The 53,813-nt window shown below is 74.0% G+C and carries 57 protein-coding genes (1 of these 57 running past the window's edge); 27 read left to right on the top strand and 30 right to left on the bottom strand.

Going from position 1 to position 53,813, the window contains the following annotated elements; translation table 11 throughout:
• Positions 1-463, top strand: the 3' end of a protein-coding gene (gene radA, locus ACWERV_RS26300; protein ID WP_452937396.1) for a DNA repair protein RadA. Its footprint begins 941 nt before the window's first position; only the last 463 of its 1,404 coding nucleotides appear in the window; its start codon lies off the left edge, out of view; it ends in the stop codon at positions 461-463.
• Between the two features lie 142 nt (positions 464-605).
• Complete coding sequence (gene disA, locus ACWERV_RS26295; RefSeq protein WP_398192303.1) at positions 606-1,760, top strand: DNA integrity scanning diadenylate cyclase DisA; 1,155 nt, start codon at positions 606-608, stop codon at positions 1,758-1,760.
• A gap of 133 nt (positions 1,761-1,893) precedes the next feature.
• Here the strand turns inward: disA and ACWERV_RS26290 are convergent, their stop codons facing one another.
• Positions 1,894-2,697, bottom strand: coding sequence for a hypothetical protein (locus tag ACWERV_RS26290; protein ID WP_452937394.1), 804 nt, complete (start codon positions 2,695-2,697; stop codon positions 1,894-1,896).
• 196 nt (positions 2,698-2,893) lie between these two features.
• Here ACWERV_RS26290 and ACWERV_RS26285 point away from each other — a divergent pair, with 196 nt between their 5' ends.
• The 5 genes from ACWERV_RS26285 (at position 2,894) to ACWERV_RS26265 (ending at position 7,664) form a co-directional block, all read left to right on the top strand.
• Entirely contained in the window at positions 2,894-3,871 is a 978-nt protein-coding gene (locus ACWERV_RS26285; protein WP_398192299.1) for an HhH-GPD family protein, read from the top strand.
• A 178-nt stretch (positions 3,872-4,049) separates the two neighbouring features.
• Positions 4,050-4,634 carry a SigE family RNA polymerase sigma factor gene (locus ACWERV_RS26280; protein ID WP_398192297.1) on the top strand — a complete coding sequence of 195 codons (585 nt, stop codon included), beginning with the start codon at positions 4,050-4,052 and terminating at the stop codon, positions 4,632-4,634.
• Positions 4,631-5,650, top strand: a complete 1,020-nt coding sequence (locus tag ACWERV_RS26275; protein ID WP_452937392.1) for a hypothetical protein — start codon at positions 4,631-4,633, stop codon at positions 5,648-5,650. The genes ACWERV_RS26280 and ACWERV_RS26275 overlap by 4 nt, the downstream gene beginning before the upstream one ends.
• A gap of 4 nt (positions 5,651-5,654) precedes the next feature.
• Complete coding sequence (gene cseB, locus ACWERV_RS26270) at positions 5,655-6,350, top strand: two-component system response regulator CseB (protein ID WP_452937391.1); 696 nt, start codon at positions 5,655-5,657, stop codon at positions 6,348-6,350.
• A 96-nt stretch (positions 6,351-6,446) separates the two neighbouring features.
• Positions 6,447-7,664, top strand: coding sequence for a sensor histidine kinase (locus ACWERV_RS26265; protein ID WP_452937426.1), 1,218 nt, complete (start codon positions 6,447-6,449; stop codon positions 7,662-7,664).
• Between the two features lie 58 nt (positions 7,665-7,722).
• Here the strand turns inward: ACWERV_RS26265 and ACWERV_RS26260 are convergent, their stop codons facing one another.
• Entirely contained in the window at positions 7,723-8,649 is a 927-nt protein-coding gene (locus ACWERV_RS26260; protein ID WP_398192291.1) for a zinc-binding dehydrogenase, read from the bottom strand.
• Positions 8,650-8,839: 190 nt separating this feature from the next.
• Here ACWERV_RS26260 and ACWERV_RS26255 point away from each other — a divergent pair, with 190 nt between their 5' ends.
• Complete coding sequence (locus ACWERV_RS26255; protein ID WP_452937424.1) at positions 8,840-9,286, top strand: NUDIX domain-containing protein; 447 nt, start codon at positions 8,840-8,842, stop codon at positions 9,284-9,286.
• Here the strand turns inward: ACWERV_RS26255 and ACWERV_RS26250 are convergent.
• Both ACWERV_RS26250 and ACWERV_RS26245 read right to left on the bottom strand, forming a co-directional pair.
• Positions 9,238-9,636: a hypothetical protein gene (locus tag ACWERV_RS26250; RefSeq protein WP_452937389.1), complete on the bottom strand. Its 399-nt coding sequence runs from the start codon at positions 9,634-9,636 to the stop codon at positions 9,238-9,240. The two genes, ACWERV_RS26255 and ACWERV_RS26250, sit on opposite strands and share 49 nt — an antisense overlap.
• 32 nt (positions 9,637-9,668) lie before the next feature.
• Positions 9,669-10,418 (bottom strand): ATP-binding protein, encoded by a 750-nt coding sequence (locus tag ACWERV_RS26245; protein WP_452937388.1) that lies wholly within the window; start codon positions 10,416-10,418, stop codon positions 9,669-9,671.
• Between the two features lie 194 nt (positions 10,419-10,612).
• Between ACWERV_RS26245 and ACWERV_RS26240 the strand changes: the two genes are divergently transcribed.
• From ACWERV_RS26240 to ACWERV_RS26230, 3 genes are all read left to right on the top strand, one after another.
• Positions 10,613-11,368, top strand: coding sequence for a helix-turn-helix domain-containing protein (locus tag ACWERV_RS26240; RefSeq protein ID WP_452937385.1), 756 nt, complete (start codon positions 10,613-10,615; stop codon positions 11,366-11,368).
• Positions 11,369-11,454: 86 nt separating this feature from the next.
• Positions 11,455-11,814, top strand: coding sequence for a hypothetical protein (locus ACWERV_RS26235; protein WP_452937382.1), 360 nt, complete (start codon positions 11,455-11,457; stop codon positions 11,812-11,814).
• Complete coding sequence (locus ACWERV_RS26230; protein WP_452937379.1) at positions 11,811-12,338, top strand: GNAT family N-acetyltransferase; 528 nt, start codon at positions 11,811-11,813, stop codon at positions 12,336-12,338. The genes ACWERV_RS26235 and ACWERV_RS26230 overlap by 4 nt, the downstream gene beginning before the upstream one ends.
• On the opposite strand, the gene ACWERV_RS26225 is transcribed toward ACWERV_RS26230, so the two are convergent.
• Positions 12,310-13,518 (bottom strand): MFS transporter, encoded by a 1,209-nt coding sequence (locus ACWERV_RS26225; protein WP_452937377.1) that lies wholly within the window; start codon positions 13,516-13,518, stop codon positions 12,310-12,312. The genes ACWERV_RS26230 and ACWERV_RS26225 overlap by 29 nt on opposite strands.
• An 88-nt stretch (positions 13,519-13,606) precedes the next feature.
• On the opposite strand from ACWERV_RS26225, the gene ACWERV_RS26220 reads away from it, so the two are divergent.
• Positions 13,607-14,101: a winged helix-turn-helix transcriptional regulator gene (locus ACWERV_RS26220; RefSeq protein WP_452937375.1), complete on the top strand. Its 495-nt coding sequence runs from the start codon at positions 13,607-13,609 to the stop codon at positions 14,099-14,101.
• Between the two features lie 12 nt (positions 14,102-14,113).
• Here ACWERV_RS26220 and ACWERV_RS26215 read toward each other — a convergent pair whose 3' ends face one another.
• Positions 14,114-14,452: a hypothetical protein gene (locus tag ACWERV_RS26215; protein ID WP_452937372.1), complete on the bottom strand. Its 339-nt coding sequence runs from the start codon at positions 14,450-14,452 to the stop codon at positions 14,114-14,116.
• A gap of 67 nt (positions 14,453-14,519) precedes the next feature.
• A complete protein-coding gene (locus tag ACWERV_RS26210; protein WP_452937370.1) occupies positions 14,520-15,056 on the bottom strand; it encodes a PadR family transcriptional regulator in 537 nt (178 codons plus the stop codon).
• Between the two features lie 98 nt (positions 15,057-15,154).
• Between ACWERV_RS26210 and ACWERV_RS26205 the strand changes: the two genes are divergently transcribed.
• The gene (locus tag ACWERV_RS26205) at positions 15,155-15,934 is read left to right on the top strand and encodes an alpha/beta fold hydrolase (protein WP_452937367.1); all 780 of its coding nucleotides are present in this window, start codon (positions 15,155-15,157) and stop codon (positions 15,932-15,934) included.
• A gap of 12 nt (positions 15,935-15,946) precedes the next feature.
• On the opposite strand, the gene ACWERV_RS26200 is transcribed toward ACWERV_RS26205, so the two are convergent.
• Entirely contained in the window at positions 15,947-16,579 is a 633-nt protein-coding gene (locus tag ACWERV_RS26200) for a MarR family winged helix-turn-helix transcriptional regulator (RefSeq protein WP_452937365.1), read from the bottom strand.
• A 64-nt stretch (positions 16,580-16,643) separates the two neighbouring features.
• Between ACWERV_RS26200 and ACWERV_RS26195 the strand changes: the two genes are divergently transcribed.
• Positions 16,644-17,366, top strand: coding sequence for an SDR family NAD(P)-dependent oxidoreductase (locus ACWERV_RS26195; RefSeq protein WP_452937363.1), 723 nt, complete (start codon positions 16,644-16,646; stop codon positions 17,364-17,366).
• 57 nt (positions 17,367-17,423) lie between these two features.
• Here the strand turns inward: ACWERV_RS26195 and ACWERV_RS26190 are convergent, their stop codons facing one another.
• On the bottom strand, positions 17,424-19,040 hold the full coding sequence (locus ACWERV_RS26190) for an MDR family MFS transporter (protein ID WP_452937360.1): 1,617 nt from the start codon (positions 19,038-19,040) through the stop codon (positions 17,424-17,426).
• Between the two features lie 208 nt (positions 19,041-19,248).
• On the opposite strand from ACWERV_RS26190, the gene ACWERV_RS26185 reads away from it, so the two are divergent.
• Positions 19,249-19,932 carry a TetR/AcrR family transcriptional regulator gene (locus tag ACWERV_RS26185; protein ID WP_452937358.1) on the top strand — a complete coding sequence of 228 codons (684 nt, stop codon included), beginning with the start codon at positions 19,249-19,251 and terminating at the stop codon, positions 19,930-19,932.
• Between the two features lie 54 nt (positions 19,933-19,986).
• On the opposite strand, the gene ACWERV_RS26180 is transcribed toward ACWERV_RS26185, so the two are convergent.
• A complete protein-coding gene (locus ACWERV_RS26180; protein WP_452937355.1) occupies positions 19,987-20,697 on the bottom strand; it encodes a M23 family metallopeptidase in 711 nt (236 codons plus the stop codon).
• A 327-nt stretch (positions 20,698-21,024) separates the two neighbouring features.
• Positions 21,025-23,535, bottom strand: coding sequence for an ATP-dependent Clp protease ATP-binding subunit (locus ACWERV_RS26175; RefSeq protein WP_398192257.1), 2,511 nt, complete (start codon positions 23,533-23,535; stop codon positions 21,025-21,027).
• Between the two features lie 440 nt (positions 23,536-23,975).
• On the opposite strand from ACWERV_RS26175, the gene ACWERV_RS26170 reads away from it, so the two are divergent.
• Complete coding sequence (locus ACWERV_RS26170; RefSeq protein ID WP_452937351.1) at positions 23,976-24,590, top strand: SCO3374 family protein; 615 nt, start codon at positions 23,976-23,978, stop codon at positions 24,588-24,590.
• On the opposite strand, the gene ACWERV_RS26165 is transcribed toward ACWERV_RS26170, so the two are convergent.
• From ACWERV_RS26165 to ACWERV_RS26120, 10 genes are all read right to left on the bottom strand, one after another.
• Positions 24,521-24,859 (bottom strand): histone-like nucleoid-structuring protein Lsr2, encoded by a 339-nt coding sequence (locus ACWERV_RS26165; protein ID WP_031524250.1) that lies wholly within the window; start codon positions 24,857-24,859, stop codon positions 24,521-24,523. The two genes, ACWERV_RS26170 and ACWERV_RS26165, sit on opposite strands and share 70 nt — an antisense overlap.
• Positions 24,860-24,979: 120 nt before the next feature.
• Entirely contained in the window at positions 24,980-25,498 is a 519-nt protein-coding gene (locus ACWERV_RS26160; protein ID WP_398192252.1) for an amino-acid N-acetyltransferase, read from the bottom strand.
• A 9-nt stretch (positions 25,499-25,507) separates the two neighbouring features.
• Positions 25,508-25,903, bottom strand: a complete 396-nt coding sequence (locus ACWERV_RS26155) for a BlaI/MecI/CopY family transcriptional regulator (RefSeq protein ID WP_398192249.1) — start codon at positions 25,901-25,903, stop codon at positions 25,508-25,510.
• 72 nt (positions 25,904-25,975) lie between these two features.
• Positions 25,976-26,149, bottom strand: a complete 174-nt coding sequence (locus ACWERV_RS26150; RefSeq protein WP_398192247.1) for a hypothetical protein — start codon at positions 26,147-26,149, stop codon at positions 25,976-25,978.
• 159 nt (positions 26,150-26,308) lie between these two features.
• Complete coding sequence (locus ACWERV_RS26145; protein ID WP_398192245.1) at positions 26,309-26,557, bottom strand: hypothetical protein; 249 nt, start codon at positions 26,555-26,557, stop codon at positions 26,309-26,311.
• A 107-nt stretch (positions 26,558-26,664) separates the two neighbouring features.
• The gene (locus ACWERV_RS26140) at positions 26,665-27,459 is read right to left on the bottom strand and encodes a type III pantothenate kinase (RefSeq protein ID WP_398192243.1); all 795 of its coding nucleotides are present in this window, start codon (positions 27,457-27,459) and stop codon (positions 26,665-26,667) included.
• A gap of 6 nt (positions 27,460-27,465) precedes the next feature.
• Positions 27,466-28,494: a carboxylating nicotinate-nucleotide diphosphorylase gene (gene nadC / locus ACWERV_RS26135; RefSeq protein WP_398192242.1), complete on the bottom strand. Its 1,029-nt coding sequence runs from the start codon at positions 28,492-28,494 to the stop codon at positions 27,466-27,468.
• 130 nt (positions 28,495-28,624) lie between these two features.
• Positions 28,625-30,361: an L-aspartate oxidase gene (locus tag ACWERV_RS26130; RefSeq protein WP_452937346.1), complete on the bottom strand. Its 1,737-nt coding sequence runs from the start codon at positions 30,359-30,361 to the stop codon at positions 28,625-28,627.
• On the bottom strand, positions 30,358-31,203 hold the full coding sequence (gene panC, locus ACWERV_RS26125) for a pantoate--beta-alanine ligase (protein ID WP_452937343.1): 846 nt from the start codon (positions 31,201-31,203) through the stop codon (positions 30,358-30,360). Before panC ends, ACWERV_RS26130 begins: the two co-directional genes overlap by 4 nt.
• Complete coding sequence (locus ACWERV_RS26120) at positions 31,200-32,108, bottom strand: Rossmann-like and DUF2520 domain-containing protein (protein WP_452937340.1); 909 nt, start codon at positions 32,106-32,108, stop codon at positions 31,200-31,202. The genes panC and ACWERV_RS26120 overlap by 4 nt, the downstream gene beginning before the upstream one ends.
• Before the next feature lie 277 nt (positions 32,109-32,385).
• Here ACWERV_RS26120 and ACWERV_RS26115 point away from each other — a divergent pair, with 277 nt between their 5' ends.
• The 3 genes from ACWERV_RS26115 to ACWERV_RS26105 all read left to right on the top strand — a co-directional run bounded on the left by ACWERV_RS26115 (position 32,386) and on the right by ACWERV_RS26105 (position 35,425).
• Positions 32,386-33,591, top strand: coding sequence for a sensor histidine kinase (locus ACWERV_RS26115; protein WP_398192234.1), 1,206 nt, complete (start codon positions 32,386-32,388; stop codon positions 33,589-33,591).
• Between the two features lie 31 nt (positions 33,592-33,622).
• Positions 33,623-34,309 (top strand): response regulator, encoded by a 687-nt coding sequence (locus tag ACWERV_RS26110; protein ID WP_398192334.1) that lies wholly within the window; start codon positions 33,623-33,625, stop codon positions 34,307-34,309.
• Positions 34,310-34,453: 144 nt separating this feature from the next.
• Positions 34,454-35,425: a quinone oxidoreductase family protein gene (locus tag ACWERV_RS26105; RefSeq protein ID WP_452937336.1), complete on the top strand. Its 972-nt coding sequence runs from the start codon at positions 34,454-34,456 to the stop codon at positions 35,423-35,425.
• A 42-nt stretch (positions 35,426-35,467) separates the two neighbouring features.
• Here the strand turns inward: ACWERV_RS26105 and ACWERV_RS26100 are convergent, their stop codons facing one another.
• Both ACWERV_RS26100 and cdgB read right to left on the bottom strand, forming a co-directional pair.
• The gene (locus tag ACWERV_RS26100; protein WP_452937334.1) at positions 35,468-36,607 is read right to left on the bottom strand and encodes a threonine aldolase family protein; all 1,140 of its coding nucleotides are present in this window, start codon (positions 36,605-36,607) and stop codon (positions 35,468-35,470) included.
• 64 nt (positions 36,608-36,671) lie between these two features.
• Positions 36,672-38,333: a diguanylate cyclase CdgB gene (gene cdgB, locus ACWERV_RS26095; protein ID WP_398192228.1), complete on the bottom strand. Its 1,662-nt coding sequence runs from the start codon at positions 38,331-38,333 to the stop codon at positions 36,672-36,674.
• 321 nt (positions 38,334-38,654) lie between these two features.
• Between cdgB and ACWERV_RS26090 the strand changes: the two genes are divergently transcribed.
• Entirely contained in the window at positions 38,655-39,167 is a 513-nt protein-coding gene (locus tag ACWERV_RS26090) for a flavin reductase family protein (RefSeq protein WP_031525224.1), read from the top strand.
• Positions 39,168-39,207: 40 nt separating this feature from the next.
• Here the strand turns inward: ACWERV_RS26090 and arfB are convergent, their stop codons facing one another.
• Complete coding sequence (gene arfB, locus ACWERV_RS26085; RefSeq protein WP_452937331.1) at positions 39,208-39,645, bottom strand: alternative ribosome rescue aminoacyl-tRNA hydrolase ArfB; 438 nt, start codon at positions 39,643-39,645, stop codon at positions 39,208-39,210.
• 132 nt (positions 39,646-39,777) lie between these two features.
• Here arfB and ACWERV_RS26080 point away from each other — a divergent pair, with 132 nt between their 5' ends.
• From ACWERV_RS26080 to ACWERV_RS26060, 5 genes are all read left to right on the top strand, one after another.
• The gene (locus tag ACWERV_RS26080; RefSeq protein WP_398192224.1) at positions 39,778-40,353 is read left to right on the top strand and encodes a TerD family protein; all 576 of its coding nucleotides are present in this window, start codon (positions 39,778-39,780) and stop codon (positions 40,351-40,353) included.
• Between the two features lie 148 nt (positions 40,354-40,501).
• A complete protein-coding gene (locus tag ACWERV_RS26075; RefSeq protein WP_452937330.1) occupies positions 40,502-40,990 on the top strand; it encodes a hypothetical protein in 489 nt (162 codons plus the stop codon).
• A gap of 363 nt (positions 40,991-41,353) precedes the next feature.
• The gene (locus ACWERV_RS26070) at positions 41,354-42,325 is read left to right on the top strand and encodes a zinc-binding dehydrogenase (RefSeq protein ID WP_452937329.1); all 972 of its coding nucleotides are present in this window, start codon (positions 41,354-41,356) and stop codon (positions 42,323-42,325) included.
• Between the two features lie 104 nt (positions 42,326-42,429).
• Positions 42,430-42,885 (top strand): tellurite resistance TerB family protein, encoded by a 456-nt coding sequence (locus ACWERV_RS26065; RefSeq protein WP_398192216.1) that lies wholly within the window; start codon positions 42,430-42,432, stop codon positions 42,883-42,885.
• A gap of 308 nt (positions 42,886-43,193) precedes the next feature.
• Positions 43,194-44,291, top strand: a complete 1,098-nt coding sequence (locus ACWERV_RS26060; RefSeq protein WP_398192215.1) for a helix-turn-helix transcriptional regulator — start codon at positions 43,194-43,196, stop codon at positions 44,289-44,291.
• Positions 44,292-44,315: 24 nt separating this feature from the next.
• Here ACWERV_RS26060 and ACWERV_RS26055 read toward each other — a convergent pair whose 3' ends face one another.
• Together ACWERV_RS26055 and ACWERV_RS26050 are read right to left on the bottom strand one after the other, a co-directional pair.
• Positions 44,316-45,212: a hypothetical protein gene (locus ACWERV_RS26055; protein ID WP_398192213.1), complete on the bottom strand. Its 897-nt coding sequence runs from the start codon at positions 45,210-45,212 to the stop codon at positions 44,316-44,318.
• Between the two features lie 189 nt (positions 45,213-45,401).
• Positions 45,402-46,766 carry a hypothetical protein gene (locus tag ACWERV_RS26050; protein WP_452937326.1) on the bottom strand — a complete coding sequence of 455 codons (1,365 nt, stop codon included), beginning with the start codon at positions 46,764-46,766 and terminating at the stop codon, positions 45,402-45,404.
• A 715-nt stretch (positions 46,767-47,481) separates the two neighbouring features.
• On the opposite strand from ACWERV_RS26050, the gene ACWERV_RS26045 reads away from it, so the two are divergent.
• A complete protein-coding gene (locus ACWERV_RS26045; protein ID WP_452937323.1) occupies positions 47,482-48,267 on the top strand; it encodes an MmyB family transcriptional regulator in 786 nt (261 codons plus the stop codon).
• 69 nt (positions 48,268-48,336) lie between these two features.
• Here the strand turns inward: ACWERV_RS26045 and ACWERV_RS26040 are convergent, their stop codons facing one another.
• The 4 genes from ACWERV_RS26040 to ACWERV_RS26025 form a co-directional block, all read right to left on the bottom strand.
• Complete coding sequence (locus tag ACWERV_RS26040) at positions 48,337-49,242, bottom strand: MauE/DoxX family redox-associated membrane protein (RefSeq protein WP_452937320.1); 906 nt, start codon at positions 49,240-49,242, stop codon at positions 48,337-48,339.
• Between the two features lie 11 nt (positions 49,243-49,253).
• Positions 49,254-49,874 (bottom strand): twin-arginine translocation signal domain-containing protein, encoded by a 621-nt coding sequence (locus tag ACWERV_RS26035; RefSeq protein ID WP_452937317.1) that lies wholly within the window; start codon positions 49,872-49,874, stop codon positions 49,254-49,256.
• Between the two features lie 36 nt (positions 49,875-49,910).
• Positions 49,911-50,333 carry an RlpA-like double-psi beta-barrel domain-containing protein gene (locus tag ACWERV_RS26030; RefSeq protein WP_398192203.1) on the bottom strand — a complete coding sequence of 141 codons (423 nt, stop codon included), beginning with the start codon at positions 50,331-50,333 and terminating at the stop codon, positions 49,911-49,913.
• 549 nt (positions 50,334-50,882) lie between these two features.
• On the bottom strand, positions 50,883-51,335 hold the full coding sequence (locus ACWERV_RS26025; RefSeq protein ID WP_452937314.1) for a hypothetical protein: 453 nt from the start codon (positions 51,333-51,335) through the stop codon (positions 50,883-50,885).
• A 678-nt stretch (positions 51,336-52,013) separates the two neighbouring features.
• On the opposite strand from ACWERV_RS26025, the gene ACWERV_RS26020 reads away from it, so the two are divergent.
• On the top strand, positions 52,014-53,624 hold the full coding sequence (locus tag ACWERV_RS26020; RefSeq protein WP_452937311.1) for a TROVE domain-containing protein: 1,611 nt from the start codon (positions 52,014-52,016) through the stop codon (positions 53,622-53,624).
• The last annotated feature ends 189 nt before the right edge of the window (positions 53,625-53,813 follow it).

The following is a 53,813-nucleotide window of genomic DNA, read 5'->3' as shown; positions in this document are numbered from 1 at the left end:
GCTCACCGTGGACACGCAGATCCCCTCGCCGCGCCGTACGACCTCGGGTCTGGAGAACTCGCGGGTGTCGATGATGCTCGCGGTGCTCGAACAGCGCGGCAGGATCAAGGCGATCGGCAAGCAGGACATCTACACCGCGACGGTCGGCGGGGTGAAGCTCACCGAGCCGGCCGCCGACCTAGCGGTGGCGCTCGCACTGGCCAGCGCGGCGATCGACACCCCGCTGCCGAAGAACGTGGTCGCGATCGGCGAGGTGGGCCTCGCGGGCGAGGTGCGCCGCGTCACCGGGGTGCAGCGGCGGCTCGCGGAGGCCGCGCGGCTGGGCTTCACGCACGCGCTGGTGCCGGCCGATCCGGGCAAGGTGCCTGCGGGGATGCGCGTCATCGAGGTCTCCGACATAGGCGAGGCCCTGCGCGCGCTGCCTGCCCGCAGGCCCCGCGGCGGCGACCGCCCCCCGTCCTGACGGGGCCGCCCCGCGGGCGTGCCGGGGCGGTGCGGGCGGCAGGGGACGGGGTACGGCCCCCGCGGGGCGCGGGCCGGTGATCGGCGGTGCCCGGCGCGGACGACGTAAACTCAGTCCAAACCGCACCGACCGGAGGAACGCAGTGGCAGCCAACGACCGGGCAGGCTCCGCCCCGGCCCGCAAGGCAGCGGCGGAATCCGCCGGCAGGTCCGGCGGCGGAGCGGACGGCGTCGCGCTCATGCGCGCCTCGCTGAGCGCCGTCGCCCCGGGCACGGCGCTGCGCGACGGCCTGGAGCGCATCGTGCGCGGCAACACCGGCGGCCTGATCGTGCTGGGCATGGACAAGACGGTGGATTCGCTGTGCACGGGCGGCTTCGTGCTGGACGTGGAGTTCACCGCGACGCGGCTGCGTGAACTGTGCAAGCTGGACGGCGCGCTGATCCTCGACAAGGACATCACCAAGATCCTGCGCGCGGGCGTGCAGCTCGTGCCGGATCCGACGATCCCGACCGAGGAGACCGGCACCCGGCACCGCACCGCCGACCGGGTCAGCAAGCAGGTCAACTTCCCCGTGGTGTCGGTGAGTCAGTCGATGCGGCTGATCGCGCTGTACGTCGACGGCCAGCGCCGGGTGCTGGAGGACTCCGCGGCGATCCTGTCCCGCGCGAACCAGGCGCTGGCGACGCTGGAGCGCTACAAGCTGCGGCTGGACGAGGTCGCGGGCACGCTGTCGGCGCTGGAGATCGAGGACCTGGTCACGGTCCGGGACGTCACGTCGGTGGCGCAGCGGCTGGAGATGGTCCGCCGGATCGCCACCGAGATCGCCGAGTACGTGGTGGAGCTGGGCACCGACGGCCGCCTGCTGGCCCTCCAGCTCGACGAGCTGATCGCGGGCGTGGAGCCCGAACGCGAGCTGGTCGCCCGCGACTACGTGCCCGAGCCGACCGCCAAGCGCAGCCGCACGGTGGCCGAGGCCCTCGCCGAACTCGACGGCCTCCCGCAGAACGAGCTGATCGAACTCACTTCCGTGGCCCGCGCGTTGGGCTACACCGGCTCCCCCGAGTCGCTGGACTCCGCGGTCTCCCCCCGCGGTTACCGCCTCCTGGCGAAGGTCCCCCGCCTCCCGAACGCCGTGATAGAGCGCCTGGTCGACCACTTCGGCGGCCTCCAGAAGCTGCTGGCCGCCAGCGTCGACGACCTCCAGGCCGTCGAGGGCGTCGGCGAGGCCCGCGCCCGCTCGGTCCGCGAGGGCCTGTCCCGCCTGGCGGAGTCCTCGATCCTGGAGCGGTACGTCTGACGCCCCGGCCGCCGCGCGGGGCGGTCCACCCGCGCGGCCGGTAGGCGGCGAGGAAGGCCCGTACCCCGTCGTCGGCGGTCCGCCTCAGCGCGGCGGGTGAGGGCAGTTCGCCCTAAGGGGCCGCCGCGCGGGCCTAGTTCGCCGACAGTGAGAACGACCGCTGCTTGACGCCGAAGCCCGGGACGGTGACCTGGGCCAGGTAGTTGCCCGGGGCGGCCGCGGTGCCCTTGGGGGACTTGCAGGCGGGGGAGCTGGTCTTGCCGGTCCAGCGGACGGTGTAGGCGGCGGAGCTGTGGGCGGGGACCTTGATCAGGTAGGGGGACTTGCCCGGCGGGCAGTCGGCGGAGGACCAGACGTGGGTGTTGTCGGGGTCCTTCGTGACGTCGAGGACGGCGGAGACCGCGCTGACGTCCAGTTTGCAGTCGGCGGCGCCGCTGTTGGCCGCGCGCAGGGTGAACGCCGGGTACTGGCCCACCGGGTACTGGTTCTGGTCGGTGGTGAGGGACAACGCCACCGTGCCGGACGTGCAGTTGGGGAGGGAGGAGCCGGCCGGGACCTGGACGGCCGTGCCGCCCGGACCGCCGTTGCCGCCGCCGCTGTCGGTGGTGCCGCTGCCCGGGTCCGTACCGGCGGACGACGCGCCTGCGTCCGTACCGTCGCCGGAGCCCGCCGTGTCGCCCGCGGTGTCACCGGCCGTGTCGCCCGAACCGGCGGTGTCGCCCGCGGAGTTGCCGCCGTCGGTGTCGGACGGGGCGGTGTCGCGGCCGCCGGGGCGGCCGCCGATGTGGGTGCCGGACGGGGTGGGGCCCGCGGTGATCGTGCCGACCGGGGTGTGCGAACCGGTGGGCGCGGACGTGCCCTTGCCGTCGCCGCCACCACCACCGCGTGTCACGGCCCAGAGCACGAGCGCGGCGATCACCACCACCGCGGCGGACATGGCGACTCGCCGCCGCCAGTAGATGGACGACGGAAGAGGTCCCACGGGATTGCGCAACGAGCCCACACCCGAACTCTAGGGGAGATCACCCGTGTGCCGTCGCAACACCCGCCGCTCGGTGGCCGCTCTTTGCGGATGATCACGTTTACGTTCCCGGGCGGTCGCTGTCAGTGGCATGTGCGAGGATCGCCATGCCATGAGCACAGACCTGCACGACACCCCCGAGTCCGCCGCAACCCCCACATCCCCGGCAGCGCCGCAGCACCGCCCGAGACCGGAGGTGCCGGGCCTCACGCCCGCCGCTGTCGCGTCGCTGCACGAGCTGGTCGTGGACTGGTTCGACGACAACGCCCGCGACCTGCCCTGGCGCCGTCCCGACGCGGGCGCCTGGTCGGTCATGGTCAGCGAGTTCATGCTCCAGCAGACCCCGGTCGCGCGCGTCCTGCCCGTCCACGCCGAATGGCTCGCCCGCTGGCCGCGCCCCGCCGATCTGGCCGCCGAGTCCCCCGGCGAGGCCGTCCGCGCGTGGGGCCGTCTCGGCTATCCCCGCCGGGCGCTGCGTCTGCACGGCGCCGCCGCCGCCATAGCACACCGGCACGGCGGGGAGGTCCCGCGCCTGCACGCGGAGTTGCTCGCCCTGCCGGGCGTCGGGGAGTACACCGCGGCCGCCGTCGCCTCCTTCGCGTACGGCCAGCGGCACATCGTCCTCGACACCAACGTCCGGCGGGTGTTCGCCCGCGTCGTCACCGGCGTCGAGCACCCGCCCAACGCCACGACGGCCGCGGAGCGGCGCACGGCCGCCGCGCTGCTGCCCTCCGACGAGGCCACCGCCGCGCGGTGGGCGGCCGCGACGATGGAGCTGGGCGCCCTCGTCTGCACGGCCCGCTCCCCGCAGTGCGGGCGCTGCCCCGTCGCCGCCCTGTGCGCCTGGCGGCTCGCCGGGAGCCCGCCGCACGAGGGGCCGCCGCGCCGCGGCCAGACGTACGCGGGCACGGACCGCCAGGTCCGCGGCCGTCTGCTCGCCGTCCTGCGGGCGTCGCCCGGCCCCGTCCCGCAGGCCGCCCTGGACGCGGTCTGGCACGAGCCCGTGCAGCGCGCCCGCGCGCTCGACGGCCTGGTCGCCGACGGCCTCGTCGAACCGCTCGCGAACGGCGTCTACCGCCTCCCGTCCTGACGCCGGGCCGCCCCGGGGGGCGTCCGGCGGCAGGAGCGAACCCGTAACGTCCCCTTTCCTCCCCGCTGTTACACAACCGATGGGTCGCCGTGCGCCCGCCGTGCGCTCACGGTCGCGGAAGCCTGACATCCGCTGCCTACGTTCGTCCGCAAGGACAAGCAAGGGGCGGGAGAACACGATGGCGGCGACCGGCGCGGGCTCAGGCGCGGTACTGGACTTCGAGGAGTACGTCAGGACGCGGCAGGACGCCCTGCTGCGCAGCGCCCGCCGCCTCGTCCCGGACCCGATAGACGCGCAGGACCTGGTGCAGACCGCGCTGGTGCGCACCTTCCCCCGCTGGGACACGATCGCCGACAAGACGCTCGCCGACGCGTACATGCGCCGCGTCATGATCAACACCCGCACGGAGTGGTGGCGCAGCCGCAAGCTGGAGGAAGTGCCCACCGGGGAGCTGCCGGAATCCGTCGTCGACGACGGGACCGAGCAGCGCGCGGACCGTGAGATGCTGCTCGACGCCATCGCCGGGCTCGCGCCCAAGCAGCGCCAGGTCGTCATGCTGCGGCACTACGGGCAGCTCACGACCGAGGAGACCGCCCGCGCGCTCGGCCTGTCGATCGGTACGGTCAAGAGCACGCTGCACCGGGCGCTGGCCCGGCTGCGGGACCACCTGGAGGACGGCGGCTACGGCTACCGCCACCGGCCGCGCCCGGGGGCGGGCACGAAGGCGGCGGAGGAGTTGACGGAGGCGATGTGCGTCGCGTGAGACACGCGAGTGCCGTGACGGCCGCGATGACCGCGCTGAGCAGCGCGTGCGTCGTGGTGTCCGGCTGCGGTGCGGCGGGGACGGGGGCCCGGAACGAGGGCCCGGCGCCCTCGCCGAGCACCCGCGCCGTCTCCACGCAGAGCGCGCCGCCCCTCGCGCTGGACAAGCACGCGCTGGCCACGATGGTCCGGCGGGACGACAGCGTGAGCCGGGACGTACGGGAGGACCTGGTGCCGTGCGGCCCGGCGCTGTCGGCCCGCAGGTCGGCGGCGGCGGACGCGGCGTCCGGCGGCGGAACGGACGACGGCACGGACGACGGCACGGGTGACGACCCCGGGGAGGACACCGGGGACGGCTCGGACGCGGGCGGGAGTGCGGGCGGAAGCGCGGGCGGGGACTCCGACCGCACTCCCCCCACCACACCCCCCTCCGAGTCCCGCACCGGCCGCACCTTCCGCTCCACCGCCCCCTCCGACCCGTCCGGCCGGGCCGACCCGTCCGACCCGTCCGACCCGGCCGACGCGGACAGCTACCCCGTGACCGTCGACTCCGGCAACCTCACCGCCGGGGACGGCCCCGACCTCGTGGTCAACGTCACGACCTGCGGGAACGGCCTGGGAGTGGCCGCGTACGTCTACCGTATGGTGAAGGGGAAATACCAGAACGTCTTCGCCGACGAGCGGCCGCCGGTCTACGGCAGCGTCGAGGACGGGCAGCTGGAGATCACGCACGAGGTGTACGAGATGAACGACCCGCTGTCGTCGCCGGTCGGGCAGGAGTCGGTGACGTACGTGTGGCGCGGCGGCCGCTTCGTCCAGGTCTCGCGCGAGTACGCGGACTTCGGGTCGAAGACGCCGACCGTCGTGCCCGAGCCGACCTCGACCGACCCCGCGCCGCGCCCCGACTCCGACCCGCTCGACCCGGGCCTGCCCACCGCGGCCGCCACGCAGTCCGTGCCGCCCGCGCAGCCCGACGGCACCGGGGCGTCCCCCGCGCCCACCGCGGCGGGCCGGTAGCCGCATGCTGTACCCCAACGGCCCGCACGTCCTGTTCGTCGAGGACGACGACGTGATCCGCGAGGCCACCACGCTCTCCCTGGAACGCGACGGCTTCCAGGTCACCGCCGCGCCCGACGGCGTCACCGGCCTGGACGCCTTCCGCGCCCGGCGGCCCGACCTCGCGCTGCTCGACGTCATGCTGCCGGGGCTGGACGGCGTCAGCCTGTGCCGGCAGATCCGCGACGAGTCGACCGTGCCGATCATCATGGTGTCCGCGCGGGCCGAGGCGATCGACGTCGTGCTCGGCCTGGAGGCGGGCGCCGACGACTACGTGACCAAGCCCTTCGACGGCGCCGTGCTCGTCGCCCGGATCCGCGCGGTGCTGCGCCGCTTCCGCGCCGCCCGGTCGGACGACCCGCCGCCCGACCCGGGCGCGCTGCTGTCCTTCGGCGACATCGCCATCGACCCGGAGGGCCTGGAGGTCACCCGGGACGGCGAACGCATCGCCCTCACCCCGACCGAGCTGCGGCTGCTGCTGGAGTTCGCGGCCGCGCCCGGCACCGTACTGTCGCGCGACCGGCTGCTCGCGCGGGTGTGGGACTACGAGTGGGGCGGCGACACCCGCGTCGTGGACGTGCACGTGCAGCGGCTGCGCGCGAAGGTCGGGCAGGACCGGATCGAGACCGTGCGCGGCTTCGGCTACAAGCTGCGGGCCTGAGGCGCGCCCGCCGTGCCCCCGCGCCGCCTCTCCTCCGCCCGCCTGGTGCGCCGCTGCCGCGTGCTGGCCCGGCGGGTGCGCCGCCGGCTGCCCGGGATGACGCTGCGGTGGAAGCTGAGCGCGGCCATCGCACTGGTGTCGGCGCTCGTCGTGGTCGCGCTGAGCCTGGTCGTGCACAACGCGGCGCGGGCCAGCATGATCAACGGCGCCCGGGACGTACAGGACGAGCGCGTGCAGTCCGCGCTGCGGATCTACGAGACGACGGGCCGGCTCGTCTTCTACGCCACGATCGACGACCCCCACCTGCCCGCGGAGCTGCGCACCTACGCGGACGACGGCCAGCGCGCCACGTACGTCCAGCGGACCCGGCACGGCCTGCGGGTGTGGGCCGCGACACCCGTGGGGAACGGCCGGGTGCTCTCGCTCAGGACCGGGATCACCGACCGCTACTCCGTCCTCACCGACCTCGACCGCACCCTCGTCATCGGCTCGGTGGCGGTGGTGCTGTGCGGTACGGCGCTCGGCGTGTTCGTCGGCGGCCGCATGTCGCGGCGGCTGCGGCGGGCGGCGCTCGCGGCCCGCAAGGCCGCCGACGGCGACACCAACGTGCGGGTGCGGGAGGCCATCGGCGGCGGCGGGCGGGACGAGACCGACGAACTCGCCCGCGCGGTCGACGCGATGGCCGACGCCCTGCAACGGCGGCTGGAGGCCGAACGCCGGGTGACCGCGGACATCGCCCACGAACTGCGCACCCCCCTCACGGGGTTGGTCACCGCCGCCGAACTCCTCCCGGCCGGGCGCCCGTCGGAGCTGGTACGCGACCGGGTGCACGCGCTGCGCACGCTCGTCGAGGACGTCCTGGAGGTCGCCCGGCTGGACGGCGCCGCCGAACGGGCCGACCTCCAGGAGGTCGTGCTGGGCGAGTTCGTCCGCCGCCGGGTGCCGGTGCTCGCGCCCGGGGCGCGCGTCACGGTGGTGGCGGACGCGGTGGTCCAGACCGACCCGCGACGGCTCGACCGCGTCCTCGGCAACCTGCTCGCGAACGCCGCCCGGCACGGCGCCGGGCCCGTCGACGTCCTGGTCGACGGCCCCTTCGTCCGCGTCCGCGACCACGGACCCGGCTTCCCCGCCGACCTGCTCCGCGACGGCCCCAGCCGCTTCCGCACCGGCTCCACCGACCGCTCCGGCGGCCACGGCCTGGGCCTGACGATAGCCACCGGCCAGGCCCGCGTCCTCGGTGCCCGCCTCACCTTCCGCAACGCGCCGCCCTCGGCGGGCGGCGGAGCGGTGGCGCAACTGCTGCTGCCGCGCTGAGGGGTGGGGGTGGCGCCGCCTCGCCGGTCACACCCCCGCCGTGGGGCCGCCCCACCCGTCACGCGCCCGGCGTCACCTCCAGCACCGCCTTGCCCGCGACGCGGCGGTCGAGCAGGGCCGCGGCCGCCTCCCGGACGCGCTCCCAGGGGCCGCGCCAGCCGATCTGCGGGTCGAGGCGGCCCTCCCCCAGCAGGGCGGCGAGGTGGGCGAGATCGGGGCCGAAGGGGGCGTCCGGGGTGCCCACCATGAAGACCTCCAGGCGTTTGGCGCCGCCCGCGCGCCGCGCCGTCTCCAGGTCCAGGGTGGAGGGCAGGCCCGAGGCCGAGCCGATGCTCTGGAGGCTGCCGCCCGGCTCCAGCAGGGCGAAGGCCTCGCCGAGGAGCGGCCCGCCGACGTTCTCCAGCACGCCGAAGACGGGCGCGGAGACGTCCGCGAGGCCCGTGACGACCTCCCGCGCGCCCAACTCCCGCAGACCCGCCCCGCGTTCCGGGCTGCCCACGGCGGCGACCACGTACGCGCCCGCGAGCGCGGCCAGTTGGACGGCGAAGCGCCCGACGCCGCCCGAGGCCCCCGTCACCAGCACCCGGCGCCCCACCACGGGCCCCAGCTGCCGCAGCGCGCGCAGCGCGGTGACCCCGGCGGCGGGCAGCGCCGCGGCCTCCGCGAAGCCGACGCCGTCCGGGAGGACGGCGAGATGCTCGGTGTCGGCGGCCCGCACCTGCGCCCAGGCGGCGCGCCCCCACCCGAACGTCACGACGCGGGCGCCGACGCCCGGCCCCGAACCGTCGGCCGCGGCCCGCCGCACCACCCCCGCGGCGTCCAGCCCCAGCACCGTGCCGGGCGGCGTGGCGGGGTCCAGGTGGGCGACGTCCGTGAAGTTGACGGACACCGCCCGCACCTCGACGAGCGCCTGCCCGTCCCCCGGCACCGGCTCCGGCGCCGTTCCCAGCGTGATGCCCTCGCCGTCGTACACCACCGCGCGCATGGCTCTCCCCGATCGTGCGACCGGCCCGCGGATCCGGGCCCCGTCCCGTCATCCTCAAGCGGCCCGTGCACGGCGGTCCAATACCCGCTGTCATAGCCGTCGGCTATCAAGGAGGGAGCGCCCGCACCCGCCTGGAGGCCCCGTGACCGACACCGCCCGCCCCGCCCCGCTCCCGCCCGCGCTCTCCGCGATGACGCTGCTCGCCGCGGCCGTCGTCGTCCACGACACCGCGACGGACCGCGTCCTGCTCCTGCGCCGCGGCGACGGGGCGAGGTTCGCCCCCGGGAAATGGGACCTCCCGTCCGGCAAGTGCGACCCGGGCGAGCCCGTCACGGCCACCGCCGTCCGCGAACTCCACGAGGAGACCGGCCTGGTGGTCGCCCCCGAGGCGCTGCGCCTCACGCACGTCGTCCACGGCGCGTGGGGCGTCCAGTCCCCCAACGGCTTCGTGACCGTCGTCTTCGCCGCCACCACCTGGTCCGGCACGGCGGAGAACCGCGAGCCCGCCAAGCACTCCGCGGTCGCCTGGACCCCGACGGCCGCCCTCCCCACCCCCTTCGTCCCCTCCTCCGCGACCGCCCTCACCTCCTACCTGGCGTCCGCTCCCCCGTCCGTCACGATCCGCGGCTGGGACTGACCGTCCCGGAGCCCCTGAAGCGCCGTACGGGCCGCCGCGACGAAGTCCTCACGGGCGGCCTTGAACGCCTTCCAGTCCGGCCGCACCCCGCCGTCCCGGTGCAGCGCGGCCAGCTCGTCCAGCAGAACGCGGCCCTCCCGGACGGGCCCGCCCCCCTCGACCTCGATCACCGCGAAAGCCCCACGCGTCACCGCGTACGCCCGATCCACAGCCGCGACAGCGGCGACCTCGTCGGCATACCGCCCGTCCACGCGGAACCACGCGACGTGGGCTTCGGCATCGGCAGCGGCCAGAAAGGCGGCGTAGGCGTCACGCCGCGCCAGATACAGCACAGGGGAGTCGTCGAGCATGCGGCCACGCCAGGGCGCCGACGCCAGGCCCGTCAGCACCCCGTGCCCGACACACCCGGGTTGTGGTCGGTGAGTTGGTAGCTGTGCCCGCCGGGGTGGCCGTCGTACGAGCAGCACGCCTCGTCCGGCGCGCCGGGATCGACCGCGGGGCAGTCGGGAAGCACCACGAGGCACGGCGGACCCTCGCCCCACCGGGCCCACACCGCACCGGTGTCGATGCCGTCGAGGTGCACGGCGTGCGCGTGGTGGGGGCCCGAGGTGTGCGCCTGGAGCACGCAGCGCAGGTCCTGTTCGCCGTCCAGCAGGCGGCACTCACCGCAGACGGGCAGAGGCGCGGGCACGTAGCCGCCCGGGGCGGGGAGTACGGCCCAGGTCGTCTTGCCGCGCCGCCCCGGCATCCAGCCCCAGTCCGCGGCGAAGGCGGCCACGAGCGGGAGGCCGCGGCCTGTCTCGGCGTACGGGTCCGCGTCCGTGCGGAGCACCGGCGGTGCGGGCGAGCCGTCCCGCACCTCGACCACGGCCCGCCCGCCGCCCGCCCCGAGGACGACCTCGGCTCCCGCGCCAGGCGCGTGCCGGAGCGCGTTACCGGCCAGCTCGCCCAGCACGAGCCCCACCCCGTCCGCACTCTCCGCGAGCCCCAGCCCGCTCAGCCACTCCCCCACCTCCCGCCGGGCCCGCCCGACGTCCCCGAGACCGGGCCCGACGCCGAACCTCAGCCGGTGCGGGGGCCGTACGCCGGGACGTTCGCGCGGCGCGGGGACAGTGGGGATGACGCTGCTCATGCGTACTCCGATCCGGTACGAACTCGGCCTAGGGGCGCGGGTATCGGGCCGCACCTCTGCGTGACAGAACCGTCACGACATGAGAGTGACGCCAGGTCATCGGCTTTCGCGACGGTATTCACGGCGTCGGAGCGGCGGCATCAAGGGCGTCATTTCGGTGTCATTGCCGCCGCGCGACGGCTAGCGTGGGCGCCATGACCACACCCAACGGCTCCCTGCGGGCCGCGCGTATGAGCCTGCGCATGTCGCAGGACGACTTCGCCCGCGCGCTACAGGAGGCCGGGCGACGGCGGGGCGAGCCCAACGACGCGTCGAAGCGGCTGGTGCAGCGGTGGGAGGCGGGCACGTCCGTGACGCCGCGCCCGGCCTACGCCCGCGCGCTGGAGGTCGTCACGGGGCTGCCCGTCGAGGCCCTGGGATTCTCACCGGCGGTGCCACAGGCCCGCGTCGCGGACGACGGCCGAGGCGGGCACGATCTCGCCCCGGCGCCGGACGGCATCGCCGCGGCCCACGGTAGTCCGGCCACCCAGCCCGCCACGCGCGGCGCCTACTCGGGGGTCTGGCTCTCGCGCTACGAGTACGTGTCCTCCGGCCGCGAGGGGCAGGTTTTCACGGGGCTGCACTACATCGTGATCCTCCAGCACGCCGACCGGCTGACCGTCCGCAGCCTCCCCGGCTCCTCCGACTCCCCCCTCACCATGGACCTCACCGCCGACGGCAACGTCGTGACCGGCACCTGGGTCGAACAGACCGCCGCCGACGGCTACTACCGGGGCGCCCGCTACCACGGCGCCGTCCAACTCCTCGCGGACCCCACCGGGCGCCGCCTGACCGGCAAGTGGGTCGGCTTCGGCAGTGAGATGGACGTCAACACCGGCCCCTGGGACCTCGTCTTCCAGGACACCTCGACGAACAAGGCCACCCTGGACGCCTACAACCGCCGCCCCTGAGCCGATACTCGCCCCCGCACGGGGCAGTTATGAGGGCAAGCGGTTCCTCCGCCGAACATCCACGCCCACGAGGGGAGTTCGAGGCCATGACCCCCGAACCCGGCCGCCGTTTCCGTGACGCCTGGATCGCCGGAGTCCGCAAGCACCATCCCGGGGAGCCGAAGCCCGGCTACGTCACGCCCTGGGAGGACACACCCGCGTGGGAGCGGGCCGCCGCGGCGGCCGTCGAAGGGCAGGTGGAGGCCTTCCTCGACGTCAGCGAGGGGCATGCGGAGAAGCTGAGCCGGGAGCAGAAGGGGCGGTTCGTCGCCACGTGCTGGATCGCGCAGATCCACCGGCTCATCTCGGATCCGAAGCCGGGGTACGTCGCCGACTGGGCCGAACTCCCCGACTGGCAGCGGGAGACGGACGCGGACATCTTCGAGGCGCTCGAAGCACGGGGGTGACCCTCGCCGTCCGGCAGCACGGGGCCGACGAGGCGCGGGCGTTGGTCGAGGAGCTGGCCCGCGTCTGGACGGAGGCGCACCCGGAGTTCGGCGCGGTCGCGGACCGGCGTGGCGGGGAATTCCGGGCGCAGGTCCACGGGCACCTCCGGCACGCCGGGTTCGTCCTCACCGCCGCGTACGGCAGCGGCACGCTCGTCGGCTTCGGCTACGGCTTCCCGTGCTCCGCCGCGTACTGGTACGGCGAGGAGCTGTTGCCGCGGATCCCGGCCGAGGCTCGCCAAGGGCTCATGGGGCTGTGCGAACTCGCCGTACGCCCCGGGTGGCAGTCCCGCGGCATCGGCACCCGGCTCCACGAAGCCCTCGTCGAGGCGGTCGCCCCGCAGTGGACCTCACTGCTCGTCGATCCCGCCAACCACCGGGGGCGCGCCTTCTACGACCGGCTCGGCTACCGCTCCGCGGGCCCGTACCGGAACGGTGGCGAGACCTACGACCTGCTCATCGCCCGTGCGCACGGGAGGAGCTAGACGGTATGGCCCCGGTCCGCGGCTGGGGTTGGCGCAGTACGCCGACCGCCCACACGGTCAGCGCGCAGGTGGCGAAGGTGGCGCCGAGGAGGCTGGAGGCCGGCCAGCCGTGGGTGCCGTAGGCGGTGGTGGTCGTGGCGGCGCCGAGGGCGGAGCCGAGTGCGTAGAAGACCATGTATGCGCCGATGACGCCGCTGAGGCGGTCCGGGTGCGCGGCGGTGAGCACGTGCTGGTTGCTGACGTGCACGGCCTGGACGGCGAAGTCGAGCAGCACGATCCCGGCCGCCAGCAGCCACAGCGACGACGGCAGCCGTTCGATCGCCGCCCAGGAGGCGACGAGCAGCGCGAGGGCGAGGCCGGTGACCGGGGTCGCGCGCCCGGCGTCGGCCCAGCGTCCCGCGCGGGCCGCGCCGAGCGCGCCCGCGAGGCCGAGGACGCCGAACAGGCCGATCCGGCTCTCACCGAGGTGCCAGGGGGCGTCCGCGAGCGGGAGGGACAGCCCGCTCCACAGCGTGCCGAAGGAGGCGAAGAGGAAGAAGGCGATGAGGCCGCGGGTGAGGAAGAGGCGCTGTGTGAAGAGCCCGCCGAGGGCGGCGACCGCGCCCGCGTAGTCCGTGGCACGGCGGGGCCGGTCCTCCGCGGGCAGGCAGCCGAGGACGAGGCCCGCGAGCCCCAGTGACAGCGCGGCGAGCACGGCGTAGACGCTGCGCCAGCCCCACACCTGGGCGAGGACGCCCGCGACGACGCGCGCGCCCAGGATGCCGACGACGACGCCCGAGGTCACGACGCCGATGGTCCGGCCGCGTTCGGCGGGGGGCGAGAGGGACGCGGCGTAGGCGACGGTCGTCTGCACCACGACCGCGAACGTCCCGGCCGTCGCGAGTCCGGCGAACGCCGCCCACGCGGCGGGCGCCGCGGCCGTGAGGACCGCGCCCGCCGCGGTGGCGGCCAGGTGCACGGCGATCAGCCGGCGCCGGTCGGCCACGACGTCGCCGAGCGGTACGAGCAGCACGAGCCCGGCCAGGTAGCCGAACTGGCCGCCCGCGACGATCCAGCCGGTGCGGCCCGCGGGTACGCCGAGGTCGCGCCCCATCGGCCCGAGGACCGGCTGCGCGGCGTAGACGGCGGCCACGGCCACACCGCACACCGTCGCGAGCAGCAGGCGCCGCCATGTGGTCATCGCGCCCGCACCTCCTATCGGTAGCACATTGAAACCGATTGGACGGTACGGCATGATGGTTTTGATCCGCAACTCATTGGGAGATGTCATGAACGGCGACGACGGCGCGCCCGCCGCGGCCCCCGACCCCGACCGGCCCGAGGTCGACTGGACCGACCCGGAGTGCCCGGTGGCCCGCACGCTCGACCTGGTCGGCGACCGGTGGAGCCTGCTCGTGATCCGCGACGCGATGGACGGGGCGCGGGCGTTCACCGAGTTCCAGCGCCGTACCGGCATCGCGCGCAACATCCTCGCCGACCGCCTCCGCAAGCTCACCGCCCACGGGCTCCTCGCCCAGCGCACCGCAGCGACCGGCCGCCGTCAGGAGTACGTCCTCACCGACGCGGGCCACGCGCTCTTCCCCGTCATCCTCACCCTGCGCCAGTGGGGCGAACACCACGCCTTCGCCCCCGGCGAGCACCGCTCCACGCTGACCGGCACGGACGGCACCCCCGTCCCCGCCTTCACCCCGACCGCCCCCGACGGCACCCGGCTGGACGCGGCCACCACACGCGTCCGGAAGCCCCGGAGCCCCCAGGGGTAGGGCGACGCCCCCTCAGGGGAACTCGTGCACCACCTGGATCTCGCCGACGATGTGCGCGTTGAACTCGGGGAGTTCCTCCGCCGGGACCCACAGTTCGAGGATCGTGCGGCCACCGGCCTGCCGCACGGGGTAGCGGGCCAGGAAGTCGGACTCGACCTCGAAGCGGGTGACGTAGCCCGCGCCGTCATGGGGGACGTTCCAGTCGCGGGCGATCGTGATCGCGTAGTCCTCGTTCAGCACGGGGTAGAAGATCGGCTGCTCGGGGAGGCGGGGCGGCCAGGCGCGCCAGGCGAGGGCGCGGACGAGGTCGAGTTCGGCCGGGCCGGTGGGGCGCCAGAGGGTGGTGGTCATCGGGGGGCTTTCGGAGGAGGCCGGGGCATGCGCACCGTAGCCGGTCGGTACGCGGGCGGGCCACGGCTTATCCCGCTGCCGCGGCGTCCAGGGACGTCAGGGTCTCGTGGAGCCACGCCCGCTCCGCCTTGGTCGTCGCGCGGGCGATGAGCAGGACGCCGCGGCGGAAGGGGTCGGGCATGTCCTCGGCCCGCTGGGGGCCGGTGTCGTCGTGGAAGAAGCTCGACGGGGTGTCGAGGAAGGCGAGGCGGCGGCGGAGGACGGCGGCCTGGGCCGCGGGATCGGGGAGGTGGCGGAGGAAGGCCAGGACGGTGAACCAGCGGTTCTCGTTGGTGATGTCCTGCTCCGCGGGTTCCGCGAGGCGGCGGTGGATTTCGGCGCGGCCCTCGTCGGTGAGGCTCAGGACGTGGCGGGGGGCCGCGGCCGCGCCGGGCTGGGGGGTGCGGCTCAGCAGGCCGGCCTGCTCCAGCCGTTTGATCGCCGGGTAGAGCGTGCTCTCCGCCACCGGCTTGACGTGGCCGCTCAGCGCGGCGATCCGGCGCCGCAGGTCGTAGCCGTGCAGCGGCTCCTCGTGGAGGAAGCCGAGGATCGCGAGTTCCAGCATCGGATCATTGTCCCCCATCGAAGGGGTATCTCGGGAGCGACATACATCGGTGACGATGTATGGTGAGGCGCGAACACGCGAGCGAAGGAGCAAGGAACATGCGTCAGACACGCTTCGGCACCGGCGGCGCCCACATCCGGTGGACGGAGGCCGCCGGGAGCGGACAGACGGAGTGGGACGGGCCCGCGCGCGTCCATGTGCACGGGCTCGGCGCGGCCTCGGGCGCCTACACCGCGCACCTCACCGCCGACCCGCTGCTCTCCGGGCGCCGCACCCTCTTCGTCGACCTGCCCGGCTTCGGCCTCAGCGACCGCCCCGCCGACTTCGGCTACACGCTGGAGGAGCACGCGGACGCGGTCGCCTGCGTGCTGGACGCAGCGGGCGTGCGGGGCGCGGAGCTGATCGGGCACAGCATGGGCGGCGCGGTCGCGATCGTGCTGGCCCACCGCAGGCCGGAGCTGGTCTCCCGGCTCGTGCTCGCGGAGGCGAACCTCGACCCGGCCCCGCCGCAGGCCACCCAGGACAGCAGCGCGATCGCGACCTGGTCGGAGGAGGAGTTCGTGCACGGCGGCGGCTTCGCGGCCACGCTGGAGCGCGTCGGCTGGCTCTGGGCGGCGACCATGCGCACCTCGGACCCGCTCGCGCTGCACCGCTCGGCCACCGCGCTGGTGCGCGGCACGCAGCCGACGATGCGCGCGATGCTCGAATCGCTCACCGACATCCCCCGCACCTACCTGGTGGGCGAGCGTTCCGGGGAGGACGGGGTGGACCGGGCCGGGCTGGAGGCCGCGGGCGTGGAGGTGGTGACCGTCCCGGAAGCCGGGCACTGCGTCATGTTCGACAACCCGGCCGCGTACGCCCGCGCCATCGCCGCCTGAGCCGCCCCCGCGTCAGCTCTCGCCGGGGGAGGCCGTACGGCGCCGGACGTCGGCCATGAGCGTGTCCAGCAGGGCGATGAGCTGGGCGCGCTGCTCCGGCTCCAGGCCCTGGACGAGGCTCGCCTCGCGGCCGAGCACCGCGTCGACGGACCGCTCGATGAGGTCGTGCCCCGCGGGCGTGAGCGCGACCTCCACCGCGCGGGGCCCGGCGCCGGGCGTACGGCGGACCAGGCCCTCGCGTTCGGCGCGGGCCACGCGCTGCGAGACCGCCCCGGCCGTGACGAGCGTCCGGCGGGCGATCTCGCGGGTCCCGAGGGCGTACGGGGGGCCCGCGCGGCGGATGACGGACAGCAGGTCGAGGGTCGCCGCGTCGATGCCCGCGGCGCGCAGGACGCGGGCCCGGTCGTCCGCGAAGAGCTTGGCCAGCCACCAGAGGGGCGTCACGATCTCGATCGAGTCGGTGGGGGCGGTCGGCCGCTCCCGCCGCCACGCCGCCGCGATCCCGGCGGCCGTCCGCGCGGAGCCGGCCGTATCGGATCCTGCCGCGTCAGACCCGGCCGTATCGGAGCGGGACGCCTCGGGGCGGGACGCCTCAGCGCCGGAAGCGTCGTCGCCGGGCACCGCCTCCACCCCGGAAACCCCCATGCCGCCGCCCTCCGCCATCCGCTACGTTTAGGTCTAAACATAGCACCGCACCCCGGAGGCCCCCATGCCCCGCACCGTTCTCGTCACCGGCGGCACCAGCGGTATCGGCCGTGCCGTCGCCGCGCTCTTCGCCGCCGACCGGGCCCAGGTGATCGTCACCGGGCGGCACCAGGACACCGTGACGCAAGCCGCCGAGGAACTGGGCGCGGGCGTGACCGGCGCCGTCTGCGACGCGTCCGACCCGGACCAGGTCGCCGCGCTCGCGGCCCGCCTCGACAGCCTCGACGTCCTGGTCAACGCGGCCGGCGGGCTGCCCGCGGCCCCCACCGGGAGCGACGGCGCCCTGCACGGCGTCCTCGCCCAGTGGCAGGACAGCCTCGCGCAGAACCTGCTCACCGCCGTCCTGACCACCACCGCCGTACGGCCCCTGCTCACCGCGCACAGCTGCGTCGTCAGCATCGGCTCGATCGGCGCCGAGCGGCGCGGCGGCTCCTACGGGGCGGCCAAGGCGGCCCTCGCGGCCTGGAACGCGGCGCTCTCCCACGAGCTCGGGCCCAGCGGCGTGACCTGCAACGTCATCGCGGCCGGCTATATCGAGGGCACCGGCTTCTTCCGTGGCGGGATGACCGGCGAGCGGCACCGCGCCCTCGTCGAGGAGACGCACGACAAGCGGGCGGGCACGGTGGACGACATCGCGCGGACCGCGTTCTTCCTCGCCTCCCCCGGCGCCCGGCACATCACCGGCCAGACCCTGCACGTCAACGGCGGCGCCCACACCACCCGGTGACACGCGAGAGCCCCCGCCCGCCGGGAACGGCGGACGGGGGCTCCGGTACGGCAGGGCTCAGAGCGCGTCGGCGAGCAGCGGCTCGTCCTCCGTCTCGGAAGAGGCCTTCGGCTTGGCGCCGGACGCGCCGCGCAGCGGCGTCTCGACCAGGAACCAGGCGGCCAGGAAGCCGAGGACGCTCACGATCGCGCCCCACAGGAAGACCACGTGCGTACCGGACGACACCGCGTGGAAGTACGCGTCCTTCAGGCCCGCAGGGAACTTCGCGATCGTGGCCGGGTCCAGCTGGGCCCCGCCCTTCATCGCGGCCGCCCCGCCCGGCGCGGACTCCATGGAGTGCTGCACCTTGTGCGAGAAGAGCGCGCCGAAGAGGGAGACGCCGAAGGAGCCGCCGATCGTGCGGAAGAGCGTCGCGGACGACGAGCCGACGCCGATGTCCCGCATCTCCACGCTGTTCTGCGCGACCAGCATGGTGATCTGCATGATGAAGCCCATGCCCGCGCCGAGCACGGCCATGTACAGGCCGGACATGAAGCGCGTGGTGTCGACGCCCATCGTGGACAGCAGCGCCAGGCCGACGGTGATGAGCGCGCCGCCGACGATCGGGAAGATCTTGTAGCGGCCGGTCGCCGTCGTGACACGGCCGGCGACCATCGAGACGGCCATCATCGCGAGCAGCATCGGCAGCAGCAGCAGGCCGGAGTTGGTCGCGGAGGCGCCCTGCACGGTCTGCTGGTAGAGCGGCAGGAAGGTCATCGCGCCGAACATCGTGAAGCCGACGAGGAAGCCGATGACGGAGATGAGCGAGAAGTTCGCGTTGCGGAAGATCCGCAGCGGCATGATCGGCTCGGGGGCGCGGGTCTGGGACCGGATGAAGGCCGCGAGCGTGACCAGGCCGAGCACCAGCAGGCCGATGATCTGGACGGAGCCCCAGGCGTACTCGGTGCCGCCCCAGGTGGTCAGCAGCACCAGCGAGGTGATGGAGACCGTCAGCAGCACGCCGCCGAGGTAGTCGATCCGGCCCTGGCTGCGCTTCTTCGGCAGGTGCAGCACCGTCGTGACGACGGCGAGCGCGATCGCGCCGATCGGCAGGTTGATGTAGAAGCTCCAGCGCCATCCCCAGTTGTCGGTGATGGAGCCGCCGACGAGCGGGCCGCCGATCATGGCGATGGCCATGACACCGGCGATCATGCCCTGGTACTTGCCGCGCTCCCGCGGCGGGATCAGCTCGCCGATGATGGCCATGACGCCCACCATCAGACCGCCGGCGCCCAGGCCCTGGAAGGCCCGGAAGGCGATCAGCTGGTCCATCGACTGGGCGGCGCCGGAGGCGGCCGAGCCGATCAGGAACAGCACGATCGAGGTCAGGAAGATGCCCTTGCGGCCGTACATGTCGCCGAGCTTGCCCCAGATGGGGGTGGAGGCGGCCGTGGCCAGGGTGTAGGCCGTGACGACCCACGAGAGGTGGTTGAGGCCGCCGAGCTCGCCGACGATCGTCGGCATCGCGGTGCCGACGATCATGTTGTCGAGCATCGCCAGCAGCATCGCGATCAGCAGGCCGCCCATCACCACGCGCACGCTGCGCTGGCGGGGCCCGCTCTCCTTGCCGTCCGCTCCGGCACCTGCGGGCAGCGGCCCGGATGCGGAGGGTGTGGCGGATTCGGTCTGGGACATGACCGGTGGTTTCTCCCCCATACGAGGGCGGTCGTTCAGCGGTACTTACTTGCCGCCCGGCTAGCACATTGTCGTATGAGCACGGTACGGTGCTAACTAGCCGGGCGTCAAGTAAGTGCGTAGCCTGGCAGGCAGGCCCTACCGTGAGGGCTTTCGAGCCCGTCCCCCTCCCGGCGGAGGGTCACACAGCAGGAGAGCGACGGTCATCATGGGCACACCGCAGCAGGAGCAGCACGCCCACGCCCACCCGCAGGAGCAGCACGGCCACGCGGCCCATACGCGGGAGCAGCCCGCCCACGCGCCCACGCACGCCCACGCGCACCAGCGCAGGGGCGACACCCGCGGGCGCATCCAGCAGATCGCGCTGGAGCTGTTCGCCGAGCAGGGCTACGAGAAGACCTCGCTGCGAGAGATCGCCGAACGCCTCGACGTCACGAAGGCGGCGCTCTACTACCACTTCAAGACCAAAGAAGACATCATCACCAGCATCGCCGAGGACCTGACGACGCCGGTCGAGGACCTGGTGAACTGGGCCGAGGGGCAGCCGCGCACGCTGGCGACCAAGCAGGAGCTGCTGCGCCGGTACAGCGACATCCTGTGGAAGTCCGCGAACTTCTTCCGCTTCGTCCAGGAGAACCAGGCCACCGTCCGGGACCTGAACATCGGCGAGCGGATGAAGAGCAGCATGTCCGCGCTCGGCAACCTGCTCAAGGACCCCGGCGCACCGCTGCCGGCGCAGGTCCGCAGCGTCACCGCGCTGTTCTCGATGCACGCCGGGATGTTCGTGATGCAGAACGTCGAGGGCGACCCCGAGGAGAAGCGCATGGCCATCCTCGAGGTCGCCCTCGATCTTGTCGCCCAGGCGGAGACGGGCGGCACTCTTACGAGTTGACCCGTCCCGCGCCCGGTTGACGTATCAGCGTCCGGTGCAGGTCCGCGGGGTGCGTCAGACGTTCACGCCGTGCGTCCGCAGGAAGTGCAGCGGCTCGACCGCGGAGCCGTAGATCGGGGTCGTACGGACCTCGAAGTGCAGGTGCGGGCCGGTCGAGTTACCGGTGGAGCCGGACTTGCCGATCTCCTCGCCGGTGATGACCTTCTCGCCCACGTGCACGCCGATCTTCGACAGGTGGCCGTACTGGGTGTACAGGTGCGCACCGTGCTTGATCACGATGTTGTTGCCGTACGCGCCGCCCCAGCCCGCCGTCACGACGGTGCCGGTGTGCGCGGCCCGGACGGAGGTGCCGGACGGCACCACGAAGTCCTGGCCGGAGTGCTTGTGCGCCCAGTGCGGGCCGGCCTTCGCGAAGCCCGCGCCGATCGTGAACTTCTCGGTCGGCGTCATCCAGCCGGCGATCCGCTTCTCACGGTCCGCGGCGGCCTTCTCGGCCGCGCGCTTCTTGGCCTCGGCGTCGGCCTTGGCCTTCGCGACGGTCTGCGCGGCGGCGTCCTTCTGGCCCGTCGCCTGCTTCTGCAGGACGTCCGCGACAGAGGTGGCGCTCGCGGCAGCCGGAGCCGGCGCCGCCTCGTGCGCGCCGCCGGCGGCGAACGCTGCGGTCGAGCCCAGCGCGAGCGCCGCGACCAGACCGCCGGTCACCACGGCCGCACGGCCACGGGTCACGGTGGCGGCGCGGTTCTTCATCGTCGAGTTCTTACGCATGCAGGAAAATCCTCACGGGGTGGGGGTTGCGACGAGCCGGGGTCAGCCCGTGCTCCACCTTGGTAACCCGCGCGGACCCGGTGGGGCAAACACCCCACCTCCTACCGAGCGTCGTAAAACGGACAAATAGCAGCACTCTCCCGCAAGGCCTTGCGGTACGGCCTACTAATCCCTTTCGTACGTAATCCACGTCACGTGGGTCAGCTCACCGCGGGGCCCCGATCCGGGCCCGGAAAAAGACCGGCCGGGCACGCGAAAAGCCCCGGCCCGGGACCTTTGCGCAAGGTCCCGGGCCGGGGCTTTCGGGCCCCCGAAGGGGCCGGAGGGCTAGCCCTCCTTGGACAGGTTCGGCGTCTCGACGGGCGGGGCGTCGGCCACCGTCACCTTCTCCTCGCCGCGGAAGGTGAACGTCGCCGCGTCACCCTCGCCCTCGACCTCGACGACCACGATGTGGCCGGGACGCAGCTCGCCGAAGAGGATCTTCTCCGACAGCGTGTCCTCGATCTCCCGCTGGATCGTCCGGCGCAGCGGCCGGGCGCCCATCACCGGGTCGTAGCCGTGCTTGGAGAGCAGTTCCTTGGCCTCCAGGCTCAGCTCGATGCCCATGTCGCGGTCGCGCAGCCGCTCGTCCACCGCGCCGATCATCAGGTCGACGATCTGCAGGATGTCGTCCTGGCTGAGCTGCGGGAAGACGATGACGTCGTCCACACGGTTGAGGAACTCGGGGCGGAAGTGCTGCTTGAGCTCGTCGCTGACCTTGTTCTTCATCCGCTCGTAGCCGGACTTCGTGTCGCCCTGGGCGGCGAAGCCCAGGTTGAAGCCCTTGGAGATGTCGCGGGTGCCGAGGTTGGTGGTCATGATGATCACCGTGTTCTTGAAGTCGACGACCCGGCCCTGGGAGTCGGTCAGGCGACCGTCCTCCAGGATCTGCAGCAGGCTGTTGAAGATGTCCGGGTGCGCCTTCTCGACCTCGTCGAAGAGGACCACGGAGAACGGCTTGCGGCGCACCTTCTCGGTGAGCTGGCCGCCCTCCTCGTAGCCCACGTATCCGGGCGGGGAGCCGAACAGCCGCGAGACGGTGTGCTTCTCGCTGAACTCCGACATGTCGAGGGAGATCAGCGCGTCCTCGTCGCCGAACAGGAACTCGGCGAGCGCCTTGGACAGCTCGGTCTTACCGACACCGGACGGGCCGGCGAAGATGAACGAGCCACCGGGACGCTTGGGGTCCTTCAGACCGGCGCGGGTGCGGCGGATCGCCTTCGAGAGCGCCTTGACGGCGTCCTTCTGGCCGATGATCCGCTTGTGCAGCTCGTCCTCCATGTGCAGCAGCCGGGAGGACTCCTCCTCGGTCAGCTTGAAGACCGGGATGCCGGTGGCGGTGGCGAGGACCTCGGCGATCAGGTCGCCGTCGACCTCGGCGACGACGTCCATGTCGCCGGCCTTCCACTCCTTCTCCCGCTTGGCCTTCGCGGCGAGCAGCTGCTTCTCGTTGTCCCGCAGGGACGCGGCCTTCTCGAAGTCCTGCGAGTCGATCGCGGACTCCTTCTCCCGGCGCACCTCGGCGATCTTCTCGTCGAACTCGCGCAGGTCCGGCGGCGCGGTCATCCGGCGGATGCGCATCCGGGAGCCGGCCTCGTCGATCAGGTCGATCGCCTTGTCCGGCAGGAAGCGGTCCGAGATGTAGCGGTCGGCCAGGGTGGCGGCGGCGACCAGGGCCTCGTCGGTGATCGACACACGGTGGTGCGCCTCGTACCGGTCGCGCAGGCCCTTGAGGATCTCGATGGTGTGCGGCAGCGACGGCTCCGCGACCTGGATGGGCTGGAAGCGGCGCTCCAGGGCCGCGTCCTTCTCCAGGTACTTGCGGTACTCGTCGAGCGTGGTGGCACCGATCGTCTGCAGCTCGCCGCGGGCCAGCATCGGCTTGAGGATCGAGGCCGCGTCGATCGCGCCCTCGGCCGCGCCGGCACCGACCAGGGTGTGCAGCTCGTCGATGAACAGGATGATGTCGCCGCGGGTGCGGATCTCCTTGAGCACCTTCTTCAGGCGCTCCTCGAAGTCACCGCGGTAACGGGAGCCGGCGACCAGGGCGCCCAGGTCCAGGGTGTAGAGCTGCTTGTCCTTCAGCGTCTCCGGGACCTCACCCTTGACGATCGCCTGGGCCAGGCCCTCGACGACCGCGGTCTTGCCGACACCGGGCTCGCCGATGAGCACCGGGTTGTTCTTGGTACGGCGGGACAGCACCTGCATGACCCGCTCGATTTCCTTCTCTCGCCCGATGACGGGGTCGAGCTTTGTCTCCCTTGCGGCCTGGGTCAGGTTCCGGCCGAACTGGTCCAGGACGAGCGAGGTCGAGGGGGTGCCCTCGGCCGGCCCGCCGGCCGTGGCCGACTCCTTGCCCGTCGAGTAACCGGAGAGCAGCTGGATGACCTGCTGCCGCACCCGGTTCAGATCGGCGCCCAGCTTCACCAGGACCTGGGCGGCGACGCCCTCGCCCTCGCGGATCAGGCCGAGCAGGATGTGCTCGGTGCCGATGTAGTTGTGACCCAGCTGAAGAGCCTCGCGGAGCGACAGCTCCAGGACCTTCTTGGCCCGGGGGGTGAAGGGGATGTGCCCGGACGGGGCCTGCTGGCCCTGGCCGATGATCTCCTCCACCTGCTGGCGGACCGCCTCAAGAGAAATCCCGAGGCTCTCCAGGGCCTTAGCGGCGACACCCTCACCCTCATGGATCAGGCCCAGGAGGATGTGCTCGGTGCCGATGTAGTTGTGGTTGAGCATCCGGGCTTCTTCCTGAGCCAGGACGACAACCCGCCGCGCGCGGTCGGTGAACCTCTCGAACATCGTTAATCGCTCCTCAGAGCGGTAGGGCAGTGAGGGGTCGGTCCCCTCCCTGTCCTTCCGCATGCTAGTCCCGCACAGCGGCGCCGCTCACGTATCGACCCCCGCTGCGACGGGGAAAGCTGCGCCACCGGCTGACGTCACTCCCACAACCTCGATGGTGCGAGACGATGTTCCCGCAGGCCAGGCGAATACCTCTTTCTCTAATACGCCCGTGGCGAACGCCTGCCCCGCCGATCGCGGCACCATCCCTTCCCACTAGGTACTTCTTACCCTGCGCGACCGACAGTCCACACCGGATGTCGGTCAGGTGTGCGCTACGGGCGAACAGTCTTGCGTCCGGGCGAACACTTCGCGCCGTCCTCCCGCCCGCCGATCCCCTACGGCATGTGTTCGTACGCGCACGATGCGTAACTCCGCCGCGGTGGGGAAGTTGCCCGTGCATGGGCTGGTACGAGGATGAGCTGGGCTGGCCGGTGGCCGAGACGTCCGGGGCGGGCGCGGGGGCGGGGGCGCCGGGGCTGGTCACCGGCGTGCGCTTCGACGCGCTGGAGGTCCCCGCGGAGGCGGGGTACGCGCTGCTCGGCCGCTTCCCGCGGCCCGGCGCGCTGGGGCCCGTGGCGCTCGACGGGCGCCGGGTGCGGCTGCTGGTCGCGGCGGGCTCCGCGGAGGAGCTGCCGGGCCTGCTGGAATGGCTGGACTGGGGCGGTATCCCGCTGGACCTGTCCGCGCTGGGCGCGGGGCGGGTGATGCGGGCGCCGGCGCACCCCGAGTGGGGCCGCCGGGAGGCCGCATACGACCGGTCGGCACCGGTGTGGCTGCGGCCCCCTCGGCCGGGCGTCGACGTCGAGGCCACACTGCCCGCGCTGCACGTCACCGGCGCGGCCGGCGGGGCCGATGGATCGGGGGTGCCCATCGGCCTTCCGGCCCTCGTCGCCGCCGCCGCGACGGCCTGCCACCGGATCGCGCTGCGGGCGCGTGCGCAGGATCAGCCGTGGGCCTTCTCGTACGCCTCGCGGATCGTGGCCGGCACCCGGCCGCGGTCGTTGACCTCGTAGCCCTTCTCCTTCGCCCACGCGCGGATCTTGGCGGTGTCGGGCCCCGAGGCGCCCGCGCCGCGCGCCGCCTTGGTACGTCCGCGCCCGGCACGGCCACCGGTGCGGCGGCCACTGTCCGTGTACGGGTTGAGCAGCCCGCGCAGCTTGTCGGCATTCGCCGTGGTGAGGTCGATCTCGTACGTCACGCCGTCGAGTGCGAACGTCACCGTCTCGTCCGCCTCACCGCCGTCGAGGTCGTCAACGAGAAGGACCTGAACCTTCTGTGCCACCGGCTTCCCTTTCATCGAAAACGGATTAACGGTAAAAGCAAAGCGCCTTTCCCGGGAAAACACAAACCCCTTGCGCGAAGACGGACGCCCGAGACAGTGCGATCCGGACAAACCGGAACGTCACAGTTGCAGCAGCATGCGGCTGTTGCCCAAGGTGTTCGGTTTCACTCGCTCCAGGTCCAGGAACTCGGCGACGCCCTCGTCATTGGAACGGAGCAGCTCCCCGAACACATCGCCGTCCACCGGGGTGTCCCCGGTCTCGCGGAAGCCGTGCTTCGCGAAGAAGTCCACTTCGAACGTGAGGCAGAAAATACGGCGGACTCCCAGCCAGCGCGCGGTCTGGAGCAGCTTCACCAGCAACTGGTGGCCCACTCCCGCGCCGCGCAGCGCCGGGTCCACGGCCAGCGTCCTGACCTCGGCCAGGTCCTCCCACATCACGTGCAGGGCGCCGCAGGCCACCACGGAGGCGTCCTCGTCGCGTTCGGCGACCCAGAACTCCTGGATGTCCTCGAAAAGGGTCACGGTCGCCTTGTCCAGCAGGATGCCGTCGCGCACATACGCGTCCAGCAACCGCCGCACGGCGGGGACATCCGCGGTGCGGGCACGGCGGATGGTCACGTCATTCGACACGAGGGGCATGGACGGACGCTATCGCCCTTCCGCATCGGGCGGACCCGAGGGGTCGACGGACTGGATGATGCGCATTGCGTCCCGCACCGCTTCGCGCTGTTCCGGGGACATCATGCCGAAGAAGTGGACCAGCGCCTCGGCCGGGTTGTCGCTCGCGGACCATGCCTCGTTCATCAGTGCGGCGGAGTATGCGGCTCTCGTCGATACCGCCTCATAGCGATAAGCGCGGCCATCGGCCTCCCTGCGCAGCCAGCCCTTCTGGCGCAGGTTGTCCATTACGGTCATCACCGTGGTGTAGGCGATCGTGCGGTCCTGCGCAAGGTCCTCAAGAACCTCACGAACAGTGACCGGACGGTTCCACTCCCACACCCGGGTCATGACCGCGTCTTCGAGGTCTCCCAATGGCCGGGGCACACTCGGAATACTAAGCGGTGGTATGGCCGAATGCCCGGAATGCGGACCCGTCGGGGGTGGGTCAGGGGCCGGTCAGCGGTCCTCGTCGGCGGCCTGGCGGGCGGCCTCGGCGCGGGAGAAAGCCGCGTCGACCGCCGCGTCCTCCCTGGCCTGGGCGCCGCCCTGGTGCTTGACGATCGTGACGATCACACACGTGAAGAGGATCGCCATCACCAGCGGGGGAACGATCGCGGAAACGTAGTCCATACGGCCAGAGTAGCCACGCCTCCCGTGCGCCCTGCATACGGGTGCGCCAACACCGCCCGGGAGGGCGGAAGAGCGCGGGAAAATCCCGCCGCCCCGCGGCCCCGCACGGTGAATGCGGGGCCAATACCCGGGATAAGTCCCGGGCGCGGGGCGGGCGGGTCAGATCGCGGGGGCCGGACCCGCGGGGAGCGGGCTCCCGGGGGCGCCGGCGTCCTTCGCCGGGGGCTCCGGGCGGGAGGGGCGCGGCGGCCAGATCTCGGCGGGCGTGGGCGTACGGCGGCCCGGCTCGGGGGCGGGCGGCTGCGGGCCGGTGGGCCGGGGCGCCCCCGGGCCCGGCTTCGGGGCGGGCTTGGGCTGGTCGGCGGCGGACGGACCGGGGAGGGTGAGCGGGCGGCGCGGCGCGGGCATAGGGGCCTCCAGACGCTGTCGGTACGTCGTCGTTGCCTGGACTTTAAGTGCTAAGCGGACAAATTGCCCGCAACCCCTTCCGCCGGGTGCGTCGCCCGGACCTCCCGCTACGTGGTGGGGACGTTGCGCTCGTACACCAGGCGCAGGCCGATCAGGGTCAGCCACGGCTCGTGCGTGTCGATGATCGACGCCTCGTTCAGCACCAGCGGGGCGAGCCCGCCCGTGGCGATGACCGTGACGTCGTCGGGGTCGGCGGCCAGCTCGCGGGCCATCCGCTCGGCGATGCCGTCCGCCTGGCCGGCGAAGCCGTAGAGGATGCCGGACTGCATCGCCTCGATCGTGTTCTTGCCGATGACGCTGCGCGGCCGGGCCAGCTCGATCTTGCGCAGCTGGGCGCCGCGCACACCGAGGGCGTCGACGGAGATCTCGATGCCGGGGGCGATGGCGCCGCCCACGTACTCGCCGCGCGAGGACACCGCGTCGAAGGTCGTCGCGGTGCCGAAGTCGACGACGATGCAGGGGCCGCCGTAGAGGTGGACGGCCGCGAGGGAGTTGATGATGCGGTCCGAGCCGACCTCCTTGGGGTGGTCGACGAGGATGGGCACGCCCGTCTTGACGCCGGGCTCGACGAGCACCGCGGGGACGTCCCCGTAGTAGCGCCGGGTGACCTCGCGCAGCTCGTGCAGCACCGACGGCACCGTGGAGCAGATGGCGATGCCGTCGATGCCGTCGCCCAGGTCGCCGAGCAGCGGGTGCATGCCCATGAGGCCCTGGAGCAGCACGGCCAGCTCGTCGGCGGTACGGCGGGCGTCGGTGGAGATGCGCCAGTGCTCGACGATCTCCTCACCGTCGAAGAGCCCCAGGACGGTGTGGGTGTTGCCGACGTCGATGGTGAGCAGCATCCGCCCTCAGCTTTCCGCTCGCAGGTCCAGGCCGATGTCGAGGATCTTCGCGGAGTGCGTGAGCGCGCCCACGGCCAGGAAGTTCACACCGGTGTCGGCGTAGGCGCGGGCGGTCTCCAGGGTGAGCCGGCCCGAGGACTCCAGGAAGGCCCGGCCGCCGACGACGGCGACGGCCTCGGCGGTCTCGGCCGGGGTGAAGTTGTCCAGCAGGATGAGGTCGGCGCCCGCGTCGAGCACCTCGCGCACCTGGTGCAGGGTGTCCACCTCGACCTCGATCGGGACGTCCGGGAACTCCTCCCGGACACGCCGGAAGGCCTGCGCCACACCGCCCGCGGCGATCACGTGGTTGTCCTTGACCAGGGCCGCGTCCGACAGCGACATGCGGTGGTTGACGCCGCCGCCGCAGCGCACCGCGTACTTCTCCAGCGCCCGCAGGCCCGGGGTGGTCTTGCGGGTGTCGCGCACCTGCGCCCGGGTGCCCTCCAGGACGTCGGCCCAGGCGCGGGTCGTGGTGGCGATGCCGGACAGGCGGCACAGCAGGTTGAGGGCGCTGCGCTCGGCGGTGAGCAGGTCGCGGGTGCGGGTGCGCACCGTCAGCAGCTTGTCGCCCGCCGCGACCCGGTCGCCGTCCTCGACGTGCCGCTCGACCTCGAACTCGTCGGTGCACACCACCGACAGCACCGCCTCGGCCACCCGCAGGCCCGCGACGACGCCGGCCTCGCGGGCGGTGAAGTCGCCGACCGCGAAGGAGTCCTCGGGGACGGTCGCGAGGCTGGTGATGTCCACGCCCTGGTCGAGGTCCTCCTCGACGGCCATGTGGGCGATGTCCTCGACCTGTACGGGGTCGAGCCCGGCCTCGGCGATCAGCGCGGCCAGATCCGGGTCGAGACCGCACTCCAGCGGGTCCAGCCCGTAGTCGTCCGCGTAGTCGGCGGAGCCGCAGCCGCAGCCGTCCCCGCAGCCGCCGCCCGCTTCCTGCGGCGGGCCGATCGTCGGCAGCGGGAGGGCGACGGGCTGGCGGTCGGGGCTGGTCACGGGTGCTCCTTCGGCGGGCGGTGCGGGTGCCGCGGGCGGGCGGCGGGGGGGGTGCGGACATCGGCGGCAGCGGGCCACGGCGGTGCGGGGCCGGGTGCGGCGGACGCCCCCGGGCCCCATCATCCCCGACTCAGCCGTCCGCCCGCGCGCCGCCGACCGGCGGGAAGTCCTGCCCGCCGGTGGTGCGGACGTCGAGCGTACGGTGCGGGGTCAGCCGGACGACGAGGTGCCGGCGCCAGTCCCGGTCGTCACGCTCGGGGCGGTCCTCGCGCCAGTGGCAGCCGCGGGTCTCCTCACGGCGCCGGGCGGCGGCCACCAGGACCCGGGCGACCAGGCTCAGGTTGGTCGCCTCCCATGTCTCGACGCACGGCTCGGCGGTCTTGCCCTCGCGGTCGTACGCCTCCACCGCCGCGGTGTGCAGCCGCTCCAGGGCGCCCGCGGCGGCCGTCAGCGACTCGGCGCTGCGCAGCACCCCCGCGCCCGCGCTCATGATGCGCTGCACCTCGTAGCGCGCCTCGGAGGCCAGCAGCGGGGCGCCGCCGGTCTCCGGGACGACGGCCTCGGCGGGCCGCGCGCCGCCGCCGGTCACGGCGGAGATCACGTCGTCGGCGATGCGCTCGGCGAAGACCAGGCCTTCGAGCAGCGAGTTGGACGCGAGCCGGTTCGCGCCGTGCACACCGGTGCAGGCGACCTCGCCGCACGCGTACAGGCCCGGCACGGTGGTGCGCCCGTGCAGGTCGGTGCGGACACCGCCGGAGGCGTAGTGGGCGGCCGGGGCCACCGGGATCAGCCCGGTGACCGGGTCGATGCCGTGAGCGCGGCACGCCGCCAGGATCGTCGGGAAGCGCTCCTCCCACATCCGCGCACCGAAGTGCCGGGCGTCCAGAAACATGTGCTCCGCGCCCGTCTCCTGCATGCGGCGGGTGATGGCCTTGGCGACGATGTCGCGCGGCGCCAGCTCGGCCAGCTCGTGCTGCCCGGCCATGAAGCGCACACCGTCGGCGTCCACCAGGTAGGCGCCCTCGCCGCGCACGGCCTCCGACACCAGCGGCTGCTGGCCCTCGGCGTCCGGGCCCAGCCACAGCACGGTGGGGTGGAACTGCACGAACTCGATGTCGGAGACCTCGGCCCCGGCGCGCAGCGCCAGCGCCACGCCGTCGCCCGTGGAGACCGGCGGGTTGGTCGTCGCCGAGAAGACCTGGCCCATGCCGCCCGTCGCCAGCACCACGGCGGGCGCGTGGACCGCCCCGACGCCGTCCCGCCGCCCCTCCCCCATGACGTGCAGCGTCACGCCCGCGGTACGGCCCCGCGCGTCCTCCAGCAGGTCCAGCACGAGCGCGTTCTCGATCAGCTCGATGTCCGCCGCGCGAACCGCGTCGATGAGCGCCCGGGAGACCTCGGCGCCCGTCGCGTCACCACCCGCGTGGACGATACGGCTGCGGTGGTGGCCCCCCTCACGGGTGAGCAGGATCTCGCCCGTCGCCGGGTCGGAGTCGAAGCGGGCGCCGGTCGCGATGAGGCGGCGGACCGCGCCGGGGCCCTCGCTCACGAGCGTGCGGACCGCGTTCTCGTCGCACAGGCCCGCGCCCGCGACGAGCGTGTCGTCCAGGTGCTGCTCAGGGGTGTCGCCCTCGCCGAGGGCCGCGGCGATACCGCCCTGCGCCCAGCGGGTCGAGCCGTCGTCCAGGTGCGCCTTGGTCACGACGGTGACCTTCGCGCCCGCCGCGGCGCAGCGCAGCGCCACGGTCAGCCCCGCCACGCCCGAGCCCACGACCACGACGTCGGCGCCTATGGCCCAGCCCGGGGCCGGGGCGTGCAGGCGTATGCCGGTGCTGCTGCCGGCGGGGCCGGCTCCCGATGCGGTCATGACGCGGCTCCGAATTCCAGCGGGATGTTGTCGATCAGGCGGGTGCTGCCGACCTTGGCGGCGACGGCGAGCACGGCGGGGCCGGTGTGCCCGGGGCCCGCCTCGGTGAAGTCGGCGGGGTCGACGAGGGCGCAGTAGTCGAGAACGACGGGCGGCTCGGCCGACGCGGCGGCGTCCATGACCGCACGGGCCGCGCGCGCGGCGGCCGCGGGGCCGTCCGGTACGGCGTCCCGGCCCGCGGACAGGGCGCGGGACAGCGCGAGGGCCGAGGTCCGCTCGGCGGGCGACAGGTAGCGGTTGCGGCTGGACATGGCCAGGCCGTCGGCCTCGCGGACGGTCGGGGCCGCGACGATCTCGACGGGGAAGTTCAGGTCGGTGACCATACGGCGGACGAGTGCGAGCTGCTGGGCGTCCTTCTGCCCGAAGACGGCGACCGCCGGGCGCGTCAGGTGCAGCAGCTTCGCGACGACGGTGAGCATGCCGTCGAAGTGGCCGGGGCGGGACGCGCCCTCGAAGCCCTCGCCCATCGGGCCCGCGCCGATCCGCACCCGCGGCTGCCCGCCGGGGTAGACCTCGTCGGCGGCGGGCGCGAAGACGACGTCGGCGCCGGCCTGCTCGGCGAGCTTCACGTCGGCGTCCAGGGTGCGCGGGTAGCGGTCCAGGTCCTCGTTCGGCCCGAACTGCAGCGGGTTGACGAAGACCGTGACCGTGACCCGGCCGTCCCCCGCGCGGGCGCGGGCGGCGCGGATCAGCGAGGCGTGCCCCTCGTGCAGGGCGCCCATGGTCATGACCACGGCGGCCGCGGGCGGCAGCTCCCCGGCGTGGTGGACCAGCTCGGTCATACGGTGCCCTCGTCTCGGTGGGTGGGGTCGTCCGACAGGGCGCCCAGCAGCGCCTCCGCGGACTCGGCCTTGAGCATGCCGTTGGCCAGCGCGCGGTCCGCGGTGGCCCGCGCCATCGCGACGTACGACGGCACGTCCTCGGGCGCGTGGGCGCGCAGCTCGCGCAGGTGGGCGGCGACCGTGCCGGCGTCGCCGCGGGCCACCGGGCCCGTCAGGGCCGCGTCACCGGAACGCAGCGCGTTGTCCAGGGCCGCGCCCAGCAGCGGGCCCAGCATCCGGCCCGGCTCCTCGACACCCGCGGTACGCAGCAGGTCCCTCGCCTGCGCGACCAGCGTGACCAGGTGGTTCGAGCCGATCGCCAGCGCGGCGTGGTAGAGCGGGCGGGCCTCCTCGGCGATCCACTCCGGCTCCCCGCCCATCTCGATGACCAGCGCCTCCGCGGCCAGGCGCAGCTCACCGGGCGCCGTCACCCCGAACGTGCAGCCCGCCAGCCGCTGCACGTCCACCCGGGTGCCCGTGAACGTCATCGCCGGGTGCAACGCGAGGGGCAGGGCCCCGGCGCGCAGGGCCGGCTCCAGCACGGACGTGCCGTACCGGCCCGAGGTGTGCACGATCAGCTGCCCCGGGCGTACGGCGCCGGTCTCCGCGAGGCCGCTCACCAGGGCGGGCAGGGCGTCGTCCGGGACGGTCAGCAGCACAAGGTCGGCTGCCGCCAGCACCTGGCCGGGCTCCAGCATCGGCACGCCGGGCAGCAGGGCTTCGGCGCGCCGCCGGGACGCCTCCGACACGCCGGAGGCGGCGACGGGGCGGTGCCCCGCCAGTGCGAGCGCGGCGGCCAGGGCCGGGCCGACGCGGCCCGCGCCCACGACCCCCACGGTCAGCCGTCCCGGCCGTTCCTCCACCATGTCGCCTCCCGCTCGGGTTCTCGTCAATCCTACGCGAACCCCCTGCGGGGGGCGCCCTTCTGTGACGCGCCCAACTCCCCCTACGGCGGGCGTCGCGGCCTTCTGCCGGTGGTGGGCTTGTGGCGCAGTACCCCGCGCCCCTGAAAAACGAGTGCCCTCGCCCGCAAAGGGGCGCCCGCGGGCGTACGGGGGCGGGGGCGGGGTCCACCCCAAGGTGGACGTGGGATCGGTCCGAGGGGTGACCCCGCGGAGCGCCACGCTCCTTACGCTGGGTTATGTGCAGCGCATCTACGACTTCTTCCGACGCCACCCGACGGGGGTCGACACCTTCTGGGCCGTCGTCCTCCTGATGGTGTGCGCCGTGTGGATCGCCGCGGACGCGACCCCCTCGCCCGCGGCGCGCGTCGCCGCCGTGCCGCTGTCGATGGCCCTGGCCACGGTCGTCGCGCTGCGCCGCCGCGCGCCCGAGCGCATGCTGCTGCTGGCGATCGCGACGGGCCTGGCCCAGCTCGCGCTGGACGTGAAGGCGCCGAACCCCGGCGACGCCGCGATGCTCGCGATCATCTACACGTGCGCGGCGACCGGCACCCGCTGGTCCTCGCGGGTCGCGCTGACCGGGGGGCTGCTGGCCACGCCGATCGCGATGGCGCGGTGGCCACCGGACGACAAGTACTCGACGATCTGGACGACGCTGCTCCAGACGTTCTTCCTGACGGTGATCTTCGCCCTGTCGTGGGTGATCGGCGACCGGCTGCGTACCCGCCGGGCGTATTACGCGCAGCTGGAGGAGCGCGCCGAGCGCATGCACCGGGAGCGGGAGGCGCAGTCGAAGGCCGCGGTGGCGGCGGAGCGGGCGCGTATCGCGCGGGAGCTGCACGACGTGGTGGCGCACAACGTCTCGGTGATGGTGGTGCAGGCGGACGGCGCCGCGTACGTCATGGACGCCGCCCCGGACCAGGCGCGGCAGGCGCTGAGCACGATCTCCACGACGGGCCGGCAGGCGCTCGCGGAGATGCGGCGGCTGCTGGGCCTGCTGCGGGCGGGGGACGACGCGGGCGGCGAGTACGTGCCGCAGCCGGGGGTGGACCAGCTCGCGGACCTGATCGACCAGGTGCGCGGCGCGGGTCTGCCGGTGCGGTTCGAGGTCGCGGGGCAGGCCCGGCCGCTGTCGAGCGGTGTGGAGCTGACGGCGTACCGCATCGTCCAGGAGGCGCTGACGAACGTGCGCAAGCACGGCGGGGACGGGGCCAGCGCGAGTGTCGTGCTGGGCTTCGGCGAGCAGGAGCTGGATCTGCTGATCGAGGACGACGGGCGGGGCGGCGCGGACGCGCTGTACGAGGAGGGCGGCCGGGACGGCCTGGGCCAGGGCCTGATCGGTATGCGGGAGCGGATCGGCATGGTCGGCGGCACGCTGACGGCCGGGCCGCGGCCCGGCGGGGGTTTCCGGATCAGCGCGGTGCTTCCGCTGCGGACCGGGCGCTGAACGGAGTCGTGAAGTGACGGATGGGGACGTGATGGGAATCCGGGTCATGCTCGTGGACGACCAGGTGCTGCTGCGCACCGGCTTCCGGATGGTGCTGGCCGCGCAGCCGGACATGGAGGTCGTCGCGGAGGCGAGCGACGGCGCGGAGGCCCTGGAGGTGCTGCGCGCCACCCGGGTGGACGTGGTGCTGATGGACGTGCGGATGCCGCGGATGGACGGGGTGGAGGCGACCCGGCGGATCTGCGGCGGCGACCGGGAGCGCGAGGACGGCCCGCGGGTGCTCATCCTGACCACCTTCGACCTGGACGAGTACGCGTTCGCCGCGCTCAAGGCGGGGGCGGCCGGCTTCATGCTCAAGGACGTCCCCCCGGACGAGCTGCTGGCCGCGATCCGCGCGGTGCACAGCGGGGACGCGGTCGTGGCGCCCAGCACGACCCGGCGGCTGCTGGACCGCTTCACGCCCATGCTGCCCGCCCCGGAGTCCGAGCCGCGGCACAAGGAGCTGGACAAGCTCACCGACCGCGAGCGCGAGGTGCTGCTGCTGGTCGCGCAGGGCCTGTCGAACGGTGAGATCGCCGCGAAGCTCGTGCTGTCGGAGGCGACGGTCAAGACGCACGTGGGCCGCATCCTCACCAAGCTGGGCCTGCGCGACCGGGTGCAGGCGGTCGTCCTGGCGTACGAGTCGGGTCTGGTGCGGGCGGGCGGCGGCGGGCTGTGACCCGGGCTCCCGGGGCTGAACCGCCCCGGGAGCGGGTAGGGGGCCCGGACCGACGCGGAATCAAAAGCGAAGTCCGGTGCGTTTGATCGACACCGCTGCGAGACAAGCGACGCAGTGGACGGACGAGGACTACGGGGAGGCGCCATGCGCGCGATCGTCATCGAGGAGTTCGGCGGACCGGACGTGCTGCGGCTCGTGGAGGTGCCGGATCCGGAACCGGGCCCCGGCGAGATCACCGTGGCCGTCGCCTACGCGGGCGTCAACTTCGCCGACATCATGGCCCGCACCAAGGGCTACCAGGTCGACGCGCTGCCCTTCCGGCCCGGCCTGGAGGTCGCCGGGCGCGTGCTCGCCGTCGGGGAGGGCGTCACGGGGCACGCCCCGGGCGACGAGGTCGCCGCGTTCGTCCGCGGCGGCGGCTACGCCGAGATCGCGGCCGTGCCCGCCGCCAGCGCCTTCGCCGTGCCCGCCGGGCTCGACCTGCGCACCGCGGCGACCCTGCCGACCGTGATGCCGACCGCGTACGGCGTGCTGCACGACATCGCGCGGCTGCGCGAGGGCGACACCGTCCTGGTGCAGGGCGCCGCGGGCGGCGTCGGCACGGTCGCCGGCCAACTGGCCCGGCTGGGCGGGGCGAAGGCGGTCTACGGTGTCGTCTCCAGCATGGACAAGGCGCCGCACGCCCTGAAGTCCGGCTACGACCAGGTCTTCCTCGCCACCGACTTCGACGAGCAGGTGCTCGCCGCGACCGGCGGGCGGGGCGTGGACATCGCCCTCGACGCGGTCGGCGGCGAGACCTTCCGCCGGACCCTCGCCGTCACCGCGCGCTTCGGCCGGCTCGTCTCCTTCGGCAACTCCGGCAATGCCGCGCCCTGGCAGATCGGGCCCGCCGACGTCTACCCCGCCGCCCAGTCCGTCGCGGGCTTCTCCCTCATGGGGCTCGCCGCGCAGGACCCGGCGCGGCTGCGCGAACTCGCCGACGCGGCCTTCCGCACGGTGCTCGACGGGGGCGTCGAACTGCCCGTGACCGCGGAGCTGGACCTCGCCGAGGCGGGCGAGGCGCACCGCCTGGTGGAGTCCCGGGCGACGACCGGCAAGCTGCTGCTGCGCGCCTGAGCGGGCGCCGCCGGCGGGATCCGCCCCGCCGGCGGCGAGCCCTCAGGGCAGACGGCGCGCGAAGTCGGCCGCCGCCGCGTGGATGTCGGACTCCGTCCACTCCAGGGCCTCACGCCCGACCGTCATCTCCAGCATCGACAGGCCCGGCAGCCGCGGCTCGAAGAACTGGTAGCGCCCGAAGAGCGATTCGCGGCGCTCCTCGGCCTGCTCCAGCGCCGCCCGGTTGAGGACGTCCTCGGGGTAGGGCAGCCACACCTGGAACTGGTGGGTGTGCGGCGCGTCCGGATACGTCCGCGGCCACGTCGCACCGCCCGCCGCCAGCCCCTCGCGCAGCGCACGGGCCACGACCTGGGCGTGCGCCACGTACGACGGCAGCCGCGGCAGCTCGCCCCGCAGACCCGCCAGGGCCGAGAGCACCGCCGGGAACTGCATGAAGACCTGCCCCCCGTAGCGGTGCCGCCACGCCTTGGCCTCCGCCACGAAATCCGCCGAACCGGCCAGCGCGGCGCCCGAGATGCCGTCCAGCGACTTGTAGTAGCTGACGTACACGCTGTCGGCCAGGCCCGCGATCTCCTGGAGCGTGTGCCCGAAGTGCGGCGCGCACTCCCACAGCCGGGCACCGTCGAAGTGCACGACGGCGTCCCGCTCGCGGGCCGCCTTGACCGTCGCCGTCAGCTCGTCCCACGTCGGCAGCACATAGCCCGCGACCCGCAGCGGCAGCTCCAGCATGAGCGCGCCGAACGGCTCGTCGAGATCCGCGACCTCCTCGGCGGAGGGCATCCGCGGGTCCCGCGTCGGATGCACGGTCCGCAGGCCCGTCAGCACGCTCAGCGCGTCCCGCTCGTACATCTCCGGATGCGCCAGCGGATGCAGGGCCACCAGGGGGTTGCCCGTTCGGCCCGCCCACACCCGCAGGGCCACCTGCTGGGCCATCGTGCCGGTCGGGAAGTACGCGGCCGCCTCCGTGCCCAGCAGTTCCGCCGTGCGGCGCTCCAGCTCGCCGACGACGCTCTTCTCGTCGCCGTAGAGGTCGACGGGCTCGGTGGTGTCGTACGCCTCCGAGCCCTCCCTCACGAGCCGTGCGAGCCGCTCCGCGACGGATTCCCGCGGGGGGTTCGCGAGCACGCGCCCGCACGCCCTGAGCGCGGCGGTCCGCCGCGCCTCCTCTTCACTTTCACCCATGGCCCGATCTTCCCCCACGAAGGGGCCGGCGCCCCGGGCGGCCCATCACCCCGGAGCGGGGGGGTCAGCCCGCGCGGCGGTGGCTGGGGCGGGGGGAGGAGGAGGAGCGGCTGCGCTTCTCCACGTACATGCGCTGGTCCGCGGAGTGGAGGATCTCCTCCACCGTCATCCCGCAGCCGGCCCAGCCGACACCGAAGCTCGCTCCGACGCGGACGGCGCGGCCGTCCACACGGATGGGCGGGGTGATCGCGTTGCGCAACCGCACCGCGAGATCCGCCGCGTCCGCCGGCGCGAGCCCGTCCGCGAGGACGACGAACTCGTCACCGCCGAGCCGGGCGACGGTGTCGCCGTCCCGCACCGCGCCGGTGAGCCGGCGGGCGACCTCGATGAGGACGGCGTCACCGGTGTGGTGGCCGAAGCGGTCGTTGATGGACTTGAAGCCGTCGAGGTCGCAGAAGAGGACGGCGAGCCCCTTCCCGGGCGCGGGGTCGCGCTCGTCGGGCACGGCGACATGGGTGTGCGAGTCGTAGCCGATCGCCCCGAGCGGCGAGGCCAGCTCGTCGGGCCCGTAGCCGTAGCTGAAAGCGAACTCGTCGGGTCCCTGGACCTCCGCGGCGAGCGCGGCCGCGTCCTTGTCGCCGGGGCGGTTGCAGATCCGGGCGGTGAGCCGGGAGCGCAGTTCCGCGCTGTTGGGCAGCCCGGTGAGGGAGTCGTGACTGGCGCGGTGGGCGAGCTGCAGTTCGCGGCTCTTGCGGTCCTCTATGTCCTCGACGTGGGTGAGCAGGAAGCGCGGCCCGTCGGTGGTGTCGGCGACGACGGAGTTGCGCAGCGACACCCACACGTAGGTGCCGTCGCGGCGCGCGAGCCGCAGTTCCGCGCGGCCCCCTTCGGCGGAGGTGCGCAGCAGCAGGCCGACGTCCTCGGGGTGGACGAGGTCGGAGAAGGAGTAGCGGCGCATGACGGACGCGCTGCGCCCGAGCAGCCGGCACAGCGCGTCGTTGGCCCGCAGCAGCCTGCCGTGCTGGTCGCCGCCCATCTCGGCGATGGCCATACCGCTGGGCGCGTACTCGAAGGCCTGCCGGAAGCTCTCCTCGCTGGCCCGCAGTGCCTGCTGGTCGCGTTCCAGCCGGACGAGGGCGCGCTGCATGTTGGCGCGCAGCCGGGCGTTGCTGATGGCGATGCCGGCCTGGAAGGCGTACATCTGGAGGGCTTCCTGGCCCCAGGGGCCGGGGTGGCGGCCGCTGGAGGGGCTGTCGACGGATATGACGCCGAGCATGTCTCCGCCGCCGCCGAGGGAGGCGTACATGGGGGCGTAGAGGCGGTCGCCGGGGTGCCATTCGTCGGCGAAGCGGGGCAGCGGGCCGTCGGTGTGCCACTGCGGCACGTCGTCGTCGTTGAGGACCCAGCCCTCGGTGTGCGGGATGAAGCGCAGCGAGCCCCAGCGCCGGCCCATGCCGAGGCGCCGGTCCCAGGCGGCGCGGGAGCCGACCTTGCCGGTGAGCAGCGCTTCGCCCGCCTCGCTGCCGGCGAAGGCGGCGACGACGAGGTCGCCGTCCGGCCGGACCAGGTTGACGGCGGCGAGGTCGTAGCCGAGGCCGGTGACCACACCGTCGGCGACGGCCTGGATGGTGTCGGCGAGACTGCGCGCGGTGTTGAGGTCCGCCACGACCTGGTGCAGCTGACGCAGGGTCGCGAGGCGGACATACGGCTCCGATTCGGTATCCATGCCCCTCTCCGCGCCCTGGACGGCCAACTCCCGTGTCTCCGCGATACATCCGATGACGCCGCCGGCACCGGGTTACTCCGGCCACTGAATCACAGCGAGCTGTGCGGTCGGTACACAGGGTCAACAATATCTGCCGCTTGTGACTCAAGTCACATCATCGCGTAAGCATGTGAATACGGAGGGTACAGCCGGACGCCCGGCCGGGGACCTAGGACCGCGACAGGTTATGACTGCGACCACAGCCCGATCCGCATCCGTCCACCGAGCCGTACCGTGAGGTACGTGCTGCACTCACCGAGCGACCGGCATGCTGGGTCCACCATGGCCCACACTGTCGACCCCGATGCCTTCCGCGCCGCGATGACCCGCCTCACCGCGGGCGTCGTCCTCATCACCGCGCACGACCCGGACGACGGGCCGCGCGGCGAGGACGTCGGCATGACCGCGACCGCCTTCATGTCCGTCTCCCTCGAACCGCCGATGGTGCTGGTGAGCGTACGCACCGGGTCCCGGATGGACGAACTGCTCGAACGGCAGCCGCGCTGGGCCGCCTCCGTGCTCAGCGAGAGCCAGCGGCACATCGCCGGGCGCTTCGCGCTGCGCGGGCGGGTCAGCGACCGGCTGCTCTTCGAGGACATCTCCTACTACCGCGGCGAGCACTCGGGCGCGCCCGTGCTCGGCGGGGCGCTGTCGATACTGGAGTGCGAGACCGCGCAGCGCGTCCCCGCCGGGGACCACACGCTCGTGGTCGCCCACGTCCTGGACGCCCGCACGCCGAGCGCGGAGGGCGGCCCGCTGGCCTACTTCCGCGGGCGCTACCGCTTCCTGCGCTGAGCCCCCCGGGGGCCGCCGGATCCGCGGAACGGGCCCGGGGTCACTCCCAGCTGCCGCCGGAGCGGCCCCGCTTGGTCTCGCCGCGCTGCTTCTTCACCCGCAGCCGCCGCTCGTTGATACCGCGCGGGATCTTCGTCGGGCGCCGGGCCTTCGGCGGCGGCGCCGTCGCCTCGGCCAGCAGCGCCGCGAGCCGCGTCGCGGCCGTCTCCCGGTTGCGCCACTGCGAGCGGTGCTCGGAGGCGCGCACCGTGACCACGCCGTTCACCAGCCGTCCCGCCAGCCGCTCCAGCGCGCGGTCCTTCCACACCCGCGGCAGCGCCTCGGTCGCCGCGAGGTCGAACCGCAGCTCCACCTGGCTGTCCGAGGTGTTCACATGCTGCCCGCCGGGACCCGACGACCTGGAGAAACGCCACAGCAGCTCCGCCTCCGGCACGGAGACGGAACCGCGGATGGTCAGTGGCCCGTACATGTCTTCCATGGTCGCGCGTGCGCGTCCCCGGCGCATCGGAATTAGCGCCAGGTGCGGAACCACGAGATCCCCGGTCCGCGTTCAGTCCGATGACGGTAGTTTCGATCGCGACACCTACGACCAGACATAAGGGGACTTCCCATGGCGGTAAGCCTGACCAAGGGCGGAAACGTCTCTCTGACCAAGGAGGCGCCCGGCCTGACGGCTGTGACGGTCGGCCTGGGCTGGGACGTCCGTACCACCACCGGCACGGACTTCGACCTCGACGCGAGCGCCATCGCGGTCAACGCGACGGGCAAGGTCTACTCCGACGCGCACTTCGTCTTCTTCAACAACAAGCAGACGCCGGACCAGACCATCGTCCACACCGGCGACAACCGCACGGGCGAGGGCGAGGGCGACGACGAGGCGATCAACGTCAACCTGGCCGGTCTGCCCGCCGACGTCGAGAAGATCGTCTTCCCGGTCTCCATCTACGACGCCGAGTCCCGCAGCCAGAACTTCGGCCAGGTGCGCAACGCCTACATCCGCATCCTCAACCAGGCCGGCGGCGCGGAGATCGCCCGCTACGACCTGAGCGAGGACGCCGCCACCGAGACCGCGATGGTCTTCGGCGAGCTGTACCGCAACGGCGCGGAGTGGAAGTTCCGCGCGGTCGGCCAGGGCTACGCCTCGGGCCTCGCGGGCATCGCCACGGACTTCGGCGTCAGCCTCTGACGTCCCCCGTCCACGCAGGGCCCTTCGACGGCGCCCCTCCCCCACAGCCGGGAGGGGCGCCGTCCCCTTGCGGTCCCCTTGCCGGGGGGGCTGGGGGCCGGGGGGCTGGGGGCGCGGCTCCGGTCCGCCGGTCTGGGACGATCGACCGGTGATCGACCTCGGCTACGCCCTCTCCCGCCGCTTCCCGGACCCGCCGCAGACGGACTACCGCACCGCGGACGTCCGCGCCCTGCGGCACGACCTCTTCTGCGGCGACGTCTACATCGCCGAGGGCGAGCGCGAACTCGCCACCGCGTGGGGCTGGGTGCCCGTCCTCGACTTCGCGTGGGCGCTGTGCGACATCGCCGAACAGCTCGACCGCGACCCCGCGGGCAGCCGCGCCGCCCGCCCCCAGCACGCGGAGTTCGACTTCACCGAGTCGCCGGACCGGCTCCGCTTCGTCCGCCGCTTCGGCTTCGTCGACGTCACCGCGGACTGGCTCCCCGACGAGCCCCCGCTCCCCGTCCGCCACACCGACCTCCGCCGCGAGGCCCGCGACTTCCTCCACGACGTCGTGGCCGACCTGACCGACATGCACGACACCCTGTCCGCCAACCCCGCCCTCTGGACCCTCCTGGCCCGCTACCCCCGCGTCTGACCCTGCGGGGGCAACCATCAGGGGTGCGGGTAGCCCCCCGCCCGAAGGGGCAGTTGCTGTCGTTTCCGGACCACCGGCCGGTGGGTGGTTTCTCGCGCAGTTCCCCGCGCCCCCAAAAACGCTCGCCCGGCGCCGCGACCGCGGCACCCAGGAGGGACTGCTGCCCCCGCAGGGCGGCCACGTCACGCCCTGGATTCCTCCCACCTTTCCACCGCCGAACGGCGGGAACTCGGCGACGTCCGGCCAGCCGGAATCCGCCGGGGGCCTCCCGTCCTAGGGCGAAAGGCCGATTGGCCGGGCCCGCCGGGCGGGGTTGGCTGGGGGCAGGCGCCGCTGCGGGCGGCGGGAGCGGAGGGCGAGGACGTGTTTGCCGTACGACTGCACGAGTTCGGGGGGCCCGAGGAGCTGCGGTACGAGGAGGTGCCGGACCCGGAGCCGGGCGCGGGTGAGGTGCGGGTGGCGGTCGCGGCAGCGGGGGTGCACCTGGTCGACACGTGGCTGCGGGAGGGGCGGGTCTCGGGCCCGATCCCGCTGCCGGAGCTGCCGACCGTGCCGGGCCGGGAGGTCGCCGGGACCGTCGACCGGGTGGGTCCGGGCGCCGACCCGGCGTGGCTCGGGCAGCGCGTCGTCGCCCACCTCGGCACCGCGCCCGGCGGTTACGCGGAGCTGGCGGTCGTACCGCAGGCGCGGCTGCACGCCGTACCGGACACGCTGGATCTGCGCGCGGCCGTCGCGATGATCGGCACCGGCCGCACCACGCTGGGCATCCTGCGGCTCGCGGAGCTGGCACCGCAGGACACGGTCGTCGTGCTCGCGGCGGCGGGCGGGATCGGCACGCTGCTCGTGCAGTACGCGCTGTCGCTCGGGGCGGACGTCGTGGGTGTCGCGGGCGGGCCCGACAAGGTCGCGGCGGTCCGCGCGCTGGGCGCCGCCGCGGTGGACTACCGGCGGCCGGGCTGGACGGACGAGGTGCGGACGGTGCTCGGCGGCGAGCGCGCGGCGACCGTCGTCTTCGACGGCGTCGGCGGTGACGCGGCCACCGCCGCGCTGGGCCTGCTGGCGCCCGGCGGACGGCACCTCGTCTACGGCTGGGCCTCCGGCGGCCCCGCGGAGGCCGTGCCGGGCGTGGACTCCCGGCCGCTGGTCGGGCCCGCGCTGGCGAAGCTCACCGGCACGCCGGAGGGGCTGCGCGCCCTGGAGTCGGCGGCGCTCGCGGCTGCCGCGGAGGGCACGCTCGTGCCGGGCGTCCAGCCCTTCGCCCTCCAGGACGCGGGCGCCGCGCACGCGGCGCTCACCGCGAGGGGGACGACGGGCAAGGTCGTCCTGACCACCTGAGTCCTGTGGCCCCCCGAGCCGCCGCGGCGGGGGCCGGGAACTCCGGAACGCGGTCGCGGAGTTCTCTGGGCGAAACGAACCGTCCGTACGAGGAGAAACCCCCCATGGCCCTGTGGGACCGCTTCAAAGAGTCCGCCACGAACATGCAGGCGCAGCTCAACGCCAAGAAGAACGACCTCAAGAGCGGCGCCTTCCGTGACGCCAGCATGGCGATGTGCGCGCTCGTGGCGGCCGCCGACGGGTCGGTCGACCCGTCCGAGCGGCAGCGCGTCGCCGCCCTCATCGGCACCAACGAGGTGCTGCAGAACTTCCCGGCGCAGGACCTCCAGCGGCGCTTCGACGACTACCTGGGCAAGCTGACCGCCGACTTCGCGTTCGGCAAGGTGGGGATCCTCCAGGAGATCGCCAAGGTGCAGAAGAAGCCGACGGAGGCCCGTGCGGTGATCCAGATCGGCATCGTCATCGGCGGCGCCGACGGCGACTTCGACGCGACGGAGAAGGGCGTGGTGCGCGAGGCGTGCTTCGCGGTGGGGCTCAACCCGCAGGAGTTCGACCTCTGACGGCGGGCGCGCGGGCACTGCCGGAACGGGCAGTGCCCGAGCCGTCTCGGACGGGATCCGGCACACTATGATCCGAAAGTGGAGCCGGAGGCGTCACATGCCGTCCCGCGGCGGAAGCGGCCACGACGGCCGACGCGGCGCGGGCCGCGGGCGCGGGGGTGTCACCGCCCCGGCGGGCGCCGGCTCCGGATGTGCGCGGCGCGCTGCGGCCGGCGCGGATACGCGGGGAGCACGGGGTACCCCGGGGGCGTGAGCGTCCCCGTATCCGGGTGGGGCGCCGGGTCGCCCGGGAAGGTGGGGGTGGACGGATGCTTCCGGTGCCGAGCGGGGACGGCCGCCCGCCGGGGGCCGCGGCAGGCGGTCCGGGCGGTGTGGTCGGTACGCAGCGGGACGAGGACGCGGCGCTGGCGCTGTACGAGGCGCTGCGGGCCCGCGGCAGGATGACGGGCGGCAGCCCGCCGTCCACCGCCGAGCTGTACGCGGCCGCGGAGCTGGACGAGGTCCAGGGCGGGCGCGGCTGGGGGCGGTTGGCGGATCTGGGGCTGGTGCAGATACGTGACGGGGTCGCGGAGGCCGTCGATCCGGACGCGGCGCTCGCCCGCGCGATGGACCGTTACCAGGCCAATGCCACCGAGCAGTTGCGCAACGGGGTGCGGCTGCAGCGCGTCACGGAGGCGCTGTTGGCCGTCTACCGGCCCGCGGTCCAGCGTGAGACGCGCGAAACGCGTGAGGTGGCCGTGGAGTTCGTCTCCGAGCCGCGGCGCAAGCAGCGCATCCGGCTGGATCTGTCGGACGCGGCACGGGAGCGGATCGACTCGATGCACCCGGGGCCGATGCCGGCGATCGAGGTCCTGGAGGCCTCGCTGGCGCACGACCGCTCGCTCATGGAGCGCGGGATCATCAGCCGCGCGATCTACCCGATGTCGTGTCTGGCGTCGCCGAAGTACGCCCGCTGGCTGCACGATCTGGCCGACGCGGGCGTGGAGTTGCGGCTCATCGACCACGCGCCCTTCGACCTCTTGACCTTCGACTCCGACGCGGCGCTGATGGCCGCGGACCCCGAACACCCGTCGGACACCCTGATCGTGGTGCGCGGCGCGGCCCTGATGCGGGCCTTCCGCGCGGTGTACGAGGACTTCTGGCTGCGCGGGCGGCCGCTGGTGTCCTCGGCGGGCGGCGGCGCGGAGGACGCGGACGCGGTCACCGCCCAGGAGCGGGTCATCATCCGGCTCATGGCGTCGGGCCTCAGCGACGACCAGATCGCCCGCAAGCTGGGTGTCCACCGCCGTACGGTGCAGCGCGCGATCGCCAAGCTGATGGAGCGGCTGAACGCCGCGAGCCGCTTCGAGGCGGGCCTGAAGCTGGCGCGCGACGAGGAGTTCGCGGGGCTCTTCACCGGGGTGTGACGGCACGCCCCGGCGTGCGCGGGCTCAGCGGGGCGCCGCCGGGAGGTGGTCGGCGAGGCGGCGCAGCAGTGCGGCGATCGGGCCCTGGAGTCCGGGCAGCGTCGAGATGAGCAGGTGGACGAGGGAGAAGCCGAGCGCCGCGGTGTCGGGGGTGTCGGCGGTGCGCAGCCATGCGGTGACGGCGAGCCGGGCGGCCTTGTCGGCGCCCGCCGAGGCGCCCTGGGCGTGCAGCCGGGCGGCGGCGACGGTGGCGTAGTGGGTGGCGGCGGGCCAGTCGCCGTCGCGGGCGGCGTCCCCGGCGGCGCGGCCGAGGGCGGCGGACGGGTCGGGGTCAGCGCCGACGGCGAGGGCGCACAGGTCGTGCGGCATGTCCGCCGGGTCGCCCCAGCAGGGGTCGGGCGGGCGGCGCGCGGGCACCGGCGGTGCGGGCCGCGGTGCCGGGTGGGCGGTGCCGTCGGCCTCGACGAGCAGCCGCTCGACCCGGCCGTCGGGGTGGCCGACGGCGACGTGGGTGGCGCGGCCGCTCTCGCGGGCCTGCCAGGCCGCGGCCGACCACGCCGGGTGCGTGTCGTCGGCGAGACCGCGGGCCTGCGACATGACGGTGCCCCAGGTGTGGACGGTGCCGCCGGGCAGGACGGCCACGCTCACCGGGGTGACGGGCGCGGCGTCGGCGGGTCCGGCGCCGAACCAGTCGCCGGTCCACGGGGTGGTGGCGACGGGGATGACCGGCACCCTGACGGGCACCAGCCACTCCGCGCCCGTCCCGCCCGCGGCCCCGGGCTCCCGTCCGCCGTACGGGCCGGGTTCCGGCTCGTGGTCGCCGGGTGCGGCCGCGGCCGCCCAGGTGCCGTACCCCCATGGCGAGGCGCCGGAGGCGTGCGCGTCCGGCGTCGGGGGCTCGTACGGGTGAGGGGTGGGCATGTCAGCCGTCCCGCGGGGAAGGGGCCGCGCCGGTGGCGGGGCCGACGCGGGCGGGACGGCCGGTCCGCGGGAGCCGCGGAAGGTGGGCCCGCACCCGCACGTCGCCAAGCGTGCGGGTGCGGCGGCGCCCGGCTCTGCCCGGGTCGGGCGCCGGTCTGAGGGTGTGTCCGGCGGTGCTGGTCGGTGCGGTCATCGGGTCACCCACGCGGTCCGGGGCTCGGAGGCCGGGCGGGGGAAGGGAACGGTCGGCAGCGGGCCTCCGGCGAAGAGGTCGCGGCAGAGGGCGTCCACCCGGGCGGGGGTGACGGGCGGGAGGGCGGTCAGGCAGGCGTACGGGCCGGCGGTGGCGAGCCGCCAGCGGGCGCACACCTCGGCGGTGGGGCGGGGGAAGCGCACGGTCAGACCGTGTCCGGTGGCCACCGCGTGGTAGCCGGCGGCGGTGATGTGCCCGGCGGCGTAGTCGGCGGTCGCGTAGCAGGTGTGGACGAGCGCGCGCACCCCGTCGTACCCGCGGTCGCGCAGCGCGGCCCACAGCAGGGCGGTGGCCAGCGGGTTGGGGGTGCGGCCCGCGTCGGTGCGGCCCGCGTCGCCGCGCTCGGGCGGGACGGCGCCGGCGGTGAGCAGCACCCCGCAGGGCACGGGCAGACCGAGCAGGCGGTGGGCGGTGAAGGAGAGGCTGTCGGCGCCGTCGCGCAGGTCCCAGGCGAGGCCGCGGTGCCCGAAGGGGGCGGTCAGGCCGGTGGGTCCGGCCTCGACGTGGACGTGGACCGGTCCGGCGGGGGTGGCGGCGGCCCGTATCGCGGCCAGGTCGTCGCCGCCTTCGCCGCCCGCGGTGTGCGCGGTGGCCAGCACGATCGCGCCGCCGGGGCGCGCGGCGGTGAGCTGTTCCAGCGCCGCGGGGTCCATGGCGCCGTCCTCGCCCTGCCGGACCTGGACGACGTCCAGCCCGAGGCGGCAGGCGTGGTGGAGGGTGGCGTGGTGCGCGGCGGCCGTGACGTACAGCGGCGCGCCGGGCAGGGCGCGCCGCGCCGCCGTCAGCCCGCCGAGCAGGCCCTCGGCGGCGCCGCCGGTCACCTGGCCGTGGACGCGGCGGCGGTCGCCGAGCGCGAGGTCGGTGCAGAAGTCGACGACGGCCCGCTCCAGGCCCAGCACGGTCGCGGCCGCCCCGCCCGGTACGGGGCCGATTCCGGTGGCCGGGCGCTCCGGGCACGGCACGGGCGCGGCGCCTTCCGGCTCGTCGAGGTCGGCGAGGTCGTCGAGGTCGGCGAAGGCGGCCAGCAGCGCCGCGTAGTCGCCGCTCTCGGCGGAGGCGGGGAAGTCCACCGCCGGGTCGTCGGGGCCCGCGGCGGCGGCGTGCTCGGCAGTGGCGCGCAGGGCGGCGACGAGGTCGGTGAGGCGGCGGCGGGTGGCCGAGGGGTCGGCGGCGGTGAAGCCGATCCGGTCGCGCGGCGGGGGCGGTGCGTCGTTCCCGGCGCCGTCCCGTACGCCCTTCGCGGGCGCGTGCGCGCAGGGCGGCGCGGGCGCGGACGGATCGGCGGGCGGCTCGTACGCCATGACGACCTCCAGGAGACGGCAGCGCGTGACGTGGTGGAGGGCCGGCGGGACATGCCGGCCCTCCACACGACTCGCCGAAGGCTCCCCCCCGAACCGGGCAGAGCCGACCGGTGGCCTTCGGCGCACCCCGGCCGCGGTCACGGGGGCCGAAGCCGGGAGCGGAGTGGTGCAGGGTCCTACAGGTGATGCGACGACTGCGGGTGCTGCGGTGCGGAACGCGGTTCCGCCGGTACGCGCCGCGTCCCGTCGCCGGGCCGTGGTGTGTACCAACGGGAGAATTCGTACCCGACGCGGCGCCCCTTCCGCCACGAACGCTGGCCTACGCATCCACACCTCCCGATCAGGCCTTTTGTTCCCCTGTCAGCGCTCGGCAAGCCTGTGAGCAGGTAATTGGCTCCTCTCGCCGATCTGTTGTCCAAAATGGGACACGTACCAATGTGGACAGACCCGCCGTACCCGGCGGCGCAAGGGCGCCGATTCGGCCCCGCGGCGCAAAGTCGCAGGTCGCCGGGGCCGGACCGATCCTGGCCGACGGAGTGTCACTTCCCGCCGTTTCCCGGACCATGCCCGGAACCGCAGGTCATCTGCCGCGCGGCGGGCGCCGGTTGACACATTTCGCGACCGGCACGGAGCATCGGAGCGCCAGTCGCCACGCGGTGCCGCACCTCTGCCACCGCCCGCCGTGGCCGGATCCCGGGATCGGAGGAGATGCACGATGGCGGCGTACCGCGAGGGCCCTCCGCCGCTCATCCACGGCTTCCTCCGCCAGGCGCGCCGCGCGCGCGGCGCGTTGAGCCAGCAGGACGTGGCCGCGCGGGTGGGCGTCTCGACGCGGCTGTACCAGGACTGGGAGGGCGGCGTCCGGAGCATCCCGGCGCACCGGCTGGACGCGCTCGCCACCGCGCTGGGCCTGGACGCCGGGCGGCGCGACGAGTTGTGGGTGGTGGCCAGCGGAGGCTTCCCGCCGCGCGGTCCCGGCCGCCCGGACCCCGGGGCGGTGAGCGGCTGGACGTCGTACCTGCGGCTGCTGCCGGTACCGGCGCTCGCGGTGGACGCCGGGTGGCGGATCGAGGAGAGCAACGCCGCCTGGCAGGGGCTGTTCCTGGCCGCGGGTGAGCGGGCACCCGCCAACCTGCTGCGCTTCGTGCTGTTCAGCCCGTACGCGCGGCGGCTGTGCGGCGACTGGGCGACCGGCTGGGCCACCCCGTATCTGCGGCAGCTGCGGCTGGAGGCGGAGACCGGGCGCAGCCCCGAACTGCGGTCCGTGGTCGCGGAGATCACCGGACGCGGCACCGTCGATCCGGAACTGGCCGCGCTGTGGCGGGCGGTGGACGAGTCGAGCCGGATCTCGCTGCACAACGACGGCCAGGTGCGGCTGCTGGTCCCGCCCGCGGGCGGCCCGCCGCAGTACGTCCGCACGCTCGTCTCCTCCCCCGCGCACGACCCGCGCCGCCGCATCGTGACCTTCCTGCCGACCCCGCGGGCCGCCGACGCGGCCTGAGACGCGGCGGCCCGGCGCACCGCGGCCCCCGTCCGGGCGGCTGCCGGACGGGGGCGCGGGCCGGGCCGGTCAGGTGGTCATGGGGAGCGGTGCCCGCCGTGCGACAGGGGGTGTCACGGCGGACGGGACCACCTCGCCGGTCACGTCGTCGATCACCGAGACCCGCACCGCCGGGTGCGGCGCGGAGTCCACGGTGAGGGTGAGGTCCAGCGCGAAGAGCACGCTGGCCGGGTGGGTGCCGCGGGCGTCCCGGTAGGCGCCGGTGTAGTGCAGCACCCGCCAGCCCTCGTCGTCCCAGTGGTCGAGCAGCCCGGAGCGGACGATCGGCATGGCGGACTGCCAGGCCAGCGAGTTCTCCAGCAGTTCGACGCTCGCGGCGACCGGCACCCGCTCGCCCGCGCCGCCGCCCGGCGGCAGCGGGTGGCCGAACAGCCGCAGCCGGGCCCGCCGCAGCGGCACCCGCAGCGTCCGGTCGAGGTCGGCGACGAGCACCGCCAGTACGGCGGCGGCGAGCACCAGGACGGCCGCGGATCCGGCCGGGCGGTCGGAGACCTGCGACCACCACGGGGCGTCGGCGGTCGCGGCCACGGCCCCGCCGGCCACCACCAGCCCGGCCCGGGTGAAGGCGCGCACCCCGATCGGGCCCTCCGCGCGGGCGCTGCACCCGCACGACGACTCCGGCGCGGTGGACCGGGCGTAGGCCAGGTAGCCGGTGAAGCCGACGCCGAGCGCGACGGTCGCGGCGCCCGGTGCCACCGTGTCGGGTACGGCGAACAGCGCTGCGGCCAGGGCGAGTTCGACCGCCCCGATGGCGCGCAGCGCGAGCGTGGCGCGGCGCCCGTCGCCCAGCACGCGCACCAGCACGGTGTTCGCGGCCAGTTGGGCGGTCTGCCGGCCGAACGCCTTGCCGGCGCCCGTCGCCACCAGCAGCACCGCGCACACCAGCGGCGCGAGGTTGGAGACCAGCGGAATCATGGCGCCTCCCGTCAGTGGCCGAGCGAGACGCGGGCCATGTCGATGTGGCCGTCGGACGGCCGCCAGGCGCCGAGCACTTGCGCCTCCTGCCCGATGCGGGTGCGGGACAGGTCGGCGGTGAGCGCGCCGCCGAGGTAGGAGGCGGTGGTGGTGTCGGGCACGATGTGGCCGACGACCTCGTTGCCGCCGTGGCTGAGGTGCAGCCGGTCCTTGGCGATGCCGCGGATGGTGACGTAGACGTTGACGATGTTGACCCACACCGCGTCGGCGGCGATGGTGCCGTCGGGCATGACGGCGCCGCGCGCGTAGAGGCCGTCGCCGGGCTCGACGGCCTCGGCGGTGGTGGTGCGCAGCTTCCAGATGCTGGTGGCGTTGGTGAGCTGGACGAGGTGCCGCTCGCCGTGCGAGCCGGCGACGTCCAGCACGTTGCGGTTGATGGCGACGACGCGGCCCTCGGCGAAGGCCGCGGGGATCGCCGCGTCGAGCGAGGGCATGGGCTCGGCGAAGGCGGCCTCGGCGTCGAGGCCGCCGAGCGCGGAGGCGCCGACGATGGTGGCCCCGCCGATAGCGGCCGTGGTCAGGAAGCGCCGGCGGTCCAGGTGGCGCCCGCCGTTGTCGTGGCTGTGGCTCATGTCGTCCTTCCTGGGGGTGGGGTGGGGGCGCCGCGGTCACTCGTAGATGTAGACCGGGACCTTGCCGGAGCTGAGGCTGCCGATCGCGGAGAAGGCGGACGGCGTCAGGTCGATGACCCGGTTGGTGCGGCAGGCGCCGTTGCAGCAGGTGGCCTCGCCGCAGAAGCTCTTGGTGCGCGGGCCGCAGTCGGCGAGGGTGACGCACACGGAGGCGCCGGAGCACTGGTGCTTGACGTTCATGGTCGCGCCGCAGGTGCGCCGCGGCATGCCCTCGCCGCACAGGTCGGGGCGGGTGATGTCGTAGCAGGCGGCGGAGAGGTTGGGCCAGGCGGCCATGTTCTTGCCGGACTGGCAGGTGCCGCAGGCGCCGGTGCCGGCGCTGCCGCAGGAGCCCCAGGCGTTGCCGCAGCAGAACCAGGTGGCTTCACCGGCCCAGAGGGAGGTCGATCCGCAGGCCATGTCGCGTTCCTTTCGGACGGTGGCACAGGCCGACTTTTGTGACCTGTGCATGACAATGCGATGAACGGCGGTGTGCGCGCATCGCGGCGGCGGCGCGGGGGTGGGTGTGCGCGGGGACGAGAACCACAATTTTTCATGCCCATGACAAGATCGTGAGAGGGCTACGTGCCCGCGCCGTTGCGGTGACGTGCCGTTGCGGTGACGTGCCGTTGCGGTGATGCGCCGGGGGTGCGGCGGAAGGGTGCGGTGGTGCCGGTGCTGCCGTGTGCGGTCCCCGCAGGCCGACGAGCGGTACGGATCTCCGTGCGGGCCGTGCGGGGGGGGTACGGGCCGTGCCGTTCCGGGCGGGGCCCGGCGGTGCGCGCTTGCGGGCGGAGCGGTCTCTCGTGCCTCGTGCGGACCCGGCCCCGGGCTGGGCCGGATGCGACTGATGTGCCGGCAGTGCAAGGTGGAACACCGCAATGATGCGGGATTCTACGCGCGTACGGAAGAGCCCGAGCGTTCCCGTTCGCCGCCGGGCGGGCTGTCGGGTGCCTCCGGGAGCGGGGTTCAGTCCCCGCGCGGGTGGAGGTGGCCGTCGATCGCCGCGACGACCAGCGCGAGCAGCGCGGCCACCGCGCCGGCCGCGAAGAGGGCCTCCTCGTACACCGCCGAGCCGGAGCGCAGCAGGTGCAGCGCGTGGCCGGCATACACCGCGCGGTGGTCGTGCAGCAGGGTGGCGCCCGACAGGACGGCGAGCACGGTGCCGAGCAGCGGGACGGCGATGTGGCCCTGCCGGGCGCGCAGCCAGACCACCGTCGGGGCGGCGACGCACACCGCCACGGGGAAGGCGGCGACCATGCCCAGCCGGACGTCGTAGCCGACCAGCTTGTACCCGAGCGCGCAGCCGCCGGGTATGAGCACGAGGGCGAGGACGACCAGCACCGCCGCGCGCCACGCCGTACCGCCCGGGGTGCGGGCCGCACGGGGCGCGCCCCCGTCCCCCTCCGCCGCTGCCGTCATGCGGCCAGTATGCCAAGTCGCCCTGCGCGGCAGGGAAAAAGCCTTGGAAAGCCGCGGCCCGCCCGCCCTACAGTGAGGACTGCCGCGAAGCGCTGACAGGGGGTTCCTTCGAAACCATCGAATACCGAAACCCCCGGTCCACGGGTACTCGCAGCACCCTTCGGGGAAGACAACCGGATTCAGGTGGCAGGCGAAGCGCAGTACGGGCTTACTTCTCTGGTAATGAGTGGTTGCGGGTTCGAGTCCCGCCGGAGTCCTCGGGCTCTGTTGCTCAGTAGCCCGCACGACCTGGTACTCGCCTGCTTCCTGACTCCGGCTGTCTCCCCGATCCGGTCGCCTCGCGGCCGGGCCGGCGCATCCGCGCACGGCGACGGTACGACAACTGCACAGGCGCCGCGAAGCGCAGTGAGGGCATACTTCCGCTGCTAACGGGGAGGTCGCGGGTTCGAATCCCGCCGGAGCCGCCATGGCTCCGTAGCTCAGGGGCAGAGCACCAAACGTAGCTCTTGCGACAGGTACTCGCGGCGCCTCGCAGGTCGTCCGTCCGCCGACGGCCCGGACATTTCCGTCCAGCCGGTCCACCGGATCCGTGGATTCCGGATTTCCCGCCCCTCCGGGCCAGAAATTCCGTGGTTCCGCGTGCCGCCGGACCGCGCTTTTCCCGAAAAGGCAACCGAGATGGCCAAGTTCGCCCGCGCGCGTTCCGCGCCCACCAGCCCCCTGAGCACCAGCGGCACCACGACGACATTCGAGGGCGGCGCCGCGTACCGGCGCGGCGTGAAGAGCGAGCTGTTTCTCTTCGCCGCCGTGAACATGGTCGGCGAGGCCTCTTTCTACGAGTCCGGCGATGCCCGCGACACCCGTTTCCGCGACCTGGTGCACGCCGCGACGAAGGCCGATCCCGACTGGGTCGCGCGTTTTGTGCCGTATCTGCGCGGCGAGATGAACATGCGCTCGGCGGCGATCGTGACGGCCGCGGAGTCCGCGCTCGCCCGCCGCGCGGGCGGGCTGCGCCGCGAACCGTCCGTCCCGGTACGGAAGATGGTCTCCGACGCGATGCTGCGGGCCGACGAGCCCGCGGAGTTCGTGGCGTACTGGAAGGCGCGCACCGGCAAGGCGACACTGCCCGGCGGGGTGCAGCGCGGTGTCGCTGACGCGGTGACCCGCCTGTACACCGAGCGCGCCGCGCTGAAGTACGACGGCACCGGCGCCGCGTGGCGGATGGCCGACGTCGTCGCGCTGGCCAAGCCGGTGCCCGCGGGCCCGTGGCAGGCGGACCTCTTCGACTACCTCGCCGACCGGCGCTGGAAGCGGCCCGAGGTACGGGTCACCGCCCGGCTGCCGGTGCTGAGCGCCTACCGGGCGGCGGCCGCGATGCCGCAGGCGGAGCGGCGCGCGTGGTTCCTCGCGGACCCCGCGCGGCTCGGCGCCGCCGGGATGACGTGGGAGCAGCTGTCGAGCCTCGGCCCGATGGACGCGGCCGCGTGGTCGGCGGTCGCCCCGCACATGGGGCTCATGGCGCTGACCCGCAACCTGCGCAACTTCGACGAGGCCGGTGTCGGCGACGACGTCGCCGCGGCGGTCGCGGCGCGGCTGTCCGACCCGGAGCAGGTGCGCCGGTCGCGGCAGTTCCCGTTCCGCTTCCTGTCCGCGTACCGCGCGGCGCCGTCGCTGCGCTGGGGCCAGGCCCTGGAGCAGGCGCTGAGCGCCGCCACGGCCAACGTCCCGGCGATGCCGGGCCGCACGCTGGTGCTCGTCGACACGTCCGGGTCGATGGAGGCGCAGGTCTCGGCGCGCAGCACGGTGCGGCACGTGGACGTCGGCGCGCTGTTCGCGGTCGCGCTCGCGGCCCGCGGCTGCGACGTGGACCTCGTGGGCTTCGCCTCGGGGACGTTCAGCCACCCGCTGGCCAAGGGCGGTGCGGTGCTGCGGCAGGCCGAGGCGTTCACCCGCCGGGTCGGCGAGGTCGGCCACGGCACGGAGACGGTCGCCGCCCTCAAGGCGGCGTACCGCGGCCACGACCGGGTCGTCCTGTTCTCCGACATGCAGGCCTTCCGGTGGCCCGGCAACAGCGGCGGTCTGACCGTCTCCCGCGCCGTCCCGCCCCAGACCCCGCTGTTCGGCGTCAACTCCGCGGGATACGCCCCGGCCGCCATCGACACCAGCACGCCGCACCGCTACGAGATCGGCGGCTTCAGCGACAAGCTCTTCACGATGATCGACCTGCTCAGCCGCGGCCGCAGCACGGGCTGGCCGTGGGAGCGGTCCGCGACCACCGACCGGGCGTGACGGCGGGGTGACCTACCCGGCCGTGGAGGTCGCCCCGCCCCCGCCGCTCGTGGCGGGGGCGAGGGCGAGGGGCAGGGTGAAGGACACCGTCGTGCCCCCCCCCCCCCCCCCCCCCCCCCCCCCCCCAGGGAGGGGGGGGCAGCAACCAGGAGCGCAAGAAAAAAAGAACATCGGTCAAGGAACGAGGCA

The sequence above is a fragment of the Streptomyces sp. NPDC004031 genome (assembly GCF_053604375.1).
This window is presented reverse-complemented; position numbering and strand designations above follow the sequence as displayed.

What these genes read in the sequence shown, in the direction of transcription:
- ACWERV_RS26045 (WP_452937323.1), top strand. Translation starts at nt 47,482, where the DNA reads ATGGCGGCGTACCGCGAGGGCCCTCCGCCGCTCATCCACGGCTTCCTC.
- ACWERV_RS26255 (WP_452937424.1), top strand. Translation starts at nt 8,840, where the DNA reads ATGACGCTGCTCGCCGCGGCCGTCGTCGTCCACGACACCGCGACGGAC.
- ACWERV_RS26235 (WP_452937382.1), top strand. Translation starts at nt 11,455, where the DNA reads ATGACCCCCGAACCCGGCCGCCGTTTCCGTGACGCCTGGATCGCCGGA.
- ACWERV_RS26130 (WP_452937346.1), bottom strand. Translation starts at nt 30,361, where the DNA reads ATGACCGCATCGGGAGCCGGCCCCGCCGGCAGCAGCACCGGCATACGC.
- ACWERV_RS26050 (WP_452937326.1), bottom strand. Translation starts at nt 46,766, where the DNA reads ATGGCGTACGAGCCGCCCGCCGATCCGTCCGCGCCCGCGCCGCCCTGC.
- ACWERV_RS26180 (WP_452937355.1), bottom strand. Translation starts at nt 20,697, where the DNA reads ATGCGTAAGAACTCGACGATGAAGAACCGCGCCGCCACCGTGACCCGT.
- ACWERV_RS26145 (WP_398192245.1), bottom strand. Translation starts at nt 26,557, where the DNA reads ATGCCCGCGCCGCGCCGCCCGCTCACCCTCCCCGGTCCGTCCGCCGCC.
- ACWERV_RS26205 (WP_452937367.1), top strand. Translation starts at nt 15,155, where the DNA reads ATGCGTCAGACACGCTTCGGCACCGGCGGCGCCCACATCCGGTGGACG.
- ACWERV_RS26200 (WP_452937365.1), bottom strand. Translation starts at nt 16,579, where the DNA reads ATGGGGGTTTCCGGGGTGGAGGCGGTGCCCGGCGACGACGCTTCCGGC.
- ACWERV_RS26265 (WP_452937426.1), top strand. Translation starts at nt 6,447, where the DNA reads ATGACGCTGCGGTGGAAGCTGAGCGCGGCCATCGCACTGGTGTCGGCG.
- ACWERV_RS26290 (WP_452937394.1), bottom strand. Translation starts at nt 2,697, where the DNA reads ATGTCCGCCGCGGTGGTGGTGATCGCCGCGCTCGTGCTCTGGGCCGTG.
- ACWERV_RS26225 (WP_452937377.1), bottom strand. Translation starts at nt 13,518, where the DNA reads ATGACCACATGGCGGCGCCTGCTGCTCGCGACGGTGTGCGGTGTGGCC.
- ACWERV_RS26260 (WP_398192291.1), bottom strand. Translation starts at nt 8,649, where the DNA reads ATGCGCGCGGTGGTGTACGACGGCGAGGGCATCACGCTGGGAACGGCG.
- ACWERV_RS26215 (WP_452937372.1), bottom strand. Translation starts at nt 14,452, where the DNA reads ATGACCACCACCCTCTGGCGCCCCACCGGCCCGGCCGAACTCGACCTC.
- ACWERV_RS26060 (WP_398192215.1), top strand. Translation starts at nt 43,194, where the DNA reads ATGCTTCCGGTGCCGAGCGGGGACGGCCGCCCGCCGGGGGCCGCGGCA.
- ACWERV_RS26140 (WP_398192243.1), bottom strand. Translation starts at nt 27,459, where the DNA reads ATGCTGCTCACCATCGACGTCGGCAACACCCACACCGTCCTGGGGCTC.
- ACWERV_RS26090 (WP_031525224.1), top strand. Translation starts at nt 38,655, where the DNA reads ATGGCCCACACTGTCGACCCCGATGCCTTCCGCGCCGCGATGACCCGC.
- ACWERV_RS26040 (WP_452937320.1), bottom strand. Translation starts at nt 49,242, where the DNA reads ATGATTCCGCTGGTCTCCAACCTCGCGCCGCTGGTGTGCGCGGTGCTG.
- ACWERV_RS26080 (WP_398192224.1), top strand. Translation starts at nt 39,778, where the DNA reads ATGGCGGTAAGCCTGACCAAGGGCGGAAACGTCTCTCTGACCAAGGAG.
- cdgB (WP_398192228.1), bottom strand. Translation starts at nt 38,333, where the DNA reads ATGGATACCGAATCGGAGCCGTATGTCCGCCTCGCGACCCTGCGTCAG.
- ACWERV_RS26250 (WP_452937389.1), bottom strand. Translation starts at nt 9,636, where the DNA reads ATGCTCGACGACTCCCCTGTGCTGTATCTGGCGCGGCGTGACGCCTAC.
- ACWERV_RS26110 (WP_398192334.1), top strand. Translation starts at nt 33,623, where the DNA reads ATGGGAATCCGGGTCATGCTCGTGGACGACCAGGTGCTGCTGCGCACC.
- panC (WP_452937343.1), bottom strand. Translation starts at nt 31,203, where the DNA reads ATGACCGAGCTGGTCCACCACGCCGGGGAGCTGCCGCCCGCGGCCGCC.
- ACWERV_RS26170 (WP_452937351.1), top strand. Translation starts at nt 23,976, where the DNA reads ATGGGCTGGTACGAGGATGAGCTGGGCTGGCCGGTGGCCGAGACGTCC.
- ACWERV_RS26245 (WP_452937388.1), bottom strand. Translation starts at nt 10,418, where the DNA reads ATGAGCAGCGTCATCCCCACTGTCCCCGCGCCGCGCGAACGTCCCGGC.
- ACWERV_RS26100 (WP_452937334.1), bottom strand. Translation starts at nt 36,607, where the DNA reads ATGGGTGAAAGTGAAGAGGAGGCGCGGCGGACCGCCGCGCTCAGGGCG.
- ACWERV_RS26055 (WP_398192213.1), bottom strand. Translation starts at nt 45,212, where the DNA reads ATGCCCACCCCTCACCCGTACGAGCCCCCGACGCCGGACGCGCACGCC.
- ACWERV_RS26035 (WP_452937317.1), bottom strand. Translation starts at nt 49,874, where the DNA reads ATGAGCCACAGCCACGACAACGGCGGGCGCCACCTGGACCGCCGGCGC.
- ACWERV_RS26190 (WP_452937360.1), bottom strand. Translation starts at nt 19,040, where the DNA reads ATGTCCCAGACCGAATCCGCCACACCCTCCGCATCCGGGCCGCTGCCC.
- ACWERV_RS26280 (WP_398192297.1), top strand. Translation starts at nt 4,050, where the DNA reads ATGGCGGCGACCGGCGCGGGCTCAGGCGCGGTACTGGACTTCGAGGAG.
- ACWERV_RS26240 (WP_452937385.1), top strand. Translation starts at nt 10,613, where the DNA reads ATGACCACACCCAACGGCTCCCTGCGGGCCGCGCGTATGAGCCTGCGC.
- ACWERV_RS26030 (WP_398192203.1), bottom strand. Translation starts at nt 50,333, where the DNA reads ATGGCCTGCGGATCGACCTCCCTCTGGGCCGGTGAAGCCACCTGGTTC.
- ACWERV_RS26105 (WP_452937336.1), top strand. Translation starts at nt 34,454, where the DNA reads ATGCGCGCGATCGTCATCGAGGAGTTCGGCGGACCGGACGTGCTGCGG.
- ACWERV_RS26185 (WP_452937358.1), top strand. Translation starts at nt 19,249, where the DNA reads ATGGGCACACCGCAGCAGGAGCAGCACGCCCACGCCCACCCGCAGGAG.
- arfB (WP_452937331.1), bottom strand. Translation starts at nt 39,645, where the DNA reads ATGGAAGACATGTACGGGCCACTGACCATCCGCGGTTCCGTCTCCGTG.
- ACWERV_RS26160 (WP_398192252.1), bottom strand. Translation starts at nt 25,498, where the DNA reads ATGCCCCTCGTGTCGAATGACGTGACCATCCGCCGTGCCCGCACCGCG.
- ACWERV_RS26210 (WP_452937370.1), bottom strand. Translation starts at nt 15,056, where the DNA reads ATGCTGGAACTCGCGATCCTCGGCTTCCTCCACGAGGAGCCGCTGCAC.
- ACWERV_RS26150 (WP_398192247.1), bottom strand. Translation starts at nt 26,149, where the DNA reads ATGGACTACGTTTCCGCGATCGTTCCCCCGCTGGTGATGGCGATCCTC.
- cseB (WP_452937391.1), top strand. Translation starts at nt 5,655, where the DNA reads ATGCTGTACCCCAACGGCCCGCACGTCCTGTTCGTCGAGGACGACGAC.
- ACWERV_RS26020 (WP_452937311.1), top strand. Translation starts at nt 52,014, where the DNA reads ATGGCCAAGTTCGCCCGCGCGCGTTCCGCGCCCACCAGCCCCCTGAGC.
- ACWERV_RS26175 (WP_398192257.1), bottom strand. Translation starts at nt 23,535, where the DNA reads ATGTTCGAGAGGTTCACCGACCGCGCGCGGCGGGTTGTCGTCCTGGCT.
- ACWERV_RS26120 (WP_452937340.1), bottom strand. Translation starts at nt 32,108, where the DNA reads ATGGTGGAGGAACGGCCGGGACGGCTGACCGTGGGGGTCGTGGGCGCG.
- ACWERV_RS26025 (WP_452937314.1), bottom strand. Translation starts at nt 51,335, where the DNA reads ATGACGGCAGCGGCGGAGGGGGACGGGGGCGCGCCCCGTGCGGCCCGC.
- ACWERV_RS26220 (WP_452937375.1), top strand. Translation starts at nt 13,607, where the DNA reads ATGAACGGCGACGACGGCGCGCCCGCCGCGGCCCCCGACCCCGACCGG.
- ACWERV_RS26195 (WP_452937363.1), top strand. Translation starts at nt 16,644, where the DNA reads ATGCCCCGCACCGTTCTCGTCACCGGCGGCACCAGCGGTATCGGCCGT.
- ACWERV_RS26065 (WP_398192216.1), top strand. Translation starts at nt 42,430, where the DNA reads ATGGCCCTGTGGGACCGCTTCAAAGAGTCCGCCACGAACATGCAGGCG.
- ACWERV_RS26285 (WP_398192299.1), top strand. Translation starts at nt 2,894, where the DNA reads ATGAGCACAGACCTGCACGACACCCCCGAGTCCGCCGCAACCCCCACA.